Raw genomic sequence first — 56404 nt, 5'->3', positions numbered from 1 at the left:
CGCGGTGCTCAAGCATCTGCCCAAGGAGGGCGAAGTCTTCAGGGACCGGGGCTGGCGCTTCGAGATCGTCGATATGGACGGGCGCAAGATCGACAAATTGCTCGTGAGCGAGATCCGCAAGCCGAAGGGTGAGCCGGACGCGGCCTAGGGGCGCGGCGGCGCGCAACTTCATTCCAAAGGTCACGAAGGTCACGCTACGCCTTGGTACAATGATACCCGCATGCGGCTGGACGGGGTGAGGGGTGATGATGGGAGGATAGCGCATGCTGGCATGGCCGGTGAAGGCTATGCGCGCCGGATAATGTAGGAAAGCGGTTTTTTCCGGCTGGTGCGGGATGCCGGTTCCGGGGTGTTTAGCTATCGTCCGACCTCATTTGCCGAGACCGTTGTTTCCGGCCGACACGCTGGATTCGATTTTCCCGAACACGCTCAATAACCACGCCGAGCGGTTCGCTCGGAGCTTTTCGCCAACCACCTTTGCGCGCGACATCGTGTCGAACCGAACTTTCAATCAAATCGACCGCCGCCTCTTCGACGTGTTCAACTTGCGAAAGCAACTGGTTGTTTTCATGCCGAGTTCGGCGGCTTTCCATCGCCTTGCGCAACGGAACCGATTTCCTTGCAGCCTTCTGGTTGTTGTAAAAATAGCCGCTCCGATCACGAGCTAAGCTCAGTGCCTTTTTCTCCTGTGGCGTTTTGGGGTGTTTGGACGACATGGCTCAAAAGTATCTGCATTTCTAGACGTCCGCAATTGGTCGCTTGCTGCCTTAAAGCTCGCCCCCCAGCGCGCCATATTTCGCCTCGAACCCGGCCTTGTCGCCGCGCGCCAGATAGCCGGCCTGGTCGACGAAATTGTCGCGGGCGATGCGGCCCTGGAAGGCGCCGAGTTGCGGATCGATCGCCGCGATGTCGGCGTCGGTCCAGTCGGCGATCTGCTGGAAGCTGTCGACCCCGAGGGCGTTCAGCAGGCCGGCGAGCTTGGGGCCGAGGCCCTTGATCAGCTGGAGGTTATCAGTCTTGGCCGCCGGAGCCGGAGCCGGAGCCGGAGCAGCGGCCGGTGCCGGCTCGGGTGCCGGTACCGGAGCAGGCTCGGGGGCAGGCGCGGGTTCCGCCTCGGCGGCGGGCGGCGGTGCGGCGGGCGCTTCGGGTGGCGCGGCTGCGGGTTGTTCAACCTCCGGCTCGGGCTTGCGCTCGGCGATCGGCTCGGGTGCCGGGGCCGGCGGAGGCGGCGCGGCAGCCGGCACGGAGACCGGTTCCTTCGGCTTGAAGCGCGCAGGCTCGGCCGCGACGATCTCGGGCTTCGCCGCTTCGAGCGGCTTGCGCGGTTCGGCGGGCGGGGCGACCGGCGTGACGTCCTCGGCCTTCTTGCGGCCGAACAGGAACCACAGAAGCACGACCGCGACGACGAGCCCGACGACCGCGATGACATAATTTTCCTGAAGCCACGCCATGATTGTCTCCCTGTGTTGCGGTCAGCCTATGCGCGCGGGCGCGCGCCGTCCAGCGCCGGTCATTCGGCTTCGCGCGCGACCTCGCGCCAACCGATGTCGCGGCGGCAGAAGCCGGTCGGGAAATCGAGCCGGTCGACCGCGGCATAGGCGCGCGCCTGGGCTTCGCCGACGCTGCGGCCGGTCGCGGTGACGCCCAGCACGCGGCCGCCCGCGGCGACGATCGTCTCGCCGTCGCGCGCGGTGCCGGCGTGGAACACGCGCACCCCGCCGCTTTCGGCCTCGGCGATGCCGCGGATCGCGCCGCCCTTTTCGGGCGTGCCCGGATAGCCCTTCGCCGCCATCACCACGGTCAGCGCATAGTCGGTGATGAAGGTGGGCGGGGTCGCCTCGGCGAGCTTGCCGGTCGCGGCGGCGTGGAGCAGCGCGGCGAGGTCGCCGGTATAGCGCATCATCAGCACCTGGCATTCGGGGTCGCCGAAGCGGGCGTTATATTCGATCAGCTTTGGCCCCGCGTCGGTGAGCATCAGCCCCGCGAACAGCACCCCGACATAGGGCGTGCCCTCGACAGCGAGCGTCGCGACGGTCGGGCGGATGATACGATCCATCACCGCCGTCTCGAGCTCGGCGGTGAGCACCGGCGCGGGGCTGTAGGCGCCCATGCCGCCGGTGTTCGGGCCGACATCGCCATCGCCGACGCGCTTGTGGTCCTGCGCGCTGCCGAAGGCCATCACGTTGGCGCCGTCGGAGAGCGCGAAGAAGCTCGCTTCCTCGCCGGTCATAAACTCCTCGATCACCACCTCGGCGCCCGCGCCGCCGAAGGCGCCGTCGAACATGTCGTCGATCGCCGCGGTCGCTGCTTCTGCCGTTTCGGCGATGATGACACCCTTGCCCGCCGCGAGGCCGTCGGCCTTGATCACGACGGGGATGTCGAAGCCTTCGAGCACGGCATGCGCTTCCTCGGCGCTGGTGCAGCGCGCGTAAGCGGCGGTCGGGATGCCGGTGCGTGCGCACAGGTCCTTCGTAAAGCCTTTGCTTCCTTCCAGTCGCGCGGCGGCCTGCGAGGGGCCAAATACCGCGATGCCTGCATCACGTAAGCTATCGGCAAGGCCGTCAACGAGCGGCGCTTCGGGACCGATGATCACGAGGTCGATCTGATAAGTCTGGCAAAAATCGACGACCAGATCATGCTGTTCGAGTTCCGTCTGGAAACAGAGGCCGTGGACGCCGGCCTCATCGCTCCTGTCGCGCCGTTCGTTGATCTCGGCGATCACGTCTCTTATGCCGGGATTTCCCGGGGTCGCCCAAAGCGTTTCGCAGGAGGGTGATTGTGCAAGTCGCCAAGCCAGCGCATGTTCGCGACCGCCCGACCCGATCAACAGGATTTGCATGAATTACCCTTCTTCCGACACAGACGATGATGGTGCCGCGCGGCTGTTAGCCGAGGCGACGCCGGGGGACAATGCGCCCGATATGACGGTCAGCCAATTGTCGGCGGCGATCAAGCGCGCGGTCGAGGACGGCTTCGCGCGCGTGCGGGTGCGGGGCGAGCTGTCGGGCGCCAAGCGCGCGGCGTCGGGGCATTTCTATGCGGCGCTGAAAGACGATAATGCGCTGATCGACATGGTGATGTGGAAGGGGCAGGCGGCGCGCCTCGCCTTCCGCCCCGAGGACGGGATCGAGGTGATCGCGACCGGCAAGCTCACGACCTATCCGGGGCGCTCCAAATATCAGCTCGTCGTCGACACGCTCGAGGTCGCGGGCGAGGGCGCGCTGATGCTGCTCTTCGAGAAATTGAAGGCGCGGCTCGGCGCCGAGGGGCTGTTCGACCAGGGGCGCAAGCAGGCCTTGCCCTATCTGCCGCGGGTGATCGGCGTCGTCACCTCGCCGACCGGCGCGGTGATCCGCGACATTCTCCACCGCCTCGCCGACCGCTGCCCGACGCGCGTGATCGTCTGGCCGGTGCTGGTGCAGGGCGACGGTGCCGCCGCCCAAGTGGCCAATGCGGTGCGCGGCTTCGACGCGATCGAGCCCGGCGGGCAGGTAGCCCGCCCCGACCTCGTCATCGTTGCGCGCGGCGGCGGCTCGATCGAGGATCTGTGGGCGTTCAACGAGGAAGTCGTCGTGCGCGCGATCGCCGACTGCCGCATCCCGACGATCAGCGCGGTCGGGCACGAGACCGACACCACGCTCGCCGACTATGCCGCCGACCGGCGCGCGCCGACCCCGACGGCGGCGGCCGAGATCGCGGTGCCGGTGCGCGCCGAGCTGCAGGAAATCCTCGTCGGCTGGGGCGGGCGAATGATCGGCGCCGCGAACCGCCAGCAGGCGCTGGCGGGCGAACGGCTCGCGGCGCTCGCGCGGCACCTGCCGAAGCGCGAGGCGCTCTATGCGCCGCAGCGCCAGCGGCTCGACGACGCCGCCGACCGGCTCGACCGCGCACAGCGCCACCGGCTGACGGTCGTGTCGGAGCGCCTCGCGACGCGCGGCAGCGCGCTGCGCCCCGCGCTGCTCGTGCGGCGCTGGGACCGCGACCGCGCCTTGCTCGAAGGGCTGGGGCGCCTGCTGGCGTCGCTCGACCCGCGCGCCTTGCTGTCGCGCGGCTATGCGATGGTGCGCGATGCCGAGGGGGCGATCGTCTCGACCGCCGAAAAGGCCGTCGCTGCCGGGCATCTGCGGCTGGCTTTTGCCGACGGCGAGGTGTCTGTCGTGGCGGGCGAGGGCTCTCCGCCGTCAGCGCCTCCGGCCCCGAAACCGGCAATCAAGAAGTCCCCCGCCGCGCCGGGCCGGGGGCAGGGCGAGCTCTTCTGATCGACCGGGCGCGGCCGCGGGGGTGGCGACGACGCGCGATGCTGCTATGATCGTGCCAACCACCTCTCCCGCTACGGATACAAGACTCATGCTGATCGCCAGCCGCAACCGCCTCGCCCGCCTCCACTATGGTCCGAACGGCTTTCGCATCCTCGCGCCCGGCGACCATGTGCTGTGCGCGGTCAGCGGCGCGCCGATCGGGCTCGACGAGCTGCGCTACTGGTCGGTCGCGCGGCAGGAACCCTATGCGAGCGCCGCGATTTCGGTGAAGGCCGAGCTCGACGCCAAGGCATGAATTTCGCGAGGGACTGGCCGCGCGGTGCCATTGCGCTGGCGCTGCTGACGATTCCGGCGAGTTGCGTCCCGGCCGCCGAGGCGCCCGCGGCAATGCCCCCTCCGCCTGCGGTCGTCGAAAGGACCGCCCCGCCACAACCCGCGCCGCCGCCGACACCGGTGGTTCGCGATTTCGAACTGCGCGGCCTCGCCGAGCAGGGCGGTGCGATGGTCGGGCGGGCGCCGACCGGCACCCGGTCGCTGATGCTGGACGGCAAGCCCGTTGCGCTCGCGGGGGACGGCGCCTTTCTGATCGCCTTCGACCGGGATGCCGGGCCGTCGGCCGCGCTGGTCGCGACGCTCGCCGACGGGCGCCGGATCGAACGGGTGCTGGCGGTCGCGCCCGGCGCGTGGCGAATCGAGCATATCAACGCCCCCTATCGCGGCGGTGCGTCGAGCGACGCCGATTTCGAACGCCGCCGCCCCGCCGAACTCGCACAGATCGCCGCGGCGCGCCGCATCGACCAGGCGTCGGACGGCTGGCGTCAGCGCTTCGTCTGGCCGGTGACCGGGCGCCGCTCGGGCTTTTTCGGGTCGCAGCGCGTCTATCGGGGCAAGCCCGGCAGCTATCACGGCGGCGCCGATATCGCCGTGCCCGCGGGCACGCCCTTCGTCGCGCCCGCCGACGGGGTCGTGGTGCTCGCCGCGACGTCGCCCTTCACGCTCGAGGGCCATCTGCTCATCGTCGATCACGGCATGGGCCTCAACAGCGCCTTCCTCCACTGCCAGCGGCTCGACGTGCGGGTCGGCGACCGCGTCGTGCAGGGGCAGGATCTGGGCACCGTCGGGGCGACCGGGCGCGCCACCGGACCGCATATGCATTGGGGGATGAAATGGCGCGATGCGCGGATCGATCCCGCCAAGATCGCGGGGCCGATGGGCGGCTGACAGTACGCCCGATTTCGTAACCGGCGAAACTTTATGTCGCGAAATGCGCTGCGGTGCATCATTGTGTGTCGCCGCGTCCCGGACTTGTTGCAAATACGTCACAATGTCCCGCGAAACCGCCGGAAGGCGGGGAAATTTCCTTTACTCCACATGAATGAAGGATCATCCCGCACGCTATCGGGGTGTCTGTGACGCTGGCTTTTTGCCTGTCCAAACGGGGGCCCGGGTATCTCATCCATCAGTAGCAAGGGACTGCACTGTGAAGAAAACCCAATATTCCAAGCTGAAACTGGGCGCCGCACCGCTGGTGCTGAGCGTTGCGCTCGTTTCGGCTCCTGCCTTCGCGCAGGACGCAGAGGAAGGCGCGAAGGCCGAATCCGAAATCGTCGTCACCGGCACCCTCATCCGCAATCCGAACCTCGAACAGTCGACCCCGGTCAACGTGACCACGTCGGACACCATCGAGCTGAAGCAGTCGAACGTCGCGGAAGAAGTTCTGCGCGAACTGCCCGGCGTCGTCCCGAACATGGGTTCGGCGGTCAACAACGGCAACACCGGTGGTTCGTACGTCGACCTTCGCGGTCTCGGCTCGACCCGCAACATCGTCCTCCTGAACGGCAACCGCGTCGCTCCGTCGGACGTCAACGGCCGCGTCGACCTCAACAACATCCCGCTGGCCCTGATCGAGCGCGTCGACGCGCTGACCGGCGCGGCGGTGACCACTTATGGTGCCGACGCGATCACCGGCGTCGTCAACTTCATCACCAAGCGCGATTTCGCGGGTCTCGAAGTCACCGCTTCGGAACAGATCACCGAACAGGGCGACGGCAATGTCTTCCGCGTCGACGCCACCATCGGCGCCAATTTCGACGATGGTCGCGGTAACGCCGTGCTCAGCATCGGCTACCAGACCGCCGACGCCGTGTACCAGGGCGCGCGTCCCTTCTCGGAAAACACGCTCGACAGCTATTCGAACACCTTCCTGGGTTCGGGTACCTCGGTTCCGTCGCGCTTCTCGGGCACGCGCCCGCTGATCGCCGGCACCAACACGCCGAACACCGATCCGACCGTCGCCAACGGCGGCCTGCGCCAGGTCAATGCCGCCGGCCAGGCGGTCGGCACCTTCGCGACCTACAACTTCAACCCGTTCAACATCTTCCAGACGCCGTTCGAACGCTATAACATCTATGGCCAGGCGAATTACGAAGTGTCGGACTCGGTCGAGGTCTACACGCGCGGCATGTTCTCGAAGAACAAGGTCTCGACGATCATCGCGCCGTCGGGTTCGTTCGGCGGCACGGTCACGGTCAACCTGAACAACCCCTATCTGCCTGCGACGCTGCGCAACCAGTTCTGCGCCTTCGACGTCGATACGGGTCCCGGCTACACGGCACGCTTCGACCAGACGACCTGTAACAATGCGGCGACCGCGACAGGCCGGACCGATCCGAACTATCGTGAAGTCACCGTCACGCTGAACCGTCGTACGCCCGAAGTCGGGCCGCGCATCAGCGACTATCAGACGACCTTCTTCGACTATCGCGTCGGCGCGCGCGGCGGGATCACCGACACGATCGACTGGAACATCGAAGGTTCGTACGGCGAATCGGAAAATATCCAGACGATCCAGAACTATACGCTGCAGTCGCGGTTCCGCGAAGCGTCGCTGGCGAACAATACCACGACCTGCCAGAGCGGCAACGCGGCCTGCGTTCCGATCAACCTTTTCGGACCCGAGGGCTCGATCACGGGTCCGATGGCCGACTTCCTGACGGAAAACAGCTCGACGACCAACCGCACCTCGCTCGCGCAGGCGCGCGCGATCATCTCGGGCGATCTCGGCTTTACTTCGCCGGGCGCGGTGCAGCCGATCGGCTTCGCGATCGGTGGCGAATATCGCAAGTACAAGGCGCAGCAGGCGTCGGATCTTCTCGCCAAGACCCCGGGTGAACTCGGCGGCGCCGGCGGTGCGGCTCCCGACATCGACGGCGGCTACGACGTGTACGAGGCCTATGCCGAAATCGTCGCGCCGCTGATCGAGGACAAGCCTTTCTTCGAAAGCCTGACGCTCGAAGCCGGTATCCGTTATTCGGATTACAGCATCGAGGGTGGTGCCGGTTACAACACCACGACCTGGAAAGCCGGCGGCAGCTGGGAACCGGGTGCGGGCGTCAAGTTCCGTGGCAACTACAGCCGCGCGGTTCGCGCTCCGAACATCGGCGAACTCTTCACACCGCTGGCGGTCGGCCTGACCAACCTGGGTATCGATCCTTGCGCAGGTGCGGCTCCCGTCGGTGCGGGCGCCGCGGCTACCAACCTGCGGGCGATCTGTCTTGCACAGGGCGCTCCGATTGGCACGATCGGTTCGATCACCAACCCGACTGCGGCGCAGGCCAACATTACCGCAGGCGGCAGCCTGACGCTGGAGCCGGAAAAGGCGGACACCTGGACGCTCGGCCTGGTGTTCCAGCCCGACTTCATCCCGCGCTTCAACATGTCGATCGACTATTACAACATCAAGATCAACAATGTGATCGGGGCACCGCTGCCGGGCGATATCATTTCGGCCTGCTTCGGTACCGTCACTGCTGCCAGTGCGGCTGATCCGGCTTGTACGGTGATCCGTCGCAACCCGATCACCGGCGGTCTCGACGGCGATCCGGCGACGACGCCGGGCCTGTTCGGCCAGACCAACAACAACGGTCGCCTGTTCACCGACGGCGTCGATCTGCTTATGAACTACAACATGGATCTGGGCTTCGCGAGCCTCGACTGGTCGTTCGTCGGCAACTGGACGCACAGCTCGAAGTTCCGGTCGGACGTCAATCTGGCGTCGTCGATCGACCGCGAATGCGTCGGCTACTACAGCGTGAACTGCTCGTTCACGGGCTCGATCCAGCCCGAGTTCCAGTTCTCGCAGCGCTTCACGCTCGGCTTCGACAAGGTCGATCTGTCGCTGCTGTGGCGCTGGCAGGATGCAGTGTCGTTCGAACCGCAGCAGCTGGCTGACGACCTTGCCGCTGCCGTTACCGCCGGCTGTGCAAATCCGACGACGACCGACGACGACGGCTGCGTCGTCGATCCGCAGTTCCGCAAGATCAAGGCTGCGCATTATTTCGACCTGACCGCGCGCTTCAACGTCAGCGAGAATCTGGTGTTCACCGCGACCGTGCAGAACCTGCTCGATAAGAACCCGCCGCTCGTCGGCAACACGATCGGTTCGACCACCTACAACAGCGGCAACACCTTCCCGTCGTCCTACGACGCGCTGGGCCGCCGTTATGCGGTGTCGGCGAAGCTGAAGTTCTAGTCGCTTCACGCTTCGGCAAGAATTGGGGGCGGACAGCGATGTCCGCCCCTTTTTCTATGCGCGCCCGCAAAAGCGAAAAAGCCCGGCCGACCGCGTCGGGCGCCTAGGCGATGGCCAGCGCGTTCGGCAATGCGAAGGGAATGGCCGCCTGGTCGGCGACGACTTCGGTCCAGCGCAGGACCTGGTCGATCTCTTCGCCATAGGCCGCTTCGGCGGCCGCCAGGTCGCGCTGGCGCTCGCCGGGCGCAAAGGCCGCGCCCGACTTGCTGTTCCGCGCCAGCGCCGGATGCGCCGCGATGCGTGCTTCTTCCGCGTCGAGCCCGAAGTGCCGCATGGCTGCGGCGACCGCCCCGGCGGGGGTGCCGGTCAGCGTCTCGCTGTCGAGCGTCGCGATGCGATCGGGCGCCCAGGCCGCGAGCGCGGCGAACGCCTGTTGCTGCGCGAGCCAGCCGACCGCCGCGACCTGCAGGTCCGACTGACGGAAATAGTCGCGCGCCTCGAACCCCAGCTGGACGAAGCCGTCGGCGAGATAATTTTCGAGCAGTTCGCGGCACCACAGCCGGCACTCCAGCCCCTTGCGCGCGACCGACAGCAGGAAGGCGCGCAGCGGCGCGTGGAGCAGGATCGCGCGGGCATCGGGGCGCAGCATCATCGCGCCGCGCATCAGCGGATTGAAGATGTTCGACGGCTTGACCACCACCGCCTCGCCCGCCGCGAAGGGCCGCCCGAGCAAGGCCAGCGCGTCGGCCAACACCCGCCCATGCTCGCGCGGGTCGGCGCCGCGGCGGCGCCAGCCGACCATGTCGTTGAGCAGCACAGGCTCGGACAGGCCGCTCGCGATGCCCGGCTGGTCGAGCGCCTGCGTCAGCATCGTCGAGGCGCAATAGGCCGAATGAAAGAGGAAATGGAGGCGCGCGCGCGGCGCCTCGCGGCAATCGGCGCGCCGGATCACCACGGGCTCGCCGGGTCCGCCGAGATATTCGTCGGTCAGGAACGGAACCGCGCTGCGCGCGGCGCGTGCCACCGCGCGGAAATGAAAGGCGTTATGCCCCGGATCATAGCGATGCGCGAGCCAGGCGGCGTCGCCGACAATCGCGGATATCGGGGGCGTCGAGGTCATCGAACGACCTTGCCGATTGCCCCGGCCAATGGCAAGCATGGCCATGACCAGTGCGACCCCGCCCACCTCCGCCGTCGAAGCCAACCGATTGGGTATCGCCGCCCTGCAGGCCGGCCATCCCGATGAAGCGGCGCATCATTTCGAGGCCGCCATTGCGGCCGACCCCGGGTCGGGGGCGCTGCAGCGCAACCTGGCCTCGGCCTGGCGCGCGCTCGGCGACGATGCCGCCGAACTGGCCGCGCTCGACGCGGCGCTGGCGATCGATCGCCGCGACCTGATGGCGTGGATCCGCAAAGGCGAGCGGCACGAGGCGCGCGGCGAAATGGGGGCGGCGCTCGGCGCGTGGAGCGCCGTCGTCGCGCTCGGCGGACAGCTGAACCCGGTGCCCCCGCCGATCGAGCCGCTGCTGGCGCATGGCCAGGCCTTTGTCGCGGGCGCCACCGACACGATGTTCGGCGCCGCGACCGAAGCGCTCGCGCCGATGCGTGCCGATCTGTCGGAGACCGAGCGGCGGCGCGGCGACGCCTTTGTCGCGAGCGCGCTCGGGCGGCGGCAAATCTATCAGAACCAGTGCGCGGGCGTGCATTATCCCTTCCTGCCCGCCGACGAATTTTTCGATCGCTGCCATTTCGCCTGGATGGCGGAAATCGAGGCGCAGGCCCCCGCGATCCGCGCCGAGCTGGAAGCGCTCCTGGGCGATCCCGGCGACGCGCTGCGCCCCTATGTGCGGATGGAGGCCGGCACGCCCGACTCGATCTGGTCGCCGCTCGACAACCGGCTCGACTGGGGGGCGTGCTTCCTGTGGGAATATGGCGCACCGAACCCGCCGGTGCTGGGTCGCTGCCCCGCGACGGCCGCGGCGCTTGCCGCGGTCCCCGGCGCGCATATTCCGGGCCGCTCGCCCAGCGCCTTTTTCTCGCTGCTGAAGCCGCACACGCGCATCCCGCCGCACACCGGGGTGACCAACACCCGCGCGATCGTCCACCTGCCGCTGATCGTGCCGCCCGGCTGCGGCTTCCGCGTCGGGGGCGAGACGCGCGCCTGGGAGGAAGGCAAGGCCTTCGCCTTCGACGACACGATCGAGCATGAGGCGTGGAACGACAGCGACGAGCTGCGCGCGGTGCTGATCTTCGATGTCTGGAACCCGCATCTCAGTGCACGCGAACAGGAGCTGCTGACGGGCTATTTCGCCGCTGCCGATGCGACGGGGTTCGCGGTCCCGCGCTGAGCCGCCGCTGGTCGGTAAAGGTCTGCCGCCCGCCGAAATTCCGCTTTGCGAAGCGCTGCGCGGCGGCATATGATGTCCGCATATAGCCGCCGGCCCTGCCCGCGGCGAGGAGGACCTATGCGCAAGAGCTTGACCCTGATGACCGCGCTGCTGATCGCTGCGCCCGCCGTGCATGCCGAAGACATCACCGACCGTGCGCCGCCGCCGAAAGCGCCGTCGCTGATGACCCCGACCGAGATCAAGGCGTATAACGAGGGGCTGGCGCAGACGCATCCCTATTATATCAAATGCCGCAAGACACTGGAGATCGGTTCGCTCGTGAAGAAGAATCGCGTTTGCTACACCAATGAAAAGTGGAAGGAAGTTTCAGCCAAGAGCAACCAGGACGCCCGCGACACCGCCGAGGCGATGACCAGCAAGGCGGGGACGTCGAACTGACCGGCGCGGCCGCTTTCATGGGGAGAGACAGGATGCGTAAGATATCGGGCCTTGCGCTCTTTGCGGCGCTGTCGGCCGCGCCGCTCGCCGCCGCCAGCGACGGCGACATGCCGCTCGCGCGCTTGCCCTCCGAAATGTCGGGCGCCGAAATCGACGCCTATAACGCGGGCCGCACCGCGACCGATCCCGACTATATCCGGTGCCGCCGGATGGAGGTTCCGGGCTCGCTGGTAAAGAAATTGCGGGTGTGCAACACCAATACGGGGTGGCGCCAATATGCCGACAAGGGCAATCAGGACGCGCGCGATTCCATGGCGTGGATCGAGCGCGGGTACAGCAACTCGTCCGAACCCAAGGACGATATGCTGAACAACGGATATAATGCGCCGAAATAGGAGCAGATGAACGATGTGGGCGACGTTGCACATGGCTATATTCGTCGCGGTTTCGGCTGCGGCGCCCGATGCCGCCGCCGACCGCTCCCCGCCCGATCGCCCGCCCTCGGAAATGACCAATGCCGAGATCAACGCGTATAATGAAGGGCTGGCGATGACCCACCCCTATTATATCAAGTGCCGCAAGATCGATCAGGTCGGCTCGCTGGTGAAGAAGGCACGCGTGTGCCGCACCAACGAGCAGTGGAAAGAGGCGTGGGTCAAGGGCAACCAGAACAGCCGCGACGTCGCCGATGCGATGACGAGCAAGGCCGGCGACTGCCGCGCGACCGGGACCTGCTAAGCCCTTGTAATATGAGCATACCGGGCAATTAAGTTACGCCCGCGCGCAACCCCCGCGAACAAGCCTCCGTTCGTCGAAGACTGATGTCGTTTCGACGGTCGTCGCTTGTCTTGGTCCTTGTTCCCCGCATGTTCGATTCTGCACCGGGGATCCGCAGAAATAACGGATAATTAAGGCGTTTCCTCGACTGCGCAACCGGGGTGGGCTTGTCGGGAAACCGGCGCGCGCTGCTTTGGCGCGCCCGCCCCTCACGACAGGCCCATCGAAAAAAGGGAGTCTGTCCGTGAATAAACTCGTCGCTTCGCGAAGCCTGCGCCTCGGCGCCGCGCCGCTCGCTCTCGCCTTGGCCCTCTCCGCCGCCCCCGCCTTTGCGCAGGATGCGCCCGTCGACGAGACGGCGGCCGACGACGGCGAAGCCATCGTCGTCACCGGATCGCGCATCGCGCGGCCCGAGGCCGATTCGCCCAATCCGGTGACGTCGATCAGCAGCGAGACGATCCAGCAATCGGGCCTCACCAACCTCACCGACCTGCTCGTCCAGAACCCCGCGCTGCTCGGCTCGAGCACCACCGCCGACGCCGGCGGGTCGACCGCGCTGTTCGGCGGGGTCGGCATCAACCTGCTCAACCTGCGCAACCTCGGCACCGAACGCACGCTCGTGCTCGTCAACGGCCGCCGCCACATCTCGGGCATCACCGGCACCGCGTCGGTCGACATCAACACCATCCCCAATGCGCTGATCGAACGCATCGACGTGCTCACTGGCGGCGTGTCGGCGGTTTACGGCGCCGACGGCGTGTCGGGCGTGGTCAATTTCGTGCTCAAGCGCGATTTCGAGGGGATCGACGCGCGTTTCCAGACGGGCATTTCGTCGCGCGGCGACGCGAACAACATCTATGGATCGCTGACCGCCGGCACCAATTTCTCCGAGGATCGCGGCAATATCGCGGTGTCGTACGAATATAACCGCGATTCGCGGGTGCCCGCCAGCGCGCGCAAGTCGGGGCGCAACCTCGACCTGTTCAGCTTCCGCCGCAATCTCGCCGATTTCCCCGACGATCCGAGCATCGTCGACCGCATCCTCTACAACGACATCCGCTACGCCGACAGCTCGCCCGGCGGCGCGGTCGACGTCGATATCGACTTCTCGCCCGATTTTACCGGCGAAGGGACGATCTATGATCTCGGCACCGCGATCCCGGGGTCGGGCGGCGTCGTGCAAGGCGGCAGCAGTACGCCGATCGCGGGCTATCAGGGCGACCTTCAGCCCAAGACCGAGAAGCATAATGTCAACCTGCTCGGCAGCTACGAGTTCAGCGACGCGCTGCGCTTCTTTGTCGAAGCCAAATATGTGAAGACGCGGAATTTCTCCTTCGCGCAGCCGTCGTTCGATTTCTTCACGACGGTCCAGGCCGACAATCCGTTCATTCCGGCGAATATCGCGGCGCTGATCGCGCCCGACAACATCAATGATTCGCTGGGTCTGCCCTCGGGCTTCCTTCCCGACGGCGTGCTGATCTCGCGCGACAATTTCGACCTCGGCGTGCGCGGCGAATATGCCGAGCGCGACACCTATCGCGGCGTCATCGGCTTCGACGGGCGGCTGACCGACAATCTCACCTATGAGATCAGCTATGTCTACGGCCAGACCAAGACGCGCTTTCTCAGCACCAACTACCGCCTGCGCGACCGCTATTTCGCTGCGCTCGACGCGGTCGATCAGGGCGAGTTCATGACCGGCACGCCGAACGGCAATATCGTCTGCCGCTCGTCGCTCGACCCGACCGCGCCGGGCAATGATCCGAACGGCTTCATCATCGGCGCCGACACGACGCCGATTACCTTCACGCCCGGCGCGAACAGCGGATGCGTGCCGCTCAACATCTTCGGCGAAGGCTCGCCGAGCGCCGCCGCCCTCGACTGGATCAACGTCGATCTCGAAAACCGGATCAAGGTCCAGCAGCATGTCGTCAGCGCTTCGGTCTCGGGCGACACCGGCGCGGTGTTCGAACTGCCCGGCGGGCCGATCGGCTTCGCCTTAGGCGCCGAATATCGTAAGGAAAAGTCGGACTTCGTCCCCGATCCCTTCCTCGTCCAGGATGCGCTCGCCGATCTCGCGGCGCAATTCCCAGAAAGCGGCAGCTTCGACGTCAAGGAGGCGTTCGCCGAAATCAACATTCCCGTGCTGCGCGACATGCCCTTCGCCGACATCCTGCAGTTCGGCGCGGCGATCCGTTTCTCGGACTATTCGACGATCGGTACCACGACGACATGGAAGGTCGACGGGACCTGGGGCCCGGTCCCCGACATCCGCTTCCGCGGCACTTATTCGGAAGCGGTGCGCGCGCCGAACCTGACCGAGCTGTTCGCGCCGCAAAATGGCGCCTTCTCGTTCATCGACGACCCGTGCGATCCGAGCAACCTTGCCGAAGGCACGTCGTTCCGCGTCGCCAACTGTAACGCGACGCTGACCGCGCTCGGCATCGATCCGGCGACCTTCAATCCGGCGAACGACCCGCAGGCGACCGCGTCGCTGCCGGGCCGCACGATCGGCACGCCCTTCCTCGACGAGGAAACGGCGAAGACCTGGACCGCGGGCGTGGTGCTGCGGCCGAGCTTCATCCCGGGGCTCGTCGCGACCTTCGACTGGTACGACATCAAGATCGCCAATGCGATCACGACCGCGACCGCGCAGGACCTGACCGATGCCTGCGTCGACCAGCCGACGCTCGACAACCAGTTCTGCGACCTGATCACCCGCGATCCGGCGACGGGCTTCGTCTCGGACTATCTGCTGCGCCCGCTCAACGTGTCGGAATTCGCCACCTCGGGGGCCGATTTCACGATCAATTACGGCTTCAGCCCGGGCGACAATCTGGGCCGCTTCAACCTTCGCCTCGCGGGCGGTTATCTCGACAGCCTGACCTTCATCTCGACCCCGGGGGCCGAGGTCGACAACGACCGCACCGAGGCCTTCGCGCCGAAATGGAACGGCACGCTCGACATCACCTGGGTGAAGGACAATTGGTCGCTGAACTACGGGATCAACTATTTCAGCAAGACGCGGCGCTTCACGACCGAGCAGATCGAGGCCAACCCCGATCTCGTCGATCCGAAGTATATCTTCTACCGCGAGAAATGGGAGCATGACGTCCAGCTCGGCTTCAAGACCGATGACGAGCGCTTCCAATTCTATGCCGGCGTCAACAACCTCTTCGGGCGCGACCCCGATGTCGGCGAGCTCAACTATCCGTCGAGCTTCCGCGGGCGTTATGTCTATGCGGGGGTGAAGGTGAACCTCGCGAGCCTGGGGCTGTAAGAAAGCCCCTCCCCTGAAGGGGAGGGTGGGAATATGTTACGCCGCGGTCAATTTCAGCGCCCCATCGCCCTCGTCGACCTTGATCGTCGAGCCGTCACGGACCTCGCCCTTCAGGATCAGGTCGGCGAGCGGGTCCTGCAGATATTTCTGCACCGCGCGCTTCAGCGGCCTCGCGCCATAGACGGGGTCGTAGCCGACGCGCCCGAGCCACGCACGCGCGGCGTCGGTCAGGTCGAGGATGACCTTGCGGTCGTCGAGCAGCTTCTGCACCCGCGCGACCTGGATATCGACGATGCCGCCCATGTGCTGCTGCGCGAGGCGGTTGAAAAGCACGATCTCGTCGAGCCGGTTGAGGAATTCGGGCCGGAAATGTCCGCGCACCACCTCCATCACCGCGGGCTCGGCCTGTTCGACCGGGGCGTCGTCGGGCAGCGCGGCGATCGCCTGGCTGCCGAGGTTCGAGGTCAGGATGATCAGCGTGTTGGTGAAATCGACCGTGCGCCCCTGTCCGTCGGTCAGCCGCCCGTCGTCGAGCACCTGTAGCAGGATGTTGAACACGTCCTGATGCGCTTTCTCGACCTCGTCGAACAGCACGACCTGATAGGGGCGGCGGCGCACCGCTTCGGTGAGCGTGCCGCCTTCCTCATAGCCGACATAGCCCGGCGGCGCGCCGACGAGCCGCGCGACGCTGTGCTTTTCCATGAATTCGGACATGTCGATGCGGACCATCGCATGGTCGTCGTCGAACAGGAAGCGCGCGAGCGCCTTGGTGAGCTCGGTCTTGCCAACCCCCGTGGGCCCCAGGAAGAGGAAGCTGCCGAGCGGGCGGTTCGGGTCCTGCAGCCCCGCGCGCGCGCGGCGCACCGCGGTCGAGACGGCACGCACCGCCTCGTCCTGGCCGATCACGCGCTTTTCGAGCGTCGCTTCCATCGCGAGCAATTTCTCGCGCTCGCCTTCCATCATCCGGTCGACGGGGATGCCGGTCCATTTGCTCACCACCGCGGCGATATCGTCGGCGGTGACTTCTTCGCGCAGCATCGCATTGCCCGCCGCCGCCTGCGCGGCTTCGAGCTGCTTTTCGAGGCCGGGGATGGTGCCGTAGCTGAGCTCGCCGGCCTTCGCGAGGTCGCCCGCGCGCTGCGCCTGGTCGAGCGCCGAGCGTGCAGCGTCGAGCTCTTCCTTGATCTTCGCTTCGGCGTGGATCTTGTCCTTTTCGGCGTGCCATTTCTGCGTGAGCTCGGCCGACTGCTGTTCGAGGTTCGCGAGTTCGGACTGCAACGTCGCCAGCCGGTCCTTCGACGCGGCATCGCTTTCCTTGCCGAGCGCCGATTCCTCGATCTTCATCTGGATGATGCGGCGGTCGAGGTTCTCGATCTCCTCGGGCTTCGATTCGACCTCCATGCGGATGCGGCTCGCGGCCTCGTCCATCAGGTCGATCGCCTTGTCGGGCAGGAAGCGGTCGGAGATATAGCGGTTCGACAGCGTCGCGGCGGCGACGATCGCGCCGTCGGCGATCCGCACGCCGTGGTGCAGCTCGTATTTCTCTTTGATGCCGCGCAGGATCGAGATCGAATCCTCGACCGTCGGCTCGCCGACGAACACCGGCTGGAAGCGCCGCTGGAGCGCGGGGTCCTTTTCGACATGCTTGCGATATTCGTCGAGCGTCGTCGCGCCGATGCAGTGGAGTTCGCCGCGTGCGAGCGCGGGCTTCAAGAGGTTCGACGCGTCCATCGCGCCCTCGCCCTTGCCCGCGCCGACCAGCGTGTGCATCTCGTCGATGAACAGGATGATCTCGCCCTCGGCGGCCTTCACATCGTCGAGCACGCCCTTCAGCCGCTCTTCGAACTCGCCGCGATATTTGGCGCCTGCGATCAGCGACCCCATGTCGAGCGACAGTAGACGGCGGTCTTTCAAACTGTCGGGCACGTCGCCGTTGACGATGCGCAGCGCGAGCCCTTCGGCGATCGCGGTCTTGCCGACACCGGGCTCGCCGATCAGCACGGGGTTGTTCTTGGTGCGGCGTGCGAGGATCTGCACGGTGCGGCGGATCTCCTCGTCGCGGCCGATCACCGGGTCGAGCTTGCCTTCGCGCGCGACGTCGGTGAGGTCGCGCGCGAATTTCTTGAGCGCGTCGTAACGGTCTTCGGCCGATGCGGTGTCGGCGGTGCGCCCGCCGGTCAGCTTGGCGATGGCGGCGTTGAGCGCGTCGGGCTTCACGCCTGCATCGGCAAAGACCTTGCCGACCGGCGTGCTCGGCGCGAGGACCATCGCGAGCAGGATGTTCTGGACGGCGACGAATTCGCCCCCCGCCTTCGCGGCGACCTGTTCGGCCTGATCGAGCAGGCGCACGGCGTCATTGTCGAGTCCCGGCGTCGCCTGCGCGCCCGATCCGGATACGGCTGGCAGTTTGGCGAGCAGCGTGTCGATGCCCTGCACCGCGCGCGCGGTATCGCCGCCGCTTTGGGCGATCAGTCCCGCGGCCATGCCCTGACTGTCTTCGAGCAGCGCCTTGGCGACATGCTCGGGCGCGATCCGCTGGTGGTTCATACGGATCGCGATCGTCTGCGCCGCCTGCAAAAAGCCTTTGGCGCGGTCGGTGAATTTTTCGAGGTTCATTCAGAAAGCCCCTTTCTCTGGGCCAGAGATAGTGTTGCTTTTTGGCAACACAAGAATCCACGGCTATTTACTTTGCCGATCACTGCCACGATGTTGGAGCGATGAACGACGATCTTCTCGCTCTCATTCAAGCCTTCTCGGAAGCTATGGGCGGCGAGGCTACGTCGGAGGAGTTGGAAACCATTCGCGATCAGATGGATTCCTTCAAGTTTCGGCAGAATGTCCGCGCTGCACTAGCCGGTATCAATGATCCGGAGCGGATTGGTATCATGCAAGACGCATTGCGCAAACTTCAGCGAAGCGCGGAAAGCCTTGCCGCGAAGCGTTCCAATTCGCGGGAAATTTTCCGGATAGGCGGCATTGGCGGCGGGATCGGCCTGCTCGGCGGTGGCCTGGTTTCCATATTCTCGGTTGCCACACCCGCCGGCTTGCTGATTCCGATCGCCGGTGCCGGCATTCTGGTTTGGCGAGCAGTTGTTGACAGCAATCATGCATCGCGCGAAATTGAAATGCTCCGGCAGATCGCCGAAATCGCATCGCAATTGACGAAGGATATGGGTTAGCCGGATGGACAACTTGCACCTTTCCATGGATTTGGTCCAAGTCGCGACCCTGTTGGCTATTGTCCTTCAGCATGTTGCGATTCGTGTCAGGCGGCATCGGCGCGGTTTGCCCGAACATTTGGCCGGGCGCATCAAGGCGTTATTTGACAATCTCAAGATCCCGGTTGCGGCGGAGAGCAAATCGGGCCTCTGACCCAGAATGGAGGCCTGATAGCGAACGGCAAAATTATCAGCGGTAGCGCGCCAGCTGGTCGAGCAGGCGCACGCCGAAGCCCGTCATGCCCTTGGGCACGAGCGGCGATGCGGTATCCGCCTGGTTGACCCCGGCGATGTCGAGATGCGCCCAGGGCGTGGTTTCGGCGACGAAATAGCCGATGAAATGCGCGCCGATGCTGGCCCCCGGCCCGCCGCCCGGCGCGATGTTGCGTATGTCGGCGATGTCGGATTCGATCTTCTTGGCGTAATTTTTGTGGAGCGGCATGCGCCACAATTCCTCGCCGCTGGCGGTTCCCGCCGCGAGCAATTGCGCCGCCAGCGTCTCGTCGCGCGCGAAGAGGCCGGCATATTGGTCGTCGAGCGCGCCGACGATCGACCCGGTCAGCGTCGCGATGTTGACGATCGCGCGCGGCTTGTACTTGTCGGCGACATATTCATTGGCGTCGGCGAGCACGAGCCGGCCCTCGGCGTCGGCGTTGAGCATCTCGATCGTCTTGCCCGACATCGTGCGCACCACGTCGCCGGGGCGCTGGGCATTGCCGTCGGGCATATTCTCGGCGAGCGCCGCGACCGCGACGACATGCACCGGCGCCTTCGACCGGGCGAGCGACAGCACCGCGCCCATCGTCGAGGCGGCGCCCGACATGTCGCCCTTCATGTCCCACATGCCCGCGCCGGGCTTGAGCGAGATGCCGCCCGAATCGAAGGTGATCCCCTTGCCGACGAAGGCGAGCGGCGTGGCGTCGCTGCCGGCGCCGCGATAACGCACCGCGAGCAGGCGCGAGCCGCGCGGGCTGCCCTGGCCGACCCCGACCAGCGTGCCCATGCCGAGCCGGCGCATCGCGGCCTCGTCGAGCACCTCGATCGTCACGCCGCCGACCCCGGTAAAGGCCTGGCGCACCTCGGCGACGAAGCTTTCGGGATAGACGACGTTCGCGGGCTCGTTGGCGAGGTCGCGCGACAGGCGCACGCCGTCGGCGAGCGGGCGCCAGCGCGCGGTGAAGGCGCCCCCCGCCGCGGCGCTGTCGCCGCCGACGATCGTCACCGCCTCGGTCGCGGGGGGCTTGCGGTCGACGGTCTTGTAGCGGTCGAAACGATATTGGCCGAGCGCGAAGCCATAGCCCGCCTCGGCGCCCTCGGCACCGGCGAAGGCGCCGGTCAGCGTCACCGGCGCCGCGTCGGCCTTGACCTCCTGCGCCGCCTTGCCGCCCGCCTCGGCGCGTGCGAGCATCGCGGGCGCACTGCCGGTGCCGACGAGCAGGATGCGGCTAAACGCGCCGATTCCGCGCAGCGACAGCGTGGCGTTGGCCTTGCCTTCGAACTTGGCGTTGGCGATCGCCGCCTCGATCGCCGCGCGCTCGGCCGCGCCGACGCCCACGGCGGCCAGATCAGGCAGCGCCGCATCGGCCATCAGCACGACGAGCACGCCGTTCGCGGGCGCGCTCGCGGCAAAGCCGATCGGGCGCTCGCTACTGTTGGCGACGGTGCCGGGGACGACCCCCGACCCGGTCACGCTTTGGGCCATCGCGGCGGGCGCCATCAGCGGGGCAAGCGAGAGGCAGGCGGCAAGCAGCAGGCTTTTGGTACGCATCGAAAATCAACTCCCTGTTATTCCGTGTCTCTTGGTCCGGGGCGAAGCGCTAACAGCCCGATGCTCGTCGGCAAAGCGCGGCTCGACGAACGACGTCGCGGTACCGGTCATCGTGGCGGTGGCGGGTCGCCGAAAACCAGGCTGACGGCAAACAGGATGAGCAGCCATCCCCAGAAGGGAATGAAGCCGAAGATATTCTGGAGGAAGGTGGTCTCGATCTTTTCTTCGGCTTCGCGGGCGGCCTTGGCTTCGCGGATCAGGCGATCCCAATGCGCGACGTGATCGCGATCCAGTTCGAACTCGATGGTGGGATGATGGTAGCGGATGCTCTCCAGCATCTCGGCGATCTGATTGCCGAGAGTCCGCTTTTGCTCGTCGGTTGCCGAAGCCTGGGTCGGCGCGTGCAGATATTCATATGCGGCGTTCCAGTCATGCGCCGGTTGCCGGAGGCGCAGGCTGTAAGCGATGTCCTCGCGCCGCCGGATGATCGACGGCAGTCCGGGCAGTTCCCGAACGCTATCGGCGCGGTCGTGCCAGCGATAATGATCCGAGACCATTGCGATGACGGGGTCGGACTGCGGAATGGCATCGAGCAGCGTGGTGGCGAACCACCGTTCGGTGAAGGCTGCCCGATCAACATTTTCCAGCAGGGGTGAATCCAGCAGCGCGCGCGTCGCTTCGTGCAGGCGGGCGTCGCGCTCGGTGTTTGGCGGCTGCCATAACAGCTGCTGTACCTCTTGGGTCAGCCGTTCGAATGATGCCGATCCGTCGGCCTTGGCGTGGTCGACCGGTTGCGAGCCGGCCGTCCTTTGCGGCGGCTCGCTCGCCGCCGGCGCGGGCGAATATTCCGTTCGCGTCGCGTCGCCTGCCGACAAATGTGCAGCCAAGAGCATCGCCCGGTCGAAATGCCGGCGCAGTGCGATGAACGCTGCAGAATCGGCTTCGACGTCGATCGCCTTCAACTTGCGGGCATAAGCGGACCGGACCGCGCGCAGGTCCGATGTCGGGTCGATGTCGAGATTGCGCCAGGGCGAGTGTCGATTCTCCCCCGTCCCGTAATCCCGCTTCATATCTTCGTCTCCGCCCACCGACTGCTCGACGCTAGCGGCGCGGCTAATGATTGCCAATGTACTCGAAGTGGGGCAGCACCGCCGGGATTCAGATCTTGATATTGACCCGCGAACCAGAGGGACCAGCATGCTGCGTAAAACGGGAATCGGATTGTTGCTCCTGCTGCTGCTCGCCGGTGTGTCGCTGGCAATATGGGAGCCCTTCACCGCCGAGCCGCCCGCCGCACCCGACTTCCAGCCGACCGACGTCCGCATCGCGCGCGACAAATATGGCGTCCCGCATATCTTCGGGAAGAGTGATGCCGATGTGGCTTATGGCGTCGCCTATGCCCATGCCGAGGATGATTTCGCGACGCTGCAGGAGGTGCTCGCGATGACGCGCGGGCGCGCGGGGGCGATGCTCGGGCAGGACGGCGCGGCGATCGACTATGCCGCGGCGCTGCTCGACGTCCGCAAGACGACCGCGCGCGACTGGCCCAGGCTGCCCAAAGATGTCCAGGCGCTGTTCACCGCCTATGCGGCGGGGCTCAACCGCTATGCCGACAAGCATCCGGACGAGATACGCCTGTCGGGGCTGTTCCCGGTGACCGGCGAGGATGTCGTCGCGGGCTTCGTGCTGCGTTCGCCCTTCTTCTTCGGGCTCGATTCGACGCTCGGCGCGCTCGTCGAGGACAAGCCCATGGGGCGCGAGGGCGGCCCGGCGATGGACGCGACGGGCAAGATCATCCCGCGCAGCGACACCCCGCTCGGCACCGACCCCGCCGCCAACGGATCGAATGCGATGGCGGTCGCGCCGTCGCGCTCGGCAGACGGCGCGACACGGCTCGTCTCCAACTCGCACCAGCCGTGGACCGGCGGCGTGGCGTGGTACGAACTGGTGGTGCATTCGGAGGATGGCTGGGATTTCGCAGGCGCCAACTTCCCCGGCTCGCCTTATCCCTTCCTCGGTCACAATAAATATCTCGGCTGGACCAATACGGTGAACCGGCCCGACCTGATCGACATCTACCAGCTGACACTCGACGACAGCGGCGAGAAATATCGCTTCGACGGCGCGTGGCGCCCGCTCGAAAAGAAGCGCGTGTGGCTGAAGGTCAAGTTCGGGCCCTTCGTCTTGCCCATCCCGCGCATGGCGTATCGTTCGGTGCACGGCCCGGTGATCAAGAACGACAAGGGTGCCTTCGCGATCCGCTATGCCGGGATCGACCGGGCCGACATGGTCACCCAATATTACCGGCTGGGCAAGGCGAAGAATTTCGCCGAATGGCGCACCGCGATGGCGGGGCAGGGCGTGCCCGCGACCAATTTCATCTATGCCGATCGCGAAGGCAATATCGGCATGTTCTACAATGCGATGTTCCCCGACCGGCCGGCGGGCTACAACTGGCGCGGCATATTGCCCGGCGACACTTCGGCGGATCTGTGGACCAAGACCTTGCCCTTCGACCGCGTGCCCGCGCTGGTCAATCCGGGCTCGGGCTATGTGATGAACGCCAACAACACGCCGTGGGTCGCCGCGGGCCCGGGCGACGAACTCGACGCCGCCGCCTTCTCGCCGCTGCTCGGGATCGAGGACGACATGAGCAATCGCGCGTCGCGGCTGATCGACCTGTTCGAGGCGTCGGGCCAGATCGACGAGGCGCGGCTGAAAGCGATCAAATATGACGCGACCTATGCGAAGACGGGCTATGCCAAGGCGTGGATCGACCGCATCCTCGCGTTGAAGCTGACAGGCGATCCCGAACTCGCCAAGGCGCAGGCGCTGATCCGCGCGTGGGACTGGAACCTCGACGGCAAGGGGCAGGGCGATGCGCTCGCGCTGATGATCCTGCGCCCCGCGAACCGCGTCCATTACCAGCGGCTCGCCGAGCGCCCCGACCCGCGCGAAATATTGAAGGAAGCCGCCGACCATCTGCAGGAGCATTTCGGCACGCTCGACCCGAAGCTCGGCACCGTGCTGCGGCTCCGCCACGGCGAGGGCTCCACCCGTGTCGACTTGCCGCTCGATGGCGGCAACGACACGGTGCGCGCCTCGACCCTGTGGGACGCCGAACCCGACGGGCGGCTGAAGGTGCGCCACGGCGACAGCTTCATCATGTTCGTGACCTGGGGCCGCGACGGCACGCTCAAATCCGAATCGATCCAGCCCTTCGGATCGGCAACGACGCGGCCGGACAGCCCGCATTACAACGACCAGGCGCCGCTCTTCGCACAGCATAAGCTCAAACCCGTGCTCTTCGATCCCGCCGCGCTCTGGGCGACCAAGCCGCGCGTCTATCGGCCTTGAACGCGGCGCCCGGCCGTCCTAAACCGCTGATACAGTGCCGTCCGGCACCCGGTCGCATCGGGCCAGCTGCCCGTTCCCGATAAAGAGGATATCCATGCCCCGTTTCCACCGTTTCGCCGTCGCCCTTGCCCTGTCGACCTCGCTCGTCGCCGCGGGTCCCGCGCTCGCCAAGGCCAAGGCCGCCGATCCCGCGCCGATCGCCGACCTCGTCAAGGCGGTCGACATTCCGTATCAGGCCTTCACCCTCGACAATGGCCTGCGCGTCATCGTGCACGAGGATCGCAAGGCGCCCGTCGTCGCGGTGTCGGTGTGGTACCGCGTCGGGTCGAAGCACGAGCCCAAGGGCAAGACGGGCTTCGCGCACCTGTTCGAACATCTGATGTTCAACGGATCGGAAAATGCGCCGGGCGATTTCTTCGAGCCGCTGCAGCAGGTCGGCGCGACCGACGAGAACGGGACGACCAACGTCGACCGCACCAATTATTTCGAGACCGTGCCGACCGGCGCGCTCGACATGGCGCTGTTCCTCGAAAGCGACCGCATGGGGCATCTGCTCGGCGCGGTGACGCAGGAAAAGCTCGATAACCAGCGCGGCGTCGTCCAGAACGAAAAGCGCCAGGGCGACAACAACCCCTATGGCCTGCTGCGCTACGAGATTTTCGAAAATCTCTACCCCAAGGGCCACCCCTATCACCACAGCACCATCGGTTCGATGGCCGACCTCAATTCGGCCAGCCTCGACGATGTGAAAAAATGGTTCAGCGACAATTACGGCCCGAACAATGCGGTGCTGGTGCTCGCGGGCGACGTCGATGTGCCGACCGCCAGGGCGAAGGTGCAGGAGTGGTTCGGCGACATCCCCAAGGGCCCCGCCGTGACGGCGCCGGCGACCTCGGTCCCGACGCTGCCCGCGCCGCTCGCGAAGGAGGTGAAGGATCTGGTTCCGACGACGCGCCTCTATCGCATGTGGGCGATTCCCGGCCTCAACGATGCCGAGGCGGTGCCGCTGCAGATGGCGATGGGCGTGCTCGGCGGCCTGTCCTCGTCGCGCCTCGACAATGCGCTGGTGCGCAAGGATCCCGTCGCGGTCAGCGTCTCGGCCTTCGCCCAGTCGTTCGAGGACGCCGGCATATTGCTCGTCCAGGCCGATGTGAAGCCGGGCGTCGATCCCGCGCTCGTCGGCCAGCGGCTCGATGAGGAGATCGCCAAATTCGTCGCGAGCGGCCCGACCGCCGACGAGCTGCAGCGCGCGGCGGCGAGCTATCTCGGCGGCGCGATCGCGGGGCTCGAATCGGTCGGCGGCTTCGGCGGCAAGGCGGTCGCGCTCGCCGAGGGCGCGCTCTATTCGAACGATCCCGGCTATTACAAGGTCGAGCTCGACCGGCTGGCCAAGGCGACACCCGACGAGGTCAAGGCGGTGACCCGGAAATGGCTGTCACGCCCGGCCTTCTCGCTGACCTACACCCCCGGCGAACGCACCGAGGGCGGCGAGAATCGTGGCGGCGCGGTGACCGCCGACAAGGTCGCCGCCGCAGTCGAGCCCGATCGCTACTGGAACCCCGCGCTCGGCGACGTCGGCCCCGATACGGGCTTCGGCACGGCGATCGCCGACCGCTCGCAGCTGCCCAAGGTCAGCGACCTCAAGGCGCTCGAATTCCCCGCGATCGAGCGCGCGAAGCTCAAGAACGGGATCGAGGTCGTCTTCGCGCGCCGCGCGACGGTGCCGACGGTCAATGTCGCGGTCAGCTTCGACGCCGGCTATGCCGCCGATCCGCACAGCGCGCTCGGCACCCAGTCGCTGATGCTCAGCCTGATGGACGAGGGCACAACCAACCTCGATTCGATCGCTTTCGCCGAGGCCAAGGAACGGCTCGGGGCGCAGATCGACGGCTCGGCCAACGCCGACGAGACGGTGTTCAGCCTGTTCGCGCTCAAGCCCAATCTCGCGCCCTCGCTGACGCTGCTCGCCGACTATATCCGCAACCCGGCGTTCGACGCGAAGGAGCTCGAGCGCGTGCGCGCGCAGCAATTGAACCGCCTGAAGGCCGAGCTCAACAATCCGAACGCGATCGCGTCGCGCGTGCTGATGCCGGTGCTCTATGGCGCCGACCATCCCTATGGCATTCCGCCGTCGGGGCTCGGCGATGCGAAGGCGGTGACCGCGGCAACGCAGGCTCAGCTCGCGAGCTTCCATTCGACCTGGATCCGCCCCGACCTCGCGCGCATCTTCGTCGTCGGCGACACGACGCTGAAGGACGTAACCAGGCAGCTCGACGCCGCCTTCGGCAACTGGAAGGCGCCGGCGACCGCGAAGCCGGTCAAGCATTTCGAGGTCGCGATCCCCGCGCCGCAGCCGCGCATCCTGCTCTTCGACCGCCCGAAATCGCCGCAGTCGGTGATCCTCGCGGGCAAGGTGCTGGGTGCTAAAGGTACCGACAGCCTCGAGGTGCTACGCTCGGCGAACGACATCTTCGGCGGCAATTTCCTGTCGCGCTTCAACACCAATCTGCGCGAGACCAAGGGCTGGTCCTATGGCGTGCGCAGCCGCATCTCGGGCGACAAGGACCGCATCGCCTGGGTCGCCGCGGCCCCGGTGCAGGCCGACCGCACCGGCGATTCGATCAAGGAGCTGCAGAGCGACCTCAAGGCGTTCCTCGGCGACAAGGGCGTCACGCCGGAGGAATTGCAGCGCACGATCAACGGCAGCGTCCGTGAATTGCCGGGCAGTTTCGAAACCTCGGGGGACGTGCTCGGCGGGCTGCGGACGATCGTGAAGTTCGGCCGCCCCGACGATTATTACGAAAAACTGCCCGCGACCTATGAGGCGATGACCGCCGCCGGAGTCGATGCCGCCGCCCGCAAGGCGCTGAGCACCGACGGGCTCGTCTATGTCGTCGTCGGCGATGCGTCGGTGGTGAAACCGCAGCTTGACGGATTGGGTTTGCCGGTGGAAATGGTGTCTCTCGCTAATTAACATCAGTTTCAGTAGGAGAGCCCCTATGTCTCAAGTCGATGGCAGCTATGATTGCGTCACCAAGTCGCCGATGGGCGACCAGAAGTCGGTTTTCACGGTCACCAGCGACGGTGCGGCCTTCACCGGCCAGAACGCCGGTGCGATGGGGTCGCTCGACGTCGAGAACGGCAAGGTCGACGGCAACAAGCTGAGCTGGACCATGAACATGAAGGTGCCGATGCCGATGACGCTCGAATGCGAAGCCGTGATCGACGGCGACGCGCTGACCGGCACGATCAAGGCGGGTCCCTTCGGCTCGATGGCGATGACCGGCACGCGCCAGGGCTGATCGCCTGCGCCTCGAATGAGCGAAGGGTCGCCCCCTCTCCGGAAGGTTGGGGGCGGCCCTTTTCTTTTGCGCTGCATAGCTTTGCGGGGGTGTTCAAAGCGGGCCGGGGGGAGCATAGCGCCGCTGCGATGCACAATATCCCCGCCTCCCCGCCCCCCGAAACGACGCGCGGCGTCCCCGGCCCGCGCGAGATGGTCGCGATGATGGCGATGCTGATGGCGCTCAACGCCCTCGCGATCGATGCCATGCTCCCGGCACTGCCCGCGATCGGCGAGGGGCTGGGCGTCGCGGTCGCGAACGACCGGCAATATGTGATTTCGATCTATATCTTCGGCACCGCGCTCGGTGCGCTGGTCTATGGCCCGCTCGCCGACCGGTTCGGGCGCAAGGGCGTGTTCGTGCCCGCGCTGATCGCCTACACCGTCTTCGCGATCGGCTGCGGGCTCGCGACCAGTTTCCCGATGCTGCTCGCGCTGCGCTTCGGCCATGGCCTCGTCAGCGCCGCGCTCGGCGTCGTCGTCGTCGCGGTGATCCGCGACCTGTTTTCGGGCGACGCGATGGCGAAAAGGCTGTCGCTGATCTTCCTCGTCTTCATGATCGTCCCGATCATCGCGCCGTCGATCGGCGCCGGTGTCGCGGCGCTCGCGGGGTGGCGCGCGATCTTCCTCGTGCTCGCCGGGATGGGCGTGGTGATGCTCCTCTGGCTCCGACGCCTGCCCGAAACGCTCGATCCCGTCGATGTCCGCCCGCTCGACTGGCGGACGATGGTCGCGGGGTGGCGCGCGGTGATGCGCCACCGCCGCGCCGCGGGCTATATGTTCGCGGCGGGGGTGATGCAGGCCGCGCTGTTCGGCTATCTCAACAGCAGCGAGCAGATCATCGCCGAGGTGTTCGGCGCACAGGCGCTGTTCCCGCTCGTCTTCGCCTGCGTCGCGGTGGGCATCGCGATCGCCAATTTCTCCAACGCCGCGATTGTCGAGCGCTTCGGCGCGCGGCGCGTGTCGCAGACCGCGGTCTTCGCGTTCATCGCGACCTCGATCGCGCAGATCGTCGCGGCCCTGAGCGGCGCCGAGACGCTGGCGATGTTCACCGTGCTGATGATGGTCAACGTCGGGCTGATCGGCTTTATCGGCAGCAATTTCGGGTCGATCGCGATGGAGGATTTCGGGCATATGGCCGGCGTCGCCTCCTCCTATCAGAGCTTTGCCAAGACCTTGCTCGCGGCGTGCGTCGGCGCCTTCATCGGCCAGCAATATGACGGGTCGACCTTGCCGCTCGCCTATGCCTTTCTCGGCTGTGCGACCACCGGGCTGGCGCTCGTCCTCTGGGCCGAGCGCGGCAGGTTGTTCACCCGCCCGGGCACCGCGCCGAAAAGCCCGTTCTGACAGGAAAAAGAAAGGGGGCCGAAGCCCCCTTTCCGTTCAGTCCTTGCCGAACGACGGCGCCGGCGGGACCGGCTGCGGCGGTGCGTCGGGATCGTCCTCGTGCACCTCGACATGGCCGAGCCCGACATGGCTGCGGGAGCGGCTGTAGAGGAAATAGACGATGAGGCCGACCGCCGCCCAGCCGACGAACATCAGCTTGGTATCGACCGACAGGCTCCAGAACAGATAGGCGCAGCCGATGACCGAGATCGGTGCGATCACATAGACGAGCGGCGTCCGGAAGGGACGTACGCGCGCCGGGTCGGTGCGGCGCAGAACGACCACCGCGATCGACACCATCAGGAAGGCGAACAGCGTCCCCGAGTTGGAGATGTCGGCGAGCTTGCCGACGGGGAAGAAGGCCGCGAACAGCGCGACGAACACCCCGGTGATGATCGTGATGACATGCGGCGTGTGAAAGCGCGCGTGAATCTTTGAAAACACGGCCGGGAGAAGGCCGTCGCGGCTCATCACGAAGAAGATGCGGGTCTGGCCGAACATCATCATCAGGATGACCGACGGAAGCGCGATCGTTGCGGCGAGTCCGACAAGGTTGCCGATCTGGGTCCAGCCGATGTCACGGAGCGTCCAGGCGAGAGCCTCCTTCGAACAAACCACGGCATTGTCGCCAATCGCCGAGCAGGCTTTGCTGAGCTCGAGGCTGCCCGCGGCATAGGCGTTGCCCGCGGCATCCGCGACAGGCTGCGCGCCGACGCTGCCGATCACGCCGGCGGCAACGAGGATGTAGAAGATCGTGCAGATCGCGAGCGAGCCGATCAGGCCGATCGGCATGTTGCGCTGCGGATTCTTGGTTTCCTCCGCGGCCGTCGAGACGGCGTCGAAACCGACATAGGCGAAAAAGATCGATGCAGCGGCGGCTGAAATGCCCGCCATGCCGAGCGGTGCGAAGGGCTCGAAATTCTCCATCTTCATCACGGGCAGCGCGAGCACGCAAAACAAGGTGAGCGCGGTGATCTTGATCAGCACCAGCACGGCATTGACCATGGCGCTTTCCTTGGTGCCGATGACGAGCAGCCAGGTGACGAGGCCCGCGATGAACATCGCCGGCAGGTTGACGATCCCGCCGTCATAGGGGCCAAGCACCAGCGCATCGGGTATGTCCATATGCAGGGCATTTTCGAGGATGCCGATCATATAGCCCGACCAGCCGACCGAGACCGCGCCCGCTGCGACCGCATATTCGAGGATCAGCGCCCAGCCGACCATCCAGGCGAGCAGCTCGCCCATCACCGCGTAGCTGTAAGTATAGGCCGAGCCCGAAACCGGGACCATCGAGGCCATTTCGGCATAGCAGAGCGCTGCGACCGCGCACACGACGCCCGCGATGATGAAGCTGATCATCATGCCCGGCCCCGCCTTTTGCGCGGCTTCGGCGGTCAGAACGAAAATCCCGGTGCCGATCACGGCGCCGACGCCGAGCATGGTGAGCTGGAAAGCGCCGAGCGTTCGCGTAAGCGATTTTTTCTCCGCCGTCGCCAAAATGGCGTCGAGCGGTTTTACGCGGTCAAACAACATAGAATGTCCCCTTTGGAGCCCGGTGCGGGCCCTCTCCTGGCAGGGCAGACTAGCCGCTCCTGTCGTCAGCGCAACTTAATTTCAGGCGTGTGACGGGCGCTTTATCGCTTATCGCACGGTGAAGCGGACGCGGTCGACCAGGCGGCCGCCGGGGTCGACCAGCGCGAGCTTGTGGCTGCCGGGGCGCGGCAGGATCTGTTGCCCCGCGTCGGCGTCGCCGAGCGGGCGTTTGTCGAGGATCAGGCGGTAGCCGGTCACCTCGCCGCTGACCGCGACGCCAAGGCGCTGGCGGTCGAGCGGAATGTCGGGGTCGAGCGCATAGACGCTGCCGCTGACCGGGCTGGTGATGCGCGGGCGGCGCGACGCGGCGGGGGCGGCGGCCATTTCGGCCTGCGCGGTGCCGCGGATGAAATATTCGCGGCGCGGCGGCTCGCGCGTGCCGGGGAGCGCGATCTGGCGCGCCTCGACATCCGCGGGCTGTGCGGGCGCCTTGCCGGGGCTGCCGGCGTGGAGTGCGAGCATGACGTCGCGCCACACCGGCGCGGCGCCCGAGGTGCCCGAGACGGCGCGCATCGAATCGCCCTCGAGATTGCCGACCCACACCGCGACGGTGAAGCGGTCCGACCAGCCGATGCACCAATTGTCGCGCATGCCCTTCGACGTGCCGGTCTTGGCGGCCGCCCAGAAGGGGAGGCGCAGCGCGCTGTCGGCGCCGAAGGCGTCGGTGCGCGCGGCGGCGTCGGCGAGGATGTCGCCGACGATGAAGGCGGCGGCGGGGGCGACGATCGGGCGCGGCGGATGTTGGCGAAGGTGCCGCGTAGCGTCATAGTTTACCGGGGACCAGTTTCCGCTATTTGCTAATGTTCTAAAGGCATTGGCCTGTTCGACCAGGGACACTTCGGCCGATCCAAGTGCAAGGCTGAAGCCATAATATTCGCCGTCCTCGACGAGGCCGTGGTAGCCTAGGGCCCACAGGCGATCGCGGAACTGCTGGACGTCGTCGATGACGAGCGCGCGCACCGCGGGGACGTTGAGCGACGAAGCGAGCGCGTGGCGGACGCTGACGGGCCCCTTGAAGCTGTGGTCGTAATTCTTGGGGACGTAGAGCCCCGAGGCGGTGTCGAGCTGGACCGGGCTGTCGTCGAGGATCGAGGCGGCGGTGAGCCAGCGATGCTCGATCACCTGCGCATAGAGATGCGGCTTCAATGTCGAGCCCGCCTGCCGCCGCGCATTGGCGCCGTCGACCTGCGCCGCGGTCGATTTGAGCCCGACGCCGCCGACATAAGCGAGCACGTCGCCGGTCTTGTTGTCGAGCACGACGACCGCGCCGTCGCGCACGCGGTCGGCGCCAAGGCCCGAAAGCTGGCGCTTGAGCGCGATGATTGCGGCCTCCTGGATGCGGCGATCGATGGTGGTGGTGACGCGCTTGCCGGGCTTGTCGAGCAGGCGGACGGCGAGATGCGGCGCGAGCGCGGGGTCGAGCTCAGCGATGCGCTCGCCGGAGACGAGGGTTGCGGCGGCGAGGCGGAGCGGGCCGCAATCGCTGGCCTGCGCCGCGCGGCAGGCGCGTTGGCCGAGCGTTTCCGCGCCCGCGGCGGGGTTGGGGAGCAGGCCCGCAAAGAGCGCGGCGTCGGTGCGGTCCATGTCGGCGGGTTTCTTGCCGAACAGCGCGCGCGCACCGGCGCCGATGCCCTGCGTCTCGCCGCGCAGGGGCACGAGGTTGAAATAGGCCTCGAGCATTTCTTCGCGCGTCCAGTCGGAAGCGAGCGCCTGCCCCGCGCGCATCTGGCGGATCTTGGCGAGCCAGCCGCGCTGGCCGGGGAGCGCGAGCTCGGGCGAGAGGAAACCCGCGAGCTGCATCGGCAAGGTCGAGGCGCCGCGCGAGCCGCCGCCGCCCCCCCCCAAATTCAGGCGCGTCCGGGCGGCGCTGGCGATCGCGAGCCAGTCGACCCCGCCGTGCGACCAATATCTTTTGTCCTCGCTGGCGACGACGGTGTCGCGCACCGGCTTGGCGATGTCGGTCAGCGGGACCCACGCCATGCGGCGGCGCGCAAAATCGACGCGCTCGCTGTCGAGCAGGCGGCCGTCGCGGTCGTAGAGCCAGGCTTCGCTGGGTTTCCAGTCGGCGCGGACGTCGGCGTAGGCGGGCATCGCGGGGGGCTTGGTGAGAAGATGCGCGGCGGTGGCGAGGATAAGGAGCGCGAGCGCGGCCCAAGCGAGCGCGTCGAACCAGCGGCGTTTGGGGGGGAGATTGGTCGGCTGTTCGGTGGGCATAGCCCCTCCCCTTCAGGGGAGGGGTTGGGGGTGGGGGCCATCGGCCTTGCGCAAGGCCGATGGCCCCCACCCGCTGCGACTAGGCAGCAAGCTGCCTAGTCTCGCTGCCCTCCCCTGAAGGGGAGGGCGTTGAATGAGGATGCGCATGACCATCAATCCGCCGCGCTGGCCACGGTGACCGGCGCATTCGGCCATTGGCCGCGGATCGCGGGGGAGTACATCGCCTCGACGCGCGTCTGCGGCATGTTGAAGCGGCCCGAACCGTTCAATCGCACGACATATTCGACCGCGTGGGTGCCCGCGGGCATCCAGCCGAAATAGCCGCGCCAGCTGTCTTTCCCACGTTCCACATAGCTCGGCCACACGCCCTCGCCGCCCGCCTGTTCGCCGAGCATCTGCGACTGGCCGCCGAGGTTGCCGACGATCGTCGCGCCCGGGGGCACGGGGTCGTTGACGACGACCCAGGTGCGGCCGGCGGCGGCGATCACCTCGATCCGCACCTTGATCACGTCGCCGCGCGTCAGCGTGCCGGGGGTCGCCGCCTTGATCACGCTGACCGAGCGCTTGATCCGGTAGCCGGCGTTGAGCGGTTCGCGGAGCGGCACCGGCGCCCTGACGCTGACCACCGCCCAGGGCGAGCCCGTGCCTTCGTGGCGGAGGCTCATCTTGCCCGCGGCGAGCGGCACGCGGAGCGGCGTCACCGGTTCGGCGAGCGGCCAACCCTGGCTCGCGGTCGCGCCCATCAGCTCGATGCGGCTGATCCCGGTGATCGCGGCGGCGGGATAAAGCTCGGCGAAGCGGCGGACGGTGACCGCGCCCCACGCATTGGCGGGGGTGGTGTCCCAATGGCCCCCGCGCTGGCGCTGCGCGACGCCGACCATCAGCTTGCCCGCGTCATTTTCCCAGCCCTTGCGGCCGAGCACGGCGTCGAGCGTCTTGATCGCCATTTCGTCGCCGCTGACCATCATCCACCACGGCGCTTTCGCATCGTCGACGAGGTCGACGCGCGTGCCTTCGTAGACGAGACGCTTCCTGAGTTCGGCCTCGGCCGCGGCGCGTAGCGCCGGGGCATTGCGCACGTTCGGCGTGCGCTCGATCGCGACGAGCCAGTCGGCGAGCGTGCCGGTCGCCATGTCGACGGGCGCCATGTCGATCGCCGCGACCAGCTTCGCGCTCGACGCATTGCTCCGCGCGAGGGCGGCGAGCGCGGCGACGCGGACCGGGCGGATGTCATAGGGGCCATAGCCCTTGCGGGTCAGCCGTCCCTCGACGACCGCCTGCAGCGCCTTGACCATCTTCGCCTTCGAATCCTCGGGGATGGCGAAGCCGTTGGCCGCGGTGACCGCGAGGACATAGGCGGTGAGCTCGGCCGAGCCCTCGAGGCGTTCGTTGGGCCAGTAGCGCAGCAGCCCGTCCTTATCGAGATAGGTCGGCATCGCCCCCGCCAGCGCCTGCCAGCGGCCGACATCGTTCAGCGCCACCGCGCGCGAGGTCGACTGTTCGAAGCAGTTGTACGGATAGATGCCCATATAGTCGCGCACCCCCGACAGCGGCGGCGCGAGCGTGCCCGCGAGCGCGATGTCGACATAGCCGCCGGCGAGCGCGCCCTCGGGCACGCCGATCGGCAGGCTGGTATCGGGGCCAACGCGGAACAAGGACGCCGCCCAGGTCTCGATCGGCACCGCGGGTTCGACGATCTGCTGGAAGACCAGCCGGTCGCGCGCCTTGCCGTCCTTCGACGCGGCGTCGACGGTCCATTCGATCGGGCCGGCGTTGTCGGGGGCGACGACCGACCAGCTGACCGGCACCGCACCCCCGGCGGGGATGGTGACGGTGAGCGGCGGCGCGGTCGCGACCGCGGGCGACAGCGTCGCGGTGGCGGTGACCGTCATCGCCTTGTCGGTGCCGTTGCGGAGCGTAAAGCGCGCGTCGAAGGTGTCGCCGGTGCGCACCAGGTCGGGGAGCCCGGCGAAGACGCCGAGATCCTGCACGGTGCGGACGCTCGTCTCGCCGGTGCCAAAATATTGCGTGCCGTCGGTGGCGATCGCGACGAGGCGGAAGGCCGACAGATTGTCGCTGAGCGGCACATTGACCGTGGCGCGGCCCTTGGCGTCGAGCAGCACGCGGCCCTTCCAGAGCAGCACGGGGCGGAAATCTTCGCGAGTGAGACCCGACAGGTCGCCGCCGCCGCCGCCGCCCGGTTCGAGCGCCTTGCGGCCGTAATGGCGCTTGCCGACGACCTGCATCTGCGCGGTCGAGGTGAGCACGTCGAGGGTGCGTTCGCCCATCATCGCGTCGATCAGCTTCCAGCTTTCGTTGGGTGCGAGCTGGAGCAAAGCTTCGTCGACCGCGACGAAGGCGACGTCGGCGTTGGCGGGGGCCTTGCCGTTCGGTCCCTTGACCTCGATGCTCGCCTTCGCGGTTTCGCGGACGGCATATTTGGCCTTGTCGGCGGTCACTTTCACCCCGAGCTGATGGCCTTCCCAGCCGACCTTGATGCGCGCGATGCCCATGCGGTAACTCGGCTTGGCGAGGTCGACCAAAGCCGTAGCAGGCGCGCCCTCGCTATTCTCGATCTTGAAGCCCGCGGCGCGTTTCAGCTTGCGGAACCAGCTTTCGTTGCCGGTGATGCGCCCGCGCACCGCCATCACCGAGACATAGACGTCGGGCGCGTAAGTCGCGGGCAGCTTGACCTTGACCACCGGGTTGGTGCCCTTGAGCGGCACGACGAAGCTCGACAGCACGCCTTCGCGCTCGACGGTGACCAGCGCGGTCGCCTCGCGGAAAGGCATGCGGACCTGGAAATTCGCGGTGTCGCCCGCGGCGTAGCGCGGCTTTTCGGCGATGACATCCATGCGGTCGCCATTGTCGCCGCCGAACCACCAGTCGTCGTCGCCCGCGAGCCAGACCGAGCGCACGGCGCGCGCTTCGTTGCCGTCGGCGTCGACCGTGGTCGCGACGACGGTGACCTCGCCCGAGACGCCGGGCGCCATCGCGCAGCGCGCGCGGCCGAGCTTGTCGGTGCTGGCGCTGCACGTCGCGCCGAGGCGCGACGTGCGCATCTGGTTGTCATAGGCGTAGAAGCCGCCGATCAGGCGGCGCCGCGCGGTGATGATCTCGCGGCTGTAGAGCGCGACCTGGACGCGCTGGCCCGACAGCGGCTTGCCGTCGAGGTCGAGCGCGACGAAGTTGAGGCGCAGGTCGTTGTCGCGCATCAGCCAGCCGTCGGTCTTGAGGCCGAGGCGGACCGCCGAGGGGAAGAGGGTGATGCGGCGGCTCGACGTCAACGTCTCGCCATTGGCGTCCTCATAATCCATTTCGACCGCCATCTGGGTCGGTTCGGTGATCGGCTGGTCGACCGACACGGTCGTCGTCGCGCTGCCATTGGCGTCGAGGCGCAGCGGCACCGAGCGCGCGAGCGGCATCTCGGCCGCGGGTTCCTCGCCGCTGTCGTCGAGCTGGACGACGCCCTCTTTGATCGCCGCGCCGTCGAAATCCCAGTCGCGATAATCCTCGGGGGGCGACCAGCTCGGCGAAAAGCTGGTGCGCATCTCGACGGGGATATTGGGCGCGGGGCCGCCCGAGAGATAGCCGACGAAGAGCGACAGCGGGACCTGGGTGGGGCGCACGGGGGGCGTCTTGGGCCCGGTGACGGTCGCCTTCATCGTCGGCAGGCGATATTCGTCGACCTTGACCGATTGCGACGACCAGATCGTCTTGTCTTCGCCATCCTTGTCCTTGGTGACGAAGACGAGGTCATAGTCGCCCATCGGCGCCGAGGCGGGGACGTTCCACATGCTTTCGCCGCTGCCCGACGCGTCGATGCTGAAGGGCATCGAGAATTCGGTGTCCGAGCCGCGGTGGACGAGGCGGAGCTTGCCCGCCATCGGCTTGGGCGCCGCGAAACCGGTGCCGACGGGGCGGCGCAGGATATGCTTCATGTTGACCGTCTCGCCGGCCTTGACGAGCGCGCGGTCGAAGACGGTGTGGAGGATGTCCTCGCGTTCGGACCAGCCATAGGGCAGGTCGAAGTCATAGGGGCGGATGCCATTGCCCCAGTCGGTGAGGGTGAAGCTGAAATCGTCGCCGCTGCGCGCGCTGACCATCAGCGCATGGCCCTCGCTGACCGCGGGGTTCGGGTCCTCCTCGCAGCTCGCATAGGTTTCGGGCTGCGGCAGGCCGCTCGGGAAGGCGAGGCGGCCCTGCTTGTCGGCGGTGCCGCGCGCGAGCTGGCGCCCGGTGCAGGCGTCGATGACGCGGACCTCGGCGCCGGGGACGGGCAGGCCGGTGTCGAGCGAGGTCACCCAGGCGAGCGAGCTTTCGCGGCCCCATTTGAAATGCACCGCCATGTTGGTAACGAGCGCGGCGGTGGTGACGTAGCGCGTCGCCTTGCGCCCGAGCAAAGCGGCGCCGAGCTCGGGGCTGGCGATCTCGACGACGTGGAAGCCCTTTTCGGCGAGGGGAATCCCGACGACCTCGAACTCCTTGCCGCCCGCGGCGGGGCTGAGCTGCATCTCGCGGCGCTCGCCGCCCGATGGGGCGCCGTCGAACACCGACTTGGTGCCGGTGTAGTTGACGGTGACTTCCTTGCCGGTGGCGTCGCGCTCCTCGCGATAATCGGTGTCGTCGGCGTCGTCGACGCGCTTCAGCCAGCGCGCGATCGCGGCATCGTCGTCGCCGACGCGCAGCGTCGTCGCGGGCATCTTGAGGTTCGACTGCGCGAGCGAGGCTTCGACCCCGCGCACGGTAACGGGCAATATGCCGCCCTCGCTCGCCTCGAGGATGCCGAAGCTGGCGGCGAATTTGACCAAGGGCGGGGCGCGGTCGATGTGGAATTTGAGCGGGAAGTTCGACTGGTTCTGGAGCTTGCGGCCGCTCTGGTCGGCGACGTCGGCGGGCAGGATCAGCGTCGCGTCGACATTCTGCGGCAGCGGGCCGGTGAAGCGCACGTACGTGACATGCGCGTCATTCTTGTCGTCGTCGTCGATCTTCGCCGCGATCTTCCGGCCGTCGGCGGTGTTCAGCGTCGCGGCGAGCGCGACGTCGCGCGCGACCGGCGAGGCGAAGCTCAAGGTGATGTCCTTCAGCGGGTTGCAGCCCGCCTGCGGGTTGACGCGGCTGCATGACATTTTCGCGGTGAAGGCTGGGCGGACGTCGTAGTCGAAGCGCTGGTCGCGGCCCGCGGTACGCGACGGCGCGCCGGCCTGCTGGATACGCGCGTCCCAGACGAGCGCCATCTCGCGCCCCGGGGGCAGCGGACGGCGGCATTTGACGGGGACGATGCGGTCGAGCGCGGCGTTGCGGTCGGCGCCCGCGGCGGGGAGGCGCAGCGGCAGATTGCCGTTGTACGAGAATTCCTGGCGGTCCCAATTATTCTGACCCAAGCCGTCGAGGATCTCGCTCGCGGTTTCGGGCTTCAGCACGTCGACGGGAATCTTCTCGCCGATGCCGTCGACCGCGCAATAGGCGTAGCGGCCGACCGAGGCGCGGTCGGCGGCGACATTGGTCGCGACGAGGAAGATCTGGTCCTCCTCGATCCCGTCGTAAGTACCGCCGGCGAGGACGGCGCGCGCCGAGGGGCCGCCCGAGTCGATCTCGAAGCGGCTGTTGCCGCCGACCCAGACGCCGCCCGCGGTGCGCAGGTTCGGGACCAGCTCGACGTTGCAGGTGACCCCGCCGGGCAAGGATTTGTCGAATTCGAGCACCCAGGTGCGCGTGTCGACCCAGCGGCCGGTGCCGGGGACGGGGCAGTCGTGCTTGGCGGGGGCCTTGGCGCGCGGGTCGCCCAACGGCACGATGTCGTCGGAGAAGCGCAATGTGAAGCGCGCGATCGTGCCGTCGCCATTGCCCGCGCTACCGGGGGTGGCGAGGATGACCTGCGGGATGGTGTCGCCGCTCGCGGCGGCGAGCAATCCGGCGAGCGGGAGGATGAGCGCGAGCTTTGCCTTGGCCGCCAGCGCCTTGCCCCAAGCCTGCCATCCCGCCATCGCCGTCTCTCCCCGTGGTCTATGCACTATCCTGCTGGAAACAGGGGGCCGAGTCCACCCGCTGCCGCATGGCGCGCACGGTTAATCGCAATGCGGCGAAGCGCTGTGATCCGGATCACTGACAAATCGAATTCGCGGTGATTCGGCCGACTTGGACGTTCCTCCCCGGAACGGGGAGGTGGCAGCCGCGCAGCGGCTGACGGAGGGGTCGAAACCTCGCGTCATGATGCACCGCCCCGACCCTGCACTCCCCCTCCCCGTTCCGGGGAGGATCTTTAGCGCGCGAGCATCGGGCCCAGTTTCTGCCCCGCGAAGATATGGACGTGGAGGTGCGGGATCTCCTGGTGGCTGTCGAGCCCGACATTGGCGAGCAGGCGGTAGCCCGGCGCGACGAGCCCCGCATCGCGCGCGACCTGCCCCACCGCGCGGACGAAGCCCGCGATCTCGGCGTCGCCGCCGCGCGCCGAAAAATCGTCCCAGCTGACATAGGGGCCCTTGGGAATCACGAGGATGTGCAGCGGCGCCTGCGGATTGATGTCGTGGAAGGCGAGGCTGTACTCGTCTTCGTAGACCTTCTTGCACGGCAGCTCGCCGCGCAGGATGCGCGCGAAGATGTTGCTCTCGTCATAGGGGAGGGTGGCGTCGATCGGCATGATGGCTCCTCTGCGGGATGTCAGGACGGGCGGGCGGCCTTTTCGGCGTGGCCCGAGGTGCCGTGGCGGCGGCTGAGTTCGGCGGCGATATCGTCCCAGCCGAGACCGCGGTCGGCGAGCAGGATCGAAAGGTGGAAGATCAGGTCGCTGGCCTCGCCGACCAGCGCCTTGTCGTCCTCGCTCATGGCGGCGATGACGGTCTCGACCGCTTCCTCGCCGAGCTTCTGCGCGATCTTGCCGCGGCCCTTGGCGGCGAGGCTCGCGACATAAGACGCATCGCTATTGCCCGCGGCGAGGCGCGCTTTCACCACTGCTTCGAGCTGGTCCAGTGCTTCGCCGATCGCTGCGGTCATGAATTGATTCCTGTTCTGGCGTCACCAACAATCCGTTCGCCCTGAGCTTGTCGAAGGGCCGCTCTTTCTTTGCGACGTCGACAGGAAGAACGGTGCTTCGACAAGCTCAGCACGAACGGTCGAGAGATTGGCCGTGCCTAGCGAGCGTAAAGGCGCTGGACAAGGCAGGATGGCTCTGGTGAAGCGCTGCGCATGACCGAGGTCAAGCTTCATCCCGACTGGCTCGCCGCGATCGGCGGCGAGTTCGAGCAGCCCTATATGGCGCAGTTGAAGGCGTTCCTCGCCGCGGAGCGCGCGAAGGGGAAGACCATCTACCCGCGGCCGCGCGACTGGTTTGCGGCGCTCGACGCCACGCCGCCAAGTCAAGTGCGCGTCGTGGTCCTGGGGCAGGATCCCTATCATGGCCCGGGTCAGGCGCATGGCCTCTGCTTTTCGGTCCAGCCCGGCGTGCGCACCCCGCCGAGCCTGGTCAATATCTACAAGGAAATGCGCGACGACCTGGGCATCCCCCCGGCGCGGCACGGCTATTTGAAGCATTGGGCAAGCCAAGGCGTGCTGCTGCTCAACAATTGCCTGACGGTCGAGGCGGGCCTGGCGGCGTCGCACCAGCGGCGCGGCTGGGAGCGCTTCACCGACGCGGCGGTCGCGGCGGTCGCCGCCGATCCGGCGCCCAAGGTCTTCATCCTGTGGGGCAGCCATGCCCAGCGCAAGGCCGCCGACGTGCCGGGGCTGGGGCAGGGCAGCCCGCACCTGATCCTGCGCGCGCCGCATCCCTCGCCGTTGTCGGCGCATAACGGGTTTTTCGGGTCGAAGCCGTTCAGCCAGGCCAATGCATTCCTCGCCGCCAACGGCCGCGGGACGATCGACTGGCAGTTGCCCGAAAATCCCGAGACCGCCCCCGAGACGCCCGGCGCATGAGCATGCCTCTGTGAGCATCTTGGCCGACCCGGCGACGCTGGCGATATTGATCGTCGCGGTGATCCTGCTCGGCATGGCCAAGGGCGGGCTCGCCGGGGTCGGGGCGCTAGCCACGCCGCTGGCGGCTTTGGTGCTGCCGCCCGCGACCGCGGCGGCGCTGCTGCTGCCGATCCTGATCGTGCAGGACGTCGTCAGCGTCTGGTCGTTCCGCCAGACCTGGGACGGGTGGATCATCGGCTGGATGCTGCCCGGCGCCGCGGTCGGCATCTTCGGCGGCTATTATTTCGCCGAACGGGTCAACGAGGCGGAGCTGATGGCGGCGCTGGGCGGCATCACGATGCTCTTCGGCCTCTACCGCCTGTGGGTCGAGCGCGGTGGGCGCGTCGTCGCGGCGTCGACCTCGCCGGGTTGGGTCGGCAGCCTGTTCGGGGTCGCGACGGGGCTCACCAGCCAGATCGCGCATGCGGGCGGCCCGCCCTTCCAGATGTGGGTGACTCCGCGCCGCCTGCCGCACCTCGTCTTCATCGGGACGAGCTCGATCCTCTTCGCGCTGATCAACTGGATGAAGGTGCCCGCCTATCTCGCGCTCGGCGCCTTTCCGCACGAGGTGGTGGTCGCGGCGCTGCTGCTGATGCCGCTGGCGATCGTGAGCACGCTGGTCACGGTGCGCTGGCTGAAGCGGATGGACCCCGCGCGCTTCTATGTGATCATCTACGTCCTGATGGTGCTGCTCGGCGCGAAATTGCTGTGGGACGGGGTCTCGGCATGAGGGCGCTGGCCGGAAACAGGCGACGCGCGCGCGTCTTGCGCCTAGGGTCGCCGGCGACGGGCACAGGCGTCCGCCGCCTCCAAGGTATTGACCATGGCCAAGAGCCAAAAGAAATCGAACCGCGAAACGCGCAAACCCAAGGCCGAAAAGCCCAAAAAGCCCAATGCGAGCAACCCGTCGACCAAGACGGGCGTGGTTGCGGGGCTCGACAATATGAAAAAATAAAGCGGCGGTGTCGGCGGAGGGACGCGGCGTGACGGCACTGCCTGTGATCCTCGTCGATGCCGACGCCTGTCCGGTGAAGGACGAGATCTACCGCGTCGCGTGGCGGCACGAGGTCGCGGTGAAGGTGGTGAGCAACAGCCGGCTGCGCGTGCCCGAGCATGTGCTGATCGAGCGGGTGGTGGTGTCGGACGGGTTCGATGCCGCCGACGACTGGATCGCCGAAGCGGCGAATGCGCTGAGCGTCGTGGTGACCGCCGATATATTGCTCGCCGACCGCGCGCTCAAAGCCGGCGCCACCGTGCTCGCGCCGACGGGCAAGCCTTTCACCCCGGCGTCGATCGGCCCGGCGATCGCGACGCGCGCGATCATGGCCGACCTGCGCGCGGGCATGGGGGACGGTATGGGCGGGCCGCCGCCCTTCTCGAAAGCCGATCGCTCGGCCTTTCTGCAGGCGCTCGACACCGCGCTGGTCCGGCTGAAGCGCGGCTGATTCGCGGGGCGATTCGCCCGCGAAGAAAAAAGTCTAAGTTTTTTTCCTCTTCCTTTCCAATGTCTTGTGAACATTTTTCGGGGCCAGTGATTTGGCTCACGGCCCGCCGCGGCGCGCGCCGCCATAAGCAGGTCATCGGGAACGCCCCGAGCCAGTTTTGAACCGAACCACAGACTTCGAACCGAACAGAAGGAAGAATGACATGACCAAGAAGATGATCCTCACCCCCGTCCTCGCGCTCACCATGGCGCTGTCGGCGACCCCCGCGATGGCGCAGTCGGCGCAGCCCGCCGCCGGCGGCATGACGATCTCGAGCGGCCCCGTGAACGCGCTGATCGGCCTGTTGCTCCCCGCCGTGCAGAAGGTCCGCGAGGCCGCGGCCCGCATCAAGTGACACCCCCAGGCCGCGGGCCGGCAATCGGGCCGGCCCGCCGCTCGACAGGAAAGATGACGACGATGACCAGGAAGATGATCCCCAACCGTTTCTGGGCCCCCGTGCTCGCGCTGACCGTGGCGCTGTCGGCGACCCCCGCCATGGCGCAGTCGGCGCAGCCGTCGAACAAGATGATTATCGCGATCAACCCGGTGCAGATCCTGATCGGCCTGCTGCTGCCTGCGGTGCAGAAGGTGCGCTGAGCGGCCGATGTTTTCGTTCCCGGTCCGGCCCTCCGTCCGGCCCGGGTCCAAGGAAGCCCTCTCGCCGAAGCGACCCCGGCGGGAGGGCTTTTGCGTGGCGTGGTGTTTTGGCGGGTATCGGGCGGGAGCGGACGTTTCCCACCCCCTCCTCTTCAGAGGAGGGGGTGCGAGACTTACGAACTTGTTCGTTAGTCGCAGCGGGGTGGTGGTCTCGGGCGTGGCTTAGACCCTCGGCCACCACCCCGTTCGACTAAAGGCCCGGCTGCGCCGGACCAAGTCTCTCTGCCCCTCCTCTGAAGAGGAGAGGTTTAAGGTCTGGAAGCCATCCCAAAGCGGACGGGCTCAATTCGCCGGCTTGGTCTCGTCGATCTTTTCGACCCATTCGGGGTAGAAGCTCGGCTCGCGCGCCGACCAGCCGGGGGCGGTCGCCGCGGCTTCGCTGATCGACTGGAGCAGGATCTTGCGCTTGTCGGGGTGGAGGTGCGGTAGCGACGCCGCGGCGCAAAAGGCGCCGGGCAGCCATGGCCGGGCATGCGCGCCGAGCAGCCGCTCGTAGAGGAAGCGGTAGGAGGCGAAGCCCGGCAGCCGGTCCTGCCCGAGGTCGAACGCCGACACCGCGACGAGCGGCGCCATGAAATGTTCGAGCGCGTCGAGCCCGCTGTCGTCGGGGATATGCGCGCGAATTTCGGTAATGCGCTGGTAGACCTTGGCCTGGACGCGGATCGCGGTTTCCTCGACCATGTCGCGCGACCAGCGCGCGATCGCGTCGTCGCGCTCGAGCCCGATGTCGAGCGAGCGGCGGATGTAGCGCTGCGTCGCCGCAGGGAAAGCCGCAAATTCCTTGATTTCCGCAATCGACAGATCGCCCGCTGCCGGTCCCGAACGCGTCGCCATGGTCATGCTCCCGCACGGCGCCCGGGGAGCCATCCCCCCGGAGGCCTGCATCTGACAGTCTGCCACCAAAAGGGTTAGTGGCGGGTTAACCATGGCGTTAGCGATCGTTCAGCAAGCCTTGGGGCGTTGCACCGCGCCGCGAGGGGGCTTAATCAGCGTGCAGCAGAACAAACACGCAGGGACACCCATGTCGCACGCACCGCAGCCGGTCCTATCGTCCACCGGCCTTTTCACCCCCGCCGAAGCCATCTCCAACGAAGAACTTGTCGCCAGTTTTAACCAGTATGTTGCACTGCACAATAGGGAAAATGCAGACGCCATCGCGAAGGGCGAAGTGGCGGAACTGACTGAGTCCAGTGTCGAATTTATCGAGAAGGCGAGCGGCATCGGGTCGCGCTTCGTCGTCGACAAGGCGGGCATCCTCGACCCCGAACATATGGCGCCGCGCATCGAAGCGCGGAGCAACGAGGAAATCTCGATCCTCGCCGAGATCGGCGTCGCGGCGGCGAAGGACGCGCTGGCGCGCGCGGGGCGCGATGCCGGCGACGTCGACGCGGTGCTGTGCGCGGCGTCGAACATGCAGCGCGCTTATCCCGCGATGGCGGTCGAGATCCAGGACGCGCTGGGCATCGACGGCTTCGGCTTCGATATGAATGTCGCCTGCTCGTCGGCGACCTTCGGCATCCAGACCGCCGCCGACTATATCCGCGCGGGGCATGCGAAGAGCGTGCTCGTCGTGAACCCCGAAATCTGTTCGGGGCATTTGAACTGGCGCGACCGCGACAGCCATTTCATCTTCGGCGACGTCGCGACCGCGATCCTCGTCGAGGACAAGGGCATCGCGCCCGCGGGCCATTGGGATATCCTCGGCACCAAGCTGAAGACCGTCTTCTCGAACAATATCCGCAACAATTTCGGCTTCCTGAACCGCGGCCATGGCGGGATCGACCAGTCGGGGCCGCATTCCGACAAGCTGTTCGTCCAGGAAGGCCGCAAGGTGTTCAAGGAAGTCGTGCCGATGGTCGCGAACATGATCGTCGAGCAGATGGAGGTGCTCGGGCTCGAAGGCGCCGACATGCGGCGGCTGTGGCTGCATCAGGCGAACACCAATATGAACCGGCTGATCGCGCAGCGCGTGCTGGGCCATGAGGCGAACGAGGACGAAAGCCCGACGGTGCTCGACACCTATGGCAATACGTCGAGCGCGGGCTCGATCATCGCCTTCCACCTCAATCATGAAGATATGGCGGCGGGGGACGTGGGGCTGATCTGCTCGTTCGGGGCGGGTTATTCGGCGGGGACGGTGTTCGTTCGCAAGACCTGAGCGGGTCGGAAGCGTCGATTGGATTTGTTTCGCGCAAAGACGCAAAGACACGAAGAGGCCGCGTTCGCCGCGAAGCGGCTTTCCCATCCACGTCGCGTCATACCGCGCCGCAGATGGAGATGAGGGCCTAGCGGCCCGAACCTACTTCTTCGTGTCTTTGCGTCTTTGCGCGAAATCTTTTCAAGGCCAGCCTATAGCGACCTCGACCGTCGCTCAGGGCACGAAGGTTGTGAACAGGTAGATCGCGAACAACATCAGGTGGATCACCCCTTGGAGCACCGTGGTGCGGCCGTTGGCGAGCGTCTGCACCGACACGATCAGCGACAGGAAGAGCAGCACCGTCGACTTGGCGTCGAGGCCGAGGCTGATCGGCAGGTCGGTGACGATCGACAATATCGCGACCGCCGGAATGGTGAGCCCGATCGTCGCGAGCGCCGAACCCAATGCGAGGTTGAGGCTGGTCTGGAGGCGGTCGGCCTTGGCTGCGCGCACCGCGGCGAGACCCTCGGGCGCAAGGATCAGCGCCGCGATCAGCACGCCGAGCACCGCGGGCGGCGCCCCCCAGTCGGCGAGCAGCGCGCCCATCACCGGCGAGAGAGTCTTGGCGAGCAGGACGACCGCGAACAGGCTGGCGAGCAGCAGCGTGCTCGAAATCGCCGTGCGCTGGACGCTGGGCGGTGCGGCGTGTGCGTCGGGCTCGCCGTCGCCGTCGGCATCGCCGTCGGGGAGGAAATAGTCGCGGTGGCGCACGGTCTGGACCAGCGCGAAGGTCGCGTAGAGGATCAGCGACACGACGGCGACGAAGCCGAGCTGGATTTCCGAATAAAAGGGCCCGGGCACGCTCGAGGTGAAATTGGGGAGCACCAGCGTCACCACGGTGAGCACGGTCAAGGTCGCGAGCGCGGCGCCGATGCCGGTGCGCTGGAAGCGCTGCTCGTGATGGCGGATCGCGCCGCTGAGGAGGCAGAGGCCCATCAGGAGGTTGAGGATCACCATCACCGCCGCGAACACCGTGTCGCGCGCGAGCGTCTGCGCTTTCTCCGGCTCGGCCTGCATCAGCGTGAGGATCAGCCCGACCTCGATCACCGTGACTGCGAGCGCGAGGATCAGCGTGCCGAAGGGTTCGCCGACGCGGTGCGCGATGACCTCGGCATGATGGACCGCCGCGACGACCGCGCCCATCAGGACGATCGCGACGAGCCAGGGATCGAGCGGCATCGCGAAGCTCGCCAGCGCGGCGCCGAAACCGAGGATCGGGAAGATGTCGTTGGTGCGGTCGGCGAGGCGGAGCTTGGAGGTCATCGACCTTCTATTGCAGCCCGATTCGGCCGGCGCCACCCCCGTGGGCGGATTAATGCGCGCGGACGGGTAATCCTGCGGCGGCAAGGCGCGCGTGGGCGTCGGCGATCGTCGCTTCGCCGAAGTGGAAGATGCTCGCGGCGAGCACCGCGCTCGCGCCGCCGTCGATTACGCCGGCGACCAGATGGTCGAGGTTGCCGACGCCGCCCGAGGCGATGACGGGGACGCTGACCGCATCGGCGATCGCGCGGGTCAGCGCGAGGTCGTAGCCGTCCTTGGTGCCGTCGCGGTCCATGCTGGTGACGAGCAACTCGCCCGCGCCGAGGGTCGCGAGGCGGACGGCATGCTCGAGCGCGTCGACCCCGGTCGGCTTGCGCCCGCCGTGGGTAAAGATCTCCCAGCGACCGTTCTCGACCCGCCGCGCGTCGATGCTGCCGACCGCGCACTGGCTGCCGAAGCGGTCGGCGATGTCGGCGACGAGCTCCGGCCGCGCGACCGCGGCGCTGTTCACCGCAACCTTGTCGGCGCCCGCGAGGAGCAGCGCGCGCGCGTCGTCGGCGCTACGCACCCCGCCGCCGACGGTGAGCGGCATGAAGCAGACCTCGGCGGTACGGCTCACCATGTCGAGCAAGGTGCCGCGGCCCTGATGCGTGGCGCTGATGTCGAGGAAGCAGAGCTCGTCGGCGCCCGCGGCGTCATAGGCGCGCGCGGCCTCGACCGGGTCACCGGCATCGCGCAGGTCGACGAAATTGACGCCCTTGACGACGCGCCCGTCGGCGACGTCGAGACAGGGGATGACGCGGACGCGGACGGTCATCGACTCCCCTCCCACTTGCGGGAGGGGTTGGGGGAGGGCCTGTTTCGGGAGGGAAGCGCATTTGACATGTCCTCCCCTAACCCCTCCCGCAAGCGGGAGGGGAATTGCCCACCGCGATCGCTTCGGCGAGGTCGAGGCGGCCGTCGTAGAGTGCGCGGCCGGTGATCACGCCCTCGATACCGTCGGCGACATGCGGGCGGAGCGCGTGGATGTCGTGGATGTCGGCGACGCCGCCCGATGCGATCACCGGGATGTCGACCGCTTTTGCCAGCGCGACCGTCGCTTCGACATTGCAGCCCTTGAGCAGGCCGTCGCGGCCGACGTCGGTGAAGAGCAGGGCGGCGACCCCCGCATCCTCGAAACGGCGCGCGAGGTCCCGGGCGTGGACGTCGGAGACATCGGCCCAGCCCTCGGTCGCGACCATGCCGTCGCGCGCATCGACCCCGACGATAATCCGGCCGGGCAGGTCGCGCGCGGCCGATTTGACGAATTCGGGATCCTTGAGCGCCGCGGTACCGATGATCACGCGGCTAACGCCGAGCGCCAGCCAGCGGTCGACGCCCGCGCGGTCGCGGATACCGCCGCCGACTTGCACCTTGCCGGGGAAGGCCGCGACGATGCCCTCGACCGCGGCGCCGTTGACGCTTTCGCCCGCGAAGGCGCCGTCGAGATCGACCACATGCAGATGGCTCGCGCCCGCCTCAGCGAAGAGGCGCGCCTGCGCCGCCGGATCGTCGCCATAGACGGTCGCGCGCGCCATATCGCCCTCGGCGAGCCGCACCACCTGCCCACCCTTGAGGTCGATCGCGGGGAAGATGGTCAGGCCAGAATCTACGGGCGCCATGCAAGGAATCTTTCGAGCGTCGCGAGGCCATAGGCCTGGCTTTTTTCGGGGTGGTACTGGACGCCGACGATATTGTCCTTCGCGACCGCCGCGACGAAAGCGCCGCCATGGTCGCTCATCGCCGCCACGTCGGTCGCCTTGGCGAAATGATAGCTGTGCAGGAAATAGGCCTCGCCCGCCGCGACCACCGGATGCGGGGTTGCCGGGATGACGTCGTTCCAGCCCATGTGCGGGATGCGGAGCCCCGGCTGCGGATCGAAGGCGCGCACGGTGCCCGCGATCCAGCCGAGGCCCTGGTGGCGCCCATGCTCCTCGCCCGCGTCGGCGAGCAACTGCATGCCGACGCAGATGCCGAGAAAGGGCGCGCCCTCGCCGCGCACCCGGCGCTCCATCGCATCGATCAGCCCGGGAATCGCCGACAGGCCGTTCATGCACGCGGCGAAGGCGCCGACGCCGGGCAGCACGATGCGGTCGGCTTTCGCCACCACATCGGGATCGGCGGTGACGGCGACATCCTGCGCGCCCGCCGCGACGAGCGCATTATGCACCGAGCGAATATTGCCCGCGCCATAGTCGATCAGGGCAATCGCGTTCATGGACGAGTCCTAGAGGACCCCCTTGGTCGAGGGAATCGCGTCGCCCTTGCGCGGGTCGATCTCGACCGCCTGGCGCAGCGCACGGGCCAGCGCCTTATACATGCTCTCGGCGATATGATGGTTGTTCTCGCCGTAGAGCGTCTCGATGTGCAGGGTGATGCCCGCGGTCTGCGCGAAGCTGTGGAACCAGTGCGGGAACATCTCTGTGTCCATCTCGCCGAGCCGCGGCTGCGAGAAGCTGGATTTATAGACGCAGTGCGGGCGCCCCGAAATGTCGAGCACGCAGCGCGTCAGCGTCTCGTCCATCGGCGCATGCGCCTCACCGTAGCGCGCGATGCCGCGCTTGTCGCCGAGCGCTTTTGCCACGGCTTCGCCGAGCGCCAGCGCCGAATCCTCGACCGTGTGGTGCTGGTCGATATGGAGGTCGCCCTTCACCGCCATCGCAATGTCGATCAGCGAGTGGCGCGACAATTGCTCGACCATATGGTCGAGGAAACCGATGCCGGTGGACACCGAATAATCGCCGGTCCCGTCGAGATTGACGGTGATCGCGATATCCGTTTCCTTGGTCGTGCGCTGGACGGTGGCGGTTCGCATGCGTTGCGCTTTAGCAGCGACTTTTCGCCATGCAAGGCGACTCTCCCCCCTTGACCGGTGCGCGTCGTCCGTTCATCCCCCTCGCCCATGACCGACGACGTTCGCGACAGCCTGATTCCCTATGACGAAATCGTGCAGGACGCGCTGCGCGCCGTGGTCGGCCGCGTGCTGCGCCAGATCGAGGGCTATGACAGCCTGCCCGGCGAGCATCATTTCTATATCACCTTCAAGACGCAGGCGCCGGGGGTCGATATCCCCGCGCATCTGATCGCCAAATTCCCCGACGAAATGACGATCGTGCTGCAGAACCGCTTCTGGGACCTGAAGGTCGAGGAGAATCTGTTCAGCGTCGGCCTGTCGTTCAACCAGACCCCGTCGATCCTGACGATCCCCTATGCAGCGATCACCGCCTTCGTCGATCCGTCGGTCGATTTCGGGCTGCAGTTCCAGGTGAGCGACGACGGCGATGCCCCCGAACCCCACGACGAGGCCGACAACGACCGCCCCGACATCGTCAGCGACGACGGGTCGAACGTCGTGACCGTGGATTTCGGCAAGAAACGCTAAAGGGCCAGACTCCGCCCGTAGCGCCTTCGAGGTTTGAGGCGATTTTGTTCAGGGTGAGGAAGCGAGGCGTAGGCATATGGCTATATTCCAAGGCTCGCTGACGCGGCCATGGGCAAAATCGGTCAAATCCCGAAGGGACGCCGAAATGGCTTCGATCTCGGGTTTGGGTGGCTTTGCGGGTAGAACCACTACTCGCTGCAGCCACCCAAACCCGATATCTTCGCCATTTCGACGCCTCGAAGGCGTTACGGGCGGAGTCTGGCCCTAATGCCGGGCCCCCCATGGCCCCCCAGCCGCTTCTGGCAATATTGGGCGCTCGCCGGGATGGTGGTGCTGACCGCCGCCTTCTGGTGGGGCGTCGAAGGTTATGCGATCTTCGAGGGCGGCGGACTGCGCAGCCAGATCGCCGACGGTCTGCTGCGCTTCAGCCTGCTCGTCCTGACTCCGGCGCTGGTTTTTGCCTGGCTGGCCGCAGCCTGGCTGCGGCGGCGCATCGGCGATCCGGGCTATTGGCAGATGCTGGGACTGGTCGCGATGATCTGGGCCGGATCGGTGCTGGTGACGCGGATGCTGGCGGCTTGACGCTGGTCCGAAAACGGCGGAAAAGAGATCATGACGCTCAAAGGATTTCCCCGCATCTCCGTCGATGCCGCGATATGTGGCGGGCGTCCGACGGTGGCGGGAACCCGCGTTCGGGTCAGCGACATATTGGAAATGTTGAGCCACGGCGCGACCGAGGCAGACATATTGGACGACTATCCCTATTTGGCCAGCGCCGACATCCGGGCCTGTCTGGCCTATGCCGCTGCCATGGCGGGGCATAGCGTCATCCTCGCCGCCTGATGCGCTTTCTGATCGACGCGCAGTTGCCGCCGGCGCTGTGCATCTGGTTCGCCGAAAAAGGGCATGAGGCGACGCATGTCGTCGCGATCGATATGGGCGGTGCCAGCGATCTCGCCATCGCCGAACAGGCCATGTTGCAGGGTGCGGTCCTGATTTCGAAGGACGAAGATTTTCAGATCCTGCACCTTCAGATGGGCTTTTCCTTCTTGTGGCTGCGATGTGGAAACACCACCAAGGCGGCGCTGTTCGAATGGCTCGATCGGCGTTGGGACCGAATCGAGGCCCTGTTCGAACAGGGCGAAACCATGGTGGAGGCACGGTGAGCGCGACGCGGATCGAGAGCGACAGCATCGGCGAGATCGCGGTGCCCGCCGATGCCTATTGGGGGGCGCAGACCGAACGCAGCCGCCATAATTTCCCCTTTCCCGCGCACGAGCGGATGCCGCTGCCGATCGTCCATGCGCTGGCGCGGATCAAGCGCGCCGCGGCCGAGGTCAATCGCGGTCACGGGCTGGATGGCGCGCTGGCCGATGCGATCGTCGCGGCCGCCGACCGCGTCGTCGCGGGCGATTTTGACGACCAATTCCCGCTCGCCATCTGGCAGACGGGCAGCGGCACCCAGTCGAACATGAACGCCAATGAGGTGATCGCCGGCATCGCCAACGAGGCCTTGACCGGCCAGCGCGGCGGCAAATTGCCGGTGCACCCCAACGACCATGTCAATATGGGCCAGTCGTCGAACGACAGCTTCCCGACCGCGATCCATGTCGCGGTGGCGGTCGAGACGACGGCCGGGCTGCTCCCTTCGCTCGTGGCGCTCACCGACGCGCTGACCGCGAAGGTCGAAGCCTGGGGCGATATCGTCAAGATCGGCCGCACCCATTTGCAGGACGCGACCCCGCTGACGCTGGGGCAGGAATTTTCGGGCTATGTCGCGCAGCTGATCGCGTGCCGCGCGCGGATCGAGGGCGCGCTCGCCCATAATATCCGCAAGCTCGCGCAGGGCGGCACCGCGGTCGGCACCGGGCTCAACGCCCCGGCGGGATTCGACGCCGCGATGGCGGCCGAACTGTCGCGCGGCACCGGCATCGCTTTCGAACCCGCACGCAACAAGTTCGAGGCGCTGGCGTCGAACGACGGGCTCGTCTTCTTCTCGGGCGCGCTGAATACGCTTGGGGTCGCGCTGACCAAGATCGCGAACGACATCCGCCTGCTCGGATCGGGTCCGCGCGCGGGGCTGGGCGAACTCGACCTGCCCGCGAACGAGCCGGGCAGCTCGATCATGCCGGGCAAGGTCAACCCGACGCAGTGCGAGATGCTGACGATGGTCGCCGCGCAAGTGATCGGCAACCATCAGGCGGTCACCGTCGGCGGGCTGCAGGGGCATCTCGAGCTCAATGTCTTCAAGCCGCTGATCGGGTCGAACGTGCTGCGCTCGATCGAATTGCTCGCCATCGGCATGGCGGGTTTCACCGAGCATTGCGTGCTCGGGCTCGAACCCAATCGCGCGCGGATCGACGAATTGATGCAGCGCTCGCTGATGCTCGTCACTGCGCTCGCGCCCGAGATCGGATACGACAAGGCCGCGAAGATCGCAAAACATGCGCATGAGACGGGATCGACGCTACGCGACGCTGCGCTCGAACTCGGCTATGTCGACGCCGCGACCTTCGACCGCGTCGTCGATCCGCGCAGCATGCTGGGGCCGGAACCGACCGCCCCCTCCGGGAATTGATGGGGCGAAGGAGAGATGGGCATGATCGGCAGGATCGTTGGCGGCGTTCTCGGTAGCGCCATCGGAAAGCAGAAGGGCGGTCATCCCGTCGCGGGCGCGGTGATCGGCGCGGCGACGCTTTTCGCCGCGCGCCGCCTGTTCCCGCAGCGCTATGCCGCGCTCGCGGCGTGGGGCGCGGGCGCCTATCTCACCAAGAAATGGGCCGAGCGCGCCGCGGCGCGCAAGGCCGCCGAAGACGCGCACAATGCCGACGCCGAACTCGACAATGCCGGGGTCGTCGATCCCTATGCGGGGGTGTCGGACACGCCCCCGACCGATGGCGAGTCGATCGGCGATGCTTTGCCGCCGGCGATCCCGATTGATGCCGACGGCAAGCGGCCGGCGATTCACTGACCCAAAGACCGTAGTTGCGGTCTTGGTCTATCCCCCGGCCTGCCAGTCCTTGATCGCCTCGACGGGCGAGACGAGCATCAGTATGTTGAGCGTCAGATTGTCGCGGATCGTCCAGAGCGTGAACAGCTCGAAGGCGATCGCGATGACGACCGTCAGCCACCAGCGCATCTTGCTCGCCGCGAAGAAGCCCGCGATCATGAACAAGGTGTCGCTCACCGAATTGAGGATCGAATCGCCGCTATAGCCGAAGGCCATGGTGACCTCGCGGTAGCGGTCGATGATTACGGCCGAATTTTCGAGGATTTCCCACGCCGCCTCGATCCCGATCGCCAGCGCCAGCGCGACCCACAAGGGCCGGTTCGGGATCAGCCAGCGCGACAGGCCGAAGAAGATGAAGCCGTGGATGACATGGCTGAAGCTGTACCAGTCCGAAATCTGCTGGCTGTTCTGGTTCGATTGCACGGTGCCGTGCCACAGGCTGATCGTACCGCACGGGCAGATCGGCGGGCGCCCCATGGCGAAGAGGATCGCGGCGAAGATCGCGATCAGCCCCGCGGCGACCAGCCAGCCCAGTCTCGAAACCCCCAGGATCATCGTCGCCCTTCCCCTTGACCGCGCCCGTCTCTCGCGCAATTAGCGCCCATGGCTGAAAGCGTCCACCTCAACCGCCGCGGCGTGTTGTTCGTCCTCTCTTCGCCCTCGGGCGCGGGCAAGACCACCATCTCGAAAAAGATGCTCAAGGCCGACAAGGACATCGCGCTGTCGATCTCGGCGACGACGCGCCCGCCGCGCCCCGGCGAGGAGGATGGCAAGGATTATCATTTCGTCGATACCGAGACGTTCAAGGCGATGGCGGCGAACGGCGAGTTCCTCGAGTGGGCGCACGTCTTCGGGCACCGCTACGGCACCCCGCGCGCGCGGGTCGACGAACTGCTCGACGCGGGCAAGGACGTGCTGTTCGACATCGACTGGCAGGGCGCGCAGCAGCTGTATCAGGAGGCCGGCCCCGACGTCGTGCGCGTCTTTGTCCTGCCGCCGACGATGGAGGAACTCGAACGGCGGCTGCGCGCGCGCAAGACCGACAGCGACGAGGTGATCGCCGCGCGCATGGCGCGCGCCGCGAACGAGATCAGCCACTGGGATGGCTACGACTATGTGCTGATCAACGACCAGGTCGAGGATTGTTATGGCGAGGTCATGGCGATCCTGCGCGCCGAGCGGCTGAAGCGGCGGCGCCAGATCGGGCTGATCGGCTTCGCCCGCGACCTGATCCGCTCGGTGCCCGACGGCGATACTTCGCTTTAAAACTCCGTCGTCGCAATCCCCTCTCCCTGATGGGGGAGGCAGCGAGACTTACGAACTCGTTCGTTGGTCGCAGCGGAAGGGGTGCGTTCTCGGCCTGATGCGAGCGGCGCAATGACGCACCATCACCCTCATCCAGCTCCGCCTAACCCGCTTTGCGGGTAAGGCTGCATATCCTTCTCCCGTCGAGGGAGAAGGAAGTCAGGCCGGCGTCACCAGCTTTTCGGTCAGTTCGGCGACCATCTCCGCGCGCAGTGGCTTGGCCTGGCCGTCGGTGCGGCACACGACCACCGTGTCGCAGCTCGCGATCGCGCGGCCGTTCTGGAACATCGCCTGGACGATCGTCCAGCTCGAGGTGCCGATGCGGCCGATGCCGCTGGTGATCGTCACCGGGTCGGGGAAATTGCCCTCGCCCAGATAGTTGATCTCGACCATCGCGACCATCGTGCGCTCGTTCGCCGGCCGTTCGGTCAGCGGCCGCACCTCGCGGTTGAGCAGCACGCGGCCGCTTTCGAACAAGGCAGCAAACGCCACATTGTTGAGGTGGCCGTTGATGTCCATATCCTGGAACCGCGTCTGCAACTCGATGCGCGCGGGGTAGCTGGCGGCATCGAGCCGCCAGCTTTCCGGTTTGGCCATATCAGCGCGGGCCCATGCGGATGCCGCCGTCGAGGCGGACGTCCTCGCCGTTGAAATAGCCATTTTCGATCATCGTGAGCGCGAGATTGGCATATTCGGCGGGGTTGCCGAGGCGCTTCGGGTTGAGCACCGAGGCACCGAGCGCATCGCGGACATTCTGCGGCGCGCCGGCGAGCAGCGGGGTGTCGAAGATGCCCGGCAGGATGGTGTTGACGCGGATATTCTCCGACGCGAGGTCGCGCGCGATCGGGAGGGTCATGCCGACGACGCCGCCCTTCGATGCGGAGTAAGCCGCCTGGCCGATCTGGCCGTCCTCGGCCGCGACGCTCGCGGTGTTGACGATCGCGCCGCGCTCGCCGTCTTCCATCGGGTCGAGCGTCATCATGCCCGCCGCCGACTTGGCGATGCAGCGGAAGGTGCCGACGAGGTTGATCTGGATGATCCAGTTGAACGCATCGAGCGGGAAATGCTTGATGCTGCCGTCTTCCTTCGAACGGCTCGCGGTCTTGATCGCGTTGCCGGTGCCCGCGCAATTGACGAGGATACGCTCCTGGCCGATCGCTTCGCGTGATTTGGCGAAGGCGGCGTCGACCGAGGCGTCGTCGGTGACATTGCATTCGCAGAAGACGCCGCCGAGTTCGGCCGCGAGCGCGGTGCCCTTTTCTTCCTGCAGGTCGAAGATCGCGACCTTGACGCCCTTGGCGGCGAGCGCCCGCGCGGTCGCGGCGCCGAGGCCCGAGGCGCCGCCGGTGACGACGGCGGAGATGGTGGAATCGAGTTTCATTTGAGGCTCTCCTGTTCAAAGCCCCTCCCCTTCAGGGGAGGGGTTGGGGTGGGGTCTCGCGGGTTTGCGCGAGGCCGATAGACCCCACCCCGCTGCGACTAGCCAGCAAGCTGGCAAGTCTCGCTGCCCCTCCCCTGAAGGGGAGGGGTTTGAACGATCAAAGCCGTTCGATGATCGTGACGTTGGCCTGGCCGCCGCCTTCGCACATCGTCTGGAGGCCATATTTGCCGCCGGTCGCGTCGAGCACGCCGAGCAAAGTCGCCATCAGTTTGGTGCCGCTGGCGCCGAGGGGGTGGCCGAGCGCGATCGCGCCGCCATGCTGGTTGAGGCGGCCATGGTCGGCGCCGAGATATTTGAGCCAGGCGAGCGGTACGGGAGCAAACGCCTCATTGACTTCATAGGCGTCGATATCCTCGATCTTCATGCCCGCGCGCTTGAGCGCGCGTTCGGTCGCGAAGAGCGGTTCCTCAAGCATGATCACCGGGTCGCCCGCGGTCACCGAGATGTGGTGGATGCGCGCGCGGGGGGTCAGACCATGATCCTTGAGCGCCTGTTCCGACACGACGAGCGCGGCCGACGCGCCGTCGCAGATCTGGCTCGAAGTGGCCGCGGTGATCGAGCCGCCTTCCTGCAGGATCTTGACCCCGGCAATGCCGTCGAGCGTCGCGTCGAAGCGGATGCCTTCGTCGACGAGGTGGAGCTGGCGGCCTTCGGGGGTGTCGATTTCGACCCCGACGATCTCGCGCTTGAAATGGCCCGCCTCGGTCGCGGCCTTGCCGCGGCGGTGGCTTTCGAGCGCATAGGCGTCGAGGTCGTCCTTGGTCAGGCCGTGCTTCTTGACGATCATTTCGGCGCCGGCGAACTGGCTGAACATGATGCCGGGATATTTTTCCTCGAGCCGCTCGGACTTATAATGGCCGAGCCCTTCCTTCATGAACAGGGTCGCAACGCTGCCCATCGGCACGCGCGTCATGCTTTCGATGCCGCTGGCGAGGACGATGTCCTGCGTTCCCGACATCACCGCCTGCGCGGCGAACTGGATCGCCTGCTGCGACGATCCGCACTGGCGGTCGATGGTGACGGCGGGGATCGAGTCGGGTAGCTTCGAGGCGAGCACGGCGTTGCGGCCGACGTCCATCGTCTGCTGGCCGCCCTGCGACACGCAGCCGGTGATGACGTCGTCGATCTTCGAGGTGTCGAAGTCGTTGCGGTCGGCGATCGCGTCGA

Annotated in this window: 52 protein-coding genes (2 of these 52 cut by a window edge); 30 read left to right on the top strand and 22 right to left on the bottom strand. The window is 66.8% G+C overall.

Translation table 11 applies throughout. The annotated features are described in order from the left end of the window. Positions 1 to 148: the 3' portion of a hemolysin family protein gene (locus AC1RNQ_RS03830; protein WP_493169064.1), read on the top strand. The gene continues 1178 nt to the left of window position 1, outside the view; 148 of the gene's 1326 nt are visible here — the last part of the coding sequence; its start codon lies off the left edge, out of view; its stop codon occupies positions 146 to 148. Between the two features lie 205 nt (positions 149 to 353). Here AC1RNQ_RS03830 and AC1RNQ_RS03825 read toward each other — a convergent pair whose 3' ends face one another. The 3 genes from AC1RNQ_RS03825 to purD are packed head-to-tail and all read right to left on the bottom strand — an operon-like array spanning position 354 to position 2839. After that, complete coding sequence (locus AC1RNQ_RS03825; RefSeq protein ID WP_493169062.1) at positions 354 to 716, bottom strand: hypothetical protein; 363 nt, start codon at positions 714 to 716, stop codon at positions 354 to 356. Positions 717 to 767: 51 nt separating this feature from the next. Next, positions 768 to 1451 (bottom strand): helix-hairpin-helix domain-containing protein, encoded by a 684-nt coding sequence (locus AC1RNQ_RS03820; RefSeq protein WP_493169060.1) that lies wholly within the window; start codon positions 1449 to 1451, stop codon positions 768 to 770. Between the two features lie 59 nt (positions 1452 to 1510). Next, on the bottom strand, positions 1511 to 2839 hold the full coding sequence (gene purD, locus AC1RNQ_RS03815) for a phosphoribosylamine--glycine ligase (protein WP_493169059.1): 1329 nt from the start codon (positions 2837 to 2839) through the stop codon (positions 1511 to 1513). Between purD and xseA the strand changes: the two genes are divergently transcribed. The 4 genes from xseA (at position 2838) to AC1RNQ_RS03795 (ending at position 8790) form a co-directional block, all read left to right on the top strand. After that, positions 2838 to 4259, top strand: a complete 1422-nt coding sequence (gene xseA / locus AC1RNQ_RS03810) for an exodeoxyribonuclease VII large subunit (RefSeq protein ID WP_493169057.1) — start codon at positions 2838 to 2840, stop codon at positions 4257 to 4259. The two genes, purD and xseA, sit on opposite strands and share 2 nt — an antisense overlap. A gap of 88 nt (positions 4260 to 4347) precedes the next feature. Then, positions 4348 to 4554: a DUF2093 domain-containing protein gene (locus AC1RNQ_RS03805; RefSeq protein ID WP_493169055.1), complete on the top strand. Its 207-nt coding sequence runs from the start codon at positions 4348 to 4350 to the stop codon at positions 4552 to 4554. Next, positions 4551 to 5480 carry a M23 family metallopeptidase gene (locus AC1RNQ_RS03800; RefSeq protein WP_493169053.1) on the top strand — a complete coding sequence of 310 codons (930 nt, stop codon included), beginning with the start codon at positions 4551 to 4553 and terminating at the stop codon, positions 5478 to 5480. The genes AC1RNQ_RS03805 and AC1RNQ_RS03800 overlap by 4 nt, the downstream gene beginning before the upstream one ends. 259 nt (positions 5481 to 5739) lie before the next feature. Then, complete coding sequence (locus AC1RNQ_RS03795; RefSeq protein WP_493169051.1) at positions 5740 to 8790, top strand: TonB-dependent receptor domain-containing protein; 3051 nt, start codon at positions 5740 to 5742, stop codon at positions 8788 to 8790. A gap of 103 nt (positions 8791 to 8893) precedes the next feature. On the opposite strand, the gene AC1RNQ_RS03790 is transcribed toward AC1RNQ_RS03795, so the two are convergent. Next, the gene (locus AC1RNQ_RS03790) at positions 8894 to 9910 is read right to left on the bottom strand and encodes a hypothetical protein (protein ID WP_493169050.1); all 1017 of its coding nucleotides are present in this window, start codon (positions 9908 to 9910) and stop codon (positions 8894 to 8896) included. 43 nt (positions 9911 to 9953) lie between these two features. On the opposite strand from AC1RNQ_RS03790, the gene AC1RNQ_RS03785 reads away from it, so the two are divergent. The 5 genes from AC1RNQ_RS03785 (at position 9954) to AC1RNQ_RS03765 (ending at position 15633) form a co-directional block, all read left to right on the top strand. Then, on the top strand, positions 9954 to 11138 hold the full coding sequence (locus AC1RNQ_RS03785; protein ID WP_493169048.1) for an aspartyl/asparaginyl beta-hydroxylase domain-containing protein: 1185 nt from the start codon (positions 9954 to 9956) through the stop codon (positions 11136 to 11138). 117 nt (positions 11139 to 11255) lie between these two features. Continuing rightward, positions 11256 to 11576: a hypothetical protein gene (locus AC1RNQ_RS03780; protein WP_493169046.1), complete on the top strand. Its 321-nt coding sequence runs from the start codon at positions 11256 to 11258 to the stop codon at positions 11574 to 11576. Between the two features lie 32 nt (positions 11577 to 11608). After that, positions 11609 to 11971 carry a hypothetical protein gene (locus AC1RNQ_RS03775; RefSeq protein WP_493169043.1) on the top strand — a complete coding sequence of 121 codons (363 nt, stop codon included), beginning with the start codon at positions 11609 to 11611 and terminating at the stop codon, positions 11969 to 11971. A gap of 31 nt (positions 11972 to 12002) precedes the next feature. Beyond that, positions 12003 to 12314 carry a hypothetical protein gene (locus AC1RNQ_RS03770; RefSeq protein ID WP_493169041.1) on the top strand — a complete coding sequence of 104 codons (312 nt, stop codon included), beginning with the start codon at positions 12003 to 12005 and terminating at the stop codon, positions 12312 to 12314. A gap of 283 nt (positions 12315 to 12597) precedes the next feature. Beyond that, the gene (locus tag AC1RNQ_RS03765) at positions 12598 to 15633 is read left to right on the top strand and encodes a TonB-dependent receptor plug domain-containing protein (protein ID WP_493169039.1); all 3036 of its coding nucleotides are present in this window, start codon (positions 12598 to 12600) and stop codon (positions 15631 to 15633) included. Positions 15634 to 15669: 36 nt separating this feature from the next. Here the strand turns inward: AC1RNQ_RS03765 and clpB are convergent, their stop codons facing one another. Next, complete coding sequence (gene clpB / locus AC1RNQ_RS03760; RefSeq protein WP_493169037.1) at positions 15670 to 18249, bottom strand: ATP-dependent chaperone ClpB; 2580 nt, start codon at positions 18247 to 18249, stop codon at positions 15670 to 15672. Between the two features lie 101 nt (positions 18250 to 18350). Here clpB and AC1RNQ_RS03755 point away from each other — a divergent pair, with 101 nt between their 5' ends. Together AC1RNQ_RS03755 and AC1RNQ_RS03750 are read left to right on the top strand one after the other, a co-directional pair. Next, complete coding sequence (locus AC1RNQ_RS03755) at positions 18351 to 18812, top strand: hypothetical protein (protein WP_493169035.1); 462 nt, start codon at positions 18351 to 18353, stop codon at positions 18810 to 18812. 4 nt (positions 18813 to 18816) lie between these two features. Further along, a complete protein-coding gene (locus AC1RNQ_RS03750) occupies positions 18817 to 19005 on the top strand; it encodes a hypothetical protein (RefSeq protein WP_493169033.1) in 189 nt (62 codons plus the stop codon). Between the two features lie 36 nt (positions 19006 to 19041). Here the strand turns inward: AC1RNQ_RS03750 and AC1RNQ_RS03745 are convergent, their stop codons facing one another. Both AC1RNQ_RS03745 and AC1RNQ_RS03740 read right to left on the bottom strand, forming a co-directional pair. After that, positions 19042 to 20619, bottom strand: coding sequence for a leucyl aminopeptidase (locus AC1RNQ_RS03745; protein ID WP_493169029.1), 1578 nt, complete (start codon positions 20617 to 20619; stop codon positions 19042 to 19044). Between the two features lie 107 nt (positions 20620 to 20726). Further along, on the bottom strand, positions 20727 to 21689 hold the full coding sequence (locus tag AC1RNQ_RS03740) for a hypothetical protein (RefSeq protein WP_493169027.1): 963 nt from the start codon (positions 21687 to 21689) through the stop codon (positions 20727 to 20729). Between the two features lie 127 nt (positions 21690 to 21816). On the opposite strand from AC1RNQ_RS03740, the gene AC1RNQ_RS03735 reads away from it, so the two are divergent. The 4 genes from AC1RNQ_RS03735 to AC1RNQ_RS03720 all read left to right on the top strand — a co-directional run bounded on the left by AC1RNQ_RS03735 (position 21817) and on the right by AC1RNQ_RS03720 (position 28663). Then, positions 21817 to 23976 carry an acylase gene (locus tag AC1RNQ_RS03735; protein WP_493169025.1) on the top strand — a complete coding sequence of 720 codons (2160 nt, stop codon included), beginning with the start codon at positions 21817 to 21819 and terminating at the stop codon, positions 23974 to 23976. A 94-nt stretch (positions 23977 to 24070) separates the two neighbouring features. Then, positions 24071 to 26950 carry a M16 family metallopeptidase gene (locus AC1RNQ_RS03730; RefSeq protein ID WP_493169024.1) on the top strand — a complete coding sequence of 960 codons (2880 nt, stop codon included), beginning with the start codon at positions 24071 to 24073 and terminating at the stop codon, positions 26948 to 26950. A gap of 25 nt (positions 26951 to 26975) precedes the next feature. Beyond that, positions 26976 to 27278, top strand: a complete 303-nt coding sequence (locus tag AC1RNQ_RS03725) for a hypothetical protein (RefSeq protein ID WP_493169022.1) — start codon at positions 26976 to 26978, stop codon at positions 27276 to 27278. Positions 27279 to 27406: 128 nt separating this feature from the next. Beyond that, complete coding sequence (locus AC1RNQ_RS03720; RefSeq protein ID WP_493169020.1) at positions 27407 to 28663, top strand: multidrug effflux MFS transporter; 1257 nt, start codon at positions 27407 to 27409, stop codon at positions 28661 to 28663. 36 nt (positions 28664 to 28699) lie between these two features. Here AC1RNQ_RS03720 and AC1RNQ_RS03715 read toward each other — a convergent pair whose 3' ends face one another. The 5 genes from AC1RNQ_RS03715 to AC1RNQ_RS03695 form a co-directional block, all read right to left on the bottom strand. Next, positions 28700 to 30238, bottom strand: coding sequence for an amino acid permease (locus tag AC1RNQ_RS03715; protein WP_493169018.1), 1539 nt, complete (start codon positions 30236 to 30238; stop codon positions 28700 to 28702). Between the two features lie 108 nt (positions 30239 to 30346). Beyond that, complete coding sequence (locus tag AC1RNQ_RS03710) at positions 30347 to 32512, bottom strand: transglycosylase domain-containing protein (RefSeq protein ID WP_493169016.1); 2166 nt, start codon at positions 32510 to 32512, stop codon at positions 30347 to 30349. A 152-nt stretch (positions 32513 to 32664) separates the two neighbouring features. Beyond that, the gene (locus AC1RNQ_RS03705) at positions 32665 to 38499 is read right to left on the bottom strand and encodes an alpha-2-macroglobulin family protein (protein WP_493169014.1); all 5835 of its coding nucleotides are present in this window, start codon (positions 38497 to 38499) and stop codon (positions 32665 to 32667) included. 275 nt (positions 38500 to 38774) lie between these two features. Further along, positions 38775 to 39152: a histidine triad nucleotide-binding protein gene (locus AC1RNQ_RS03700; protein WP_493169012.1), complete on the bottom strand. Its 378-nt coding sequence runs from the start codon at positions 39150 to 39152 to the stop codon at positions 38775 to 38777. Between the two features lie 20 nt (positions 39153 to 39172). Continuing rightward, a complete protein-coding gene (locus AC1RNQ_RS03695) occupies positions 39173 to 39505 on the bottom strand; it encodes a phosphoribosyl-ATP diphosphatase (RefSeq protein ID WP_493169010.1) in 333 nt (110 codons plus the stop codon). A gap of 192 nt (positions 39506 to 39697) precedes the next feature. Here AC1RNQ_RS03695 and ung point away from each other — a divergent pair, with 192 nt between their 5' ends. The 6 genes from ung to AC1RNQ_RS03665 all read left to right on the top strand — a co-directional run bounded on the left by ung (position 39698) and on the right by AC1RNQ_RS03665 (position 42543). Further along, a complete protein-coding gene (gene ung / locus AC1RNQ_RS03690) occupies positions 39698 to 40423 on the top strand; it encodes a uracil-DNA glycosylase (protein ID WP_493169008.1) in 726 nt (241 codons plus the stop codon). Positions 40424 to 40433: 10 nt separating this feature from the next. Next, positions 40434 to 41192 carry a sulfite exporter TauE/SafE family protein gene (locus AC1RNQ_RS03685; RefSeq protein ID WP_493169006.1) on the top strand — a complete coding sequence of 253 codons (759 nt, stop codon included), beginning with the start codon at positions 40434 to 40436 and terminating at the stop codon, positions 41190 to 41192. Positions 41193 to 41285: 93 nt separating this feature from the next. Continuing rightward, on the top strand, positions 41286 to 41417 hold the full coding sequence (locus AC1RNQ_RS03680) for a hypothetical protein (protein WP_493169004.1): 132 nt from the start codon (positions 41286 to 41288) through the stop codon (positions 41415 to 41417). A 28-nt stretch (positions 41418 to 41445) separates the two neighbouring features. Beyond that, positions 41446 to 41907 carry a YaiI/YqxD family protein gene (locus AC1RNQ_RS03675; protein ID WP_493169002.1) on the top strand — a complete coding sequence of 154 codons (462 nt, stop codon included), beginning with the start codon at positions 41446 to 41448 and terminating at the stop codon, positions 41905 to 41907. A 202-nt stretch (positions 41908 to 42109) separates the two neighbouring features. Continuing rightward, entirely contained in the window at positions 42110 to 42301 is a 192-nt protein-coding gene (locus AC1RNQ_RS03670; RefSeq protein WP_493169000.1) for a hypothetical protein, read from the top strand. A 62-nt stretch (positions 42302 to 42363) separates the two neighbouring features. Then, on the top strand, positions 42364 to 42543 hold the full coding sequence (locus AC1RNQ_RS03665) for a hypothetical protein (RefSeq protein WP_493168998.1): 180 nt from the start codon (positions 42364 to 42366) through the stop codon (positions 42541 to 42543). A 342-nt stretch (positions 42544 to 42885) separates the two neighbouring features. Here AC1RNQ_RS03665 and AC1RNQ_RS03660 read toward each other — a convergent pair whose 3' ends face one another. Further along, positions 42886 to 43437 (bottom strand): hypothetical protein, encoded by a 552-nt coding sequence (locus AC1RNQ_RS03660; RefSeq protein ID WP_493168997.1) that lies wholly within the window; start codon positions 43435 to 43437, stop codon positions 42886 to 42888. Positions 43438 to 43624: 187 nt separating this feature from the next. On the opposite strand from AC1RNQ_RS03660, the gene AC1RNQ_RS03655 reads away from it, so the two are divergent. Beyond that, a complete protein-coding gene (locus AC1RNQ_RS03655; protein ID WP_493168995.1) occupies positions 43625 to 44761 on the top strand; it encodes a beta-ketoacyl-ACP synthase III in 1137 nt (378 codons plus the stop codon). 213 nt (positions 44762 to 44974) lie between these two features. Here the strand turns inward: AC1RNQ_RS03655 and AC1RNQ_RS03650 are convergent, their stop codons facing one another. The 5 genes from AC1RNQ_RS03650 to hisB form a co-directional block, all read right to left on the bottom strand. Further along, positions 44975 to 46063 (bottom strand): calcium:cation antiporter, encoded by a 1089-nt coding sequence (locus tag AC1RNQ_RS03650; RefSeq protein WP_493168993.1) that lies wholly within the window; start codon positions 46061 to 46063, stop codon positions 44975 to 44977. A gap of 49 nt (positions 46064 to 46112) precedes the next feature. Further along, a complete protein-coding gene (hisF, locus tag AC1RNQ_RS03645; protein WP_493168991.1) occupies positions 46113 to 46877 on the bottom strand; it encodes an imidazole glycerol phosphate synthase subunit HisF in 765 nt (254 codons plus the stop codon). Positions 46878 to 46953: 76 nt separating this feature from the next. After that, the gene (gene hisA / locus AC1RNQ_RS03640; RefSeq protein ID WP_493168990.1) at positions 46954 to 47721 is read right to left on the bottom strand and encodes a 1-(5-phosphoribosyl)-5-[(5-phosphoribosylamino)methylideneamino]imidazole-4-carboxamide isomerase; all 768 of its coding nucleotides are present in this window, start codon (positions 47719 to 47721) and stop codon (positions 46954 to 46956) included. Further along, positions 47709 to 48317 (bottom strand): imidazole glycerol phosphate synthase subunit HisH, encoded by a 609-nt coding sequence (gene hisH / locus AC1RNQ_RS03635; protein WP_493168988.1) that lies wholly within the window; start codon positions 48315 to 48317, stop codon positions 47709 to 47711. Before hisH ends, hisA begins: the two co-directional genes overlap by 13 nt. A gap of 9 nt (positions 48318 to 48326) precedes the next feature. Continuing rightward, positions 48327 to 48914 (bottom strand): imidazoleglycerol-phosphate dehydratase HisB, encoded by a 588-nt coding sequence (gene hisB, locus AC1RNQ_RS03630; protein ID WP_493168987.1) that lies wholly within the window; start codon positions 48912 to 48914, stop codon positions 48327 to 48329. Positions 48915 to 49001: 87 nt separating this feature from the next. Here hisB and AC1RNQ_RS03625 point away from each other — a divergent pair, with 87 nt between their 5' ends. From AC1RNQ_RS03625 to AC1RNQ_RS03600, 6 genes are all read left to right on the top strand, one after another. Continuing rightward, positions 49002 to 49481 carry an SspB family protein gene (locus AC1RNQ_RS03625; RefSeq protein ID WP_493168986.1) on the top strand — a complete coding sequence of 160 codons (480 nt, stop codon included), beginning with the start codon at positions 49002 to 49004 and terminating at the stop codon, positions 49479 to 49481. 267 nt (positions 49482 to 49748) lie between these two features. Then, complete coding sequence (locus AC1RNQ_RS03620) at positions 49749 to 50063, top strand: hypothetical protein (RefSeq protein ID WP_493168985.1); 315 nt, start codon at positions 49749 to 49751, stop codon at positions 50061 to 50063. Positions 50064 to 50093: 30 nt separating this feature from the next. Beyond that, entirely contained in the window at positions 50094 to 50324 is a 231-nt protein-coding gene (locus AC1RNQ_RS03615; protein ID WP_493168984.1) for a DUF433 domain-containing protein, read from the top strand. Next, the gene (locus AC1RNQ_RS03610; protein ID WP_493168983.1) at positions 50324 to 50647 is read left to right on the top strand and encodes a DUF5615 family PIN-like protein; all 324 of its coding nucleotides are present in this window, start codon (positions 50324 to 50326) and stop codon (positions 50645 to 50647) included. The genes AC1RNQ_RS03615 and AC1RNQ_RS03610 overlap by 1 nt, the downstream gene beginning before the upstream one ends. After that, entirely contained in the window at positions 50644 to 52059 is a 1416-nt protein-coding gene (fumC, locus tag AC1RNQ_RS03605) for a class II fumarate hydratase (RefSeq protein ID WP_493168982.1), read from the top strand. The genes AC1RNQ_RS03610 and fumC overlap by 4 nt, the downstream gene beginning before the upstream one ends. Positions 52060 to 52080: 21 nt before the next feature. Further along, positions 52081 to 52452 carry a hypothetical protein gene (locus AC1RNQ_RS03600; RefSeq protein WP_493168981.1) on the top strand — a complete coding sequence of 124 codons (372 nt, stop codon included), beginning with the start codon at positions 52081 to 52083 and terminating at the stop codon, positions 52450 to 52452. A 27-nt stretch (positions 52453 to 52479) separates the two neighbouring features. Here AC1RNQ_RS03600 and AC1RNQ_RS03595 read toward each other — a convergent pair whose 3' ends face one another. Continuing rightward, a complete protein-coding gene (locus AC1RNQ_RS03595; RefSeq protein ID WP_493168980.1) occupies positions 52480 to 53046 on the bottom strand; it encodes a DUF2585 domain-containing protein in 567 nt (188 codons plus the stop codon). Between the two features lie 48 nt (positions 53047 to 53094). Between AC1RNQ_RS03595 and gmk the strand changes: the two genes are divergently transcribed. Then, entirely contained in the window at positions 53095 to 53757 is a 663-nt protein-coding gene (gmk, locus tag AC1RNQ_RS03590) for a guanylate kinase (RefSeq protein WP_493168979.1), read from the top strand. 198 nt (positions 53758 to 53955) lie between these two features. On the opposite strand, the gene AC1RNQ_RS03585 is transcribed toward gmk, so the two are convergent. From AC1RNQ_RS03585 to AC1RNQ_RS03575, 3 genes are all read right to left on the bottom strand, one after another. Beyond that, positions 53956 to 54393, bottom strand: coding sequence for an acyl-CoA thioesterase (locus tag AC1RNQ_RS03585; protein ID WP_493168978.1), 438 nt, complete (start codon positions 54391 to 54393; stop codon positions 53956 to 53958). Position 54394: 1 nt separating this feature from the next. Continuing rightward, positions 54395 to 55177 (bottom strand): SDR family NAD(P)-dependent oxidoreductase, encoded by a 783-nt coding sequence (locus AC1RNQ_RS03580; protein ID WP_493168976.1) that lies wholly within the window; start codon positions 55175 to 55177, stop codon positions 54395 to 54397. 157 nt (positions 55178 to 55334) lie between these two features. Then, positions 55335 to 56404, bottom strand: the 3' portion of a protein-coding gene (locus AC1RNQ_RS03575) for an acetyl-CoA C-acetyltransferase (RefSeq protein ID WP_493168974.1). Its footprint extends 100 nt past the window's final position; 1070 of the gene's 1170 nt are visible here — the last part of the coding sequence; the start codon falls outside the window, past its right edge; its stop codon occupies positions 55335 to 55337.

It is taken from the genome of Sphingopyxis sp. GW821-FHT12F08 (genome assembly GCF_058806755.1).
The sequence above is the reverse complement of the archived record's forward strand: the minus strand, read 5'-3'. Positions and strand labels throughout refer to the sequence as shown.

Coding starts and splice junctions, on each gene's coding strand:
- AC1RNQ_RS03825 (WP_493169062.1), bottom strand. CDS start 716: ATGTCGTCCAAACACCCCAAAACGCCACAGGAGAAAAAGGCACTGAGC.
- AC1RNQ_RS03820 (WP_493169060.1), bottom strand. CDS start 1,451: ATGGCGTGGCTTCAGGAAAATTATGTCATCGCGGTCGTCGGGCTCGTC.
- xseA (WP_493169057.1), top strand. CDS start 2,838: ATGAATTACCCTTCTTCCGACACAGACGATGATGGTGCCGCGCGGCTG.
- purD (WP_493169059.1), bottom strand. CDS start 2,839: ATGCAAATCCTGTTGATCGGGTCGGGCGGTCGCGAACATGCGCTGGCT.
- AC1RNQ_RS03805 (WP_493169055.1), top strand. CDS start 4,348: ATGCTGATCGCCAGCCGCAACCGCCTCGCCCGCCTCCACTATGGTCCG.
- AC1RNQ_RS03800 (WP_493169053.1), top strand. CDS start 4,551: ATGAATTTCGCGAGGGACTGGCCGCGCGGTGCCATTGCGCTGGCGCTG.
- AC1RNQ_RS03790 (WP_493169050.1), bottom strand. CDS start 9,910: ATGACCTCGACGCCCCCGATATCCGCGATTGTCGGCGACGCCGCCTGG.
- AC1RNQ_RS03785 (WP_493169048.1), top strand. CDS start 9,954: ATGACCAGTGCGACCCCGCCCACCTCCGCCGTCGAAGCCAACCGATTG.
- AC1RNQ_RS03780 (WP_493169046.1), top strand. CDS start 11,256: ATGCGCAAGAGCTTGACCCTGATGACCGCGCTGCTGATCGCTGCGCCC.
- AC1RNQ_RS03775 (WP_493169043.1), top strand. CDS start 11,609: ATGCGTAAGATATCGGGCCTTGCGCTCTTTGCGGCGCTGTCGGCCGCG.
- AC1RNQ_RS03770 (WP_493169041.1), top strand. CDS start 12,003: ATGGCTATATTCGTCGCGGTTTCGGCTGCGGCGCCCGATGCCGCCGCC.
- clpB (WP_493169037.1), bottom strand. CDS start 18,249: ATGAACCTCGAAAAATTCACCGACCGCGCCAAAGGCTTTTTGCAGGCG.
- AC1RNQ_RS03755 (WP_493169035.1), top strand. CDS start 18,351: ATGAACGACGATCTTCTCGCTCTCATTCAAGCCTTCTCGGAAGCTATG.
- AC1RNQ_RS03750 (WP_493169033.1), top strand. CDS start 18,817: ATGGACAACTTGCACCTTTCCATGGATTTGGTCCAAGTCGCGACCCTG.
- AC1RNQ_RS03745 (WP_493169029.1), bottom strand. CDS start 20,619: ATGCGTACCAAAAGCCTGCTGCTTGCCGCCTGCCTCTCGCTTGCCCCG.
- AC1RNQ_RS03740 (WP_493169027.1), bottom strand. CDS start 21,689: ATGAAGCGGGATTACGGGACGGGGGAGAATCGACACTCGCCCTGGCGC.
- AC1RNQ_RS03735 (WP_493169025.1), top strand. CDS start 21,817: ATGCTGCGTAAAACGGGAATCGGATTGTTGCTCCTGCTGCTGCTCGCC.
- AC1RNQ_RS03730 (WP_493169024.1), top strand. CDS start 24,071: ATGCCCCGTTTCCACCGTTTCGCCGTCGCCCTTGCCCTGTCGACCTCG.
- AC1RNQ_RS03725 (WP_493169022.1), top strand. CDS start 26,976: ATGTCTCAAGTCGATGGCAGCTATGATTGCGTCACCAAGTCGCCGATG.
- AC1RNQ_RS03720 (WP_493169020.1), top strand. CDS start 27,407: ATGCACAATATCCCCGCCTCCCCGCCCCCCGAAACGACGCGCGGCGTC.
- AC1RNQ_RS03715 (WP_493169018.1), bottom strand. CDS start 30,238: ATGTTGTTTGACCGCGTAAAACCGCTCGACGCCATTTTGGCGACGGCG.
- AC1RNQ_RS03710 (WP_493169016.1), bottom strand. CDS start 32,512: ATGCCCACCGAACAGCCGACCAATCTCCCCCCCAAACGCCGCTGGTTC.
- AC1RNQ_RS03705 (WP_493169014.1), bottom strand. CDS start 38,499: ATGGCGGGATGGCAGGCTTGGGGCAAGGCGCTGGCGGCCAAGGCAAAG.
- AC1RNQ_RS03700 (WP_493169012.1), bottom strand. CDS start 39,152: ATGCCGATCGACGCCACCCTCCCCTATGACGAGAGCAACATCTTCGCG.
- AC1RNQ_RS03695 (WP_493169010.1), bottom strand. CDS start 39,505: ATGACCGCAGCGATCGGCGAAGCACTGGACCAGCTCGAAGCAGTGGTG.
- ung (WP_493169008.1), top strand. CDS start 39,698: ATGACCGAGGTCAAGCTTCATCCCGACTGGCTCGCCGCGATCGGCGGC.
- AC1RNQ_RS03680 (WP_493169004.1), top strand. CDS start 41,286: ATGGCCAAGAGCCAAAAGAAATCGAACCGCGAAACGCGCAAACCCAAG.
- AC1RNQ_RS03670 (WP_493169000.1), top strand. CDS start 42,110: ATGACCAAGAAGATGATCCTCACCCCCGTCCTCGCGCTCACCATGGCG.
- AC1RNQ_RS03665 (WP_493168998.1), top strand. CDS start 42,364: ATGACCAGGAAGATGATCCCCAACCGTTTCTGGGCCCCCGTGCTCGCG.
- AC1RNQ_RS03660 (WP_493168997.1), bottom strand. CDS start 43,437: ATGGCGACGCGTTCGGGACCGGCAGCGGGCGATCTGTCGATTGCGGAA.
- AC1RNQ_RS03655 (WP_493168995.1), top strand. CDS start 43,625: ATGTCGCACGCACCGCAGCCGGTCCTATCGTCCACCGGCCTTTTCACC.
- AC1RNQ_RS03650 (WP_493168993.1), bottom strand. CDS start 46,063: ATGACCTCCAAGCTCCGCCTCGCCGACCGCACCAACGACATCTTCCCG.
- hisF (WP_493168991.1), bottom strand. CDS start 46,877: ATGACCGTCCGCGTCCGCGTCATCCCCTGTCTCGACGTCGCCGACGGG.
- hisA (WP_493168990.1), bottom strand. CDS start 47,721: ATGGCGCCCGTAGATTCTGGCCTGACCATCTTCCCCGCGATCGACCTC.
- hisH (WP_493168988.1), bottom strand. CDS start 48,317: ATGAACGCGATTGCCCTGATCGACTATGGCGCGGGCAATATTCGCTCG.
- hisB (WP_493168987.1), bottom strand. CDS start 48,914: ATGCGAACCGCCACCGTCCAGCGCACGACCAAGGAAACGGATATCGCG.
- AC1RNQ_RS03625 (WP_493168986.1), top strand. CDS start 49,002: ATGACCGACGACGTTCGCGACAGCCTGATTCCCTATGACGAAATCGTG.
- AC1RNQ_RS03620 (WP_493168985.1), top strand. CDS start 49,749: ATGCCGGGCCCCCCATGGCCCCCCAGCCGCTTCTGGCAATATTGGGCG.
- AC1RNQ_RS03615 (WP_493168984.1), top strand. CDS start 50,094: ATGACGCTCAAAGGATTTCCCCGCATCTCCGTCGATGCCGCGATATGT.
- AC1RNQ_RS03610 (WP_493168983.1), top strand. CDS start 50,324: ATGCGCTTTCTGATCGACGCGCAGTTGCCGCCGGCGCTGTGCATCTGG.
- AC1RNQ_RS03600 (WP_493168981.1), top strand. CDS start 52,081: ATGATCGGCAGGATCGTTGGCGGCGTTCTCGGTAGCGCCATCGGAAAG.
- AC1RNQ_RS03595 (WP_493168980.1), bottom strand. CDS start 53,046: ATGATCCTGGGGGTTTCGAGACTGGGCTGGCTGGTCGCCGCGGGGCTG.
- gmk (WP_493168979.1), top strand. CDS start 53,095: ATGGCTGAAAGCGTCCACCTCAACCGCCGCGGCGTGTTGTTCGTCCTC.
- AC1RNQ_RS03585 (WP_493168978.1), bottom strand. CDS start 54,393: ATGGCCAAACCGGAAAGCTGGCGGCTCGATGCCGCCAGCTACCCCGCG.
- AC1RNQ_RS03580 (WP_493168976.1), bottom strand. CDS start 55,177: ATGAAACTCGATTCCACCATCTCCGCCGTCGTCACCGGCGGCGCCTCG.